Consider the following 56,696-nt stretch of genomic DNA (forward strand, 5'->3'; position numbering starts at 1 on the left):
AGGAACGGGTTGATGTCCAGGCAGCGCACTTCGATGTACTGGATGCCACGGGCCATCAGCGCCTGGATCGGCCGCTCGCCGGTGTAGGTCACGCGCTTGGGGCGGATGTTGGAGTAGTACTCGTTTTCGATCTGCAGGATGTTGGTGTTGAGCTGTACCCACTCACCGTCCTTGTGGGTGCCGACTTCGACATAGGGCGCGTAGGGCGTTGCCACCGCTTCGCGCAGGCTGTCGGTGTAGCTGGCCAGGTCGTTGTAGCACGGCGTCAGGCCGGCCTGGGCGTTGCTCTGGTAACCCAGGTCGCTCATGCGCAGGCTGGTGGCGTACGGCAGGTACAGGGTGTCGGCGTCGAGCACTTCCAATTGGTGCGAGCGACCGCGCAGGAAACCCGCGTCCAGGGCCGGCGAGGCGCCGAACAGGTACATCAGCAGCCAGCTGTAGCGGCGGAAGTTGCGGATCAGCGCGATATAGGCCGTGGACTGATAGTCGCGGTCGGTGCCGACAAAGCCTTCAGTCTCCTTGAGCAGCGGCCATAGCTGTTCTGGCAGGGAAAAGTTGTAGTGGATGCCGGCGATGCACTGCATGGTCTTGCCGTAACGCAGGGCCAGGCCCTTGCGGTACACGTACTTGAGCTGTCCGATATTGGAGGTGCCGTAGTAGGCAATCGGAATGTCTTCCTCGGCCGGCAACGGGCACGGCATCGAGGGGCTCCACAGGTATTCACTGCCGAGCTTGGTGTAGGCAAAACGATGGATCTTGTCCAGGCTGCTCAGGGTGTCGGCCGGGTTGGGCAGGGCCGGGGTAATGAACTCCAGCAGCGATTCCGAGTAGTCGGTGGTGATCTGTTCATGGGTCAACGCGGCGCCCAGGGCTTCGGGGTGCGGCGTTTGTGCCAGGCGACCCTCACCGGTGACACGTAGGCATTCACGCTCGATGCCGTGCAAGCACTGCTCTAGCAGGGAGAGGTGTTCGCGCTTGCCGAGCAGGGCCAGGCGGCGGTTGAGAAGTTCGCTCAAGTTGGATTCCTTCACGCGTCAGTCGCCCCAATATGGGGGTGGGCAGGACGGTCTACAAGGGTGAAGTTAAAACTGGCGTGATCGCCTGGTTTTGAGTCGATTTGACCCGCGTTAAAAAAGCCTACTTCACTCCATGAATTGGGCTATAGCGCAGCAAGAAAATTCCGACGCTGTTATCGCAGCGCCGAAATTAACTCAAATCGGGGGCGGGGAGCTATAGGACAGCGAACGTGCCCTGTGCTTTTGCGACAAGTCTTTCGTCCTGATACACATCGGCTTCGACCACCAGCGTGCGCCGACCGGCGTGAATCACGCGGCTGGTACACAGCACGTCACCGTCTTCCACGGCGCGGATGTAGTTGATCTTGCATTCGATGGTCGCGCTCTGCTGGTCAAACCCATGGGCGCTGGAGCAGGCCAGCCCCATGGTGATGTCCACCAGGCTGAAAATCGCCCCGCCATGGAGCTTGCCCGCGCGGTTGCGCAGGTGCGGCTCCAGGGTCAGGGCCACTTCGGCAACGCCTTCTTCGAGGCGTTGCAGGCGGCAGCCGATCAGTTCGCTGAACGCGCTCTGGGTCAAACCGGCGGGGATTTCCATCAGCGTTTCTTCAACTGCTTGGCGTTGGCGAACAGCGAGGCCATGGCGTTGTTGCTTGGCGCTGCGGTGGCGGTTTCCTTGCGCGGTTGACTGTTTTCGGAGCGGTTCTGCGACTGGCGCGGTGCCGAGCCCGGACGTGCACCACGGGCGCCGTCGATTTTTTCCCCTGGGGTATCGCTCATGCGCATCGACAGGCCAACGCGTTTGCGCGGGATGTCGACTTCCATGACCTTGACCTTGACCACATCACCGGCCTTCACGGCTTCGCGCGGATCCTTGATGAACTTCTCCGAAAGCGCAGAGATGTGCACCAAACCGTCCTGATGCACGCCGATGTCCACAAACGCGCCGAAGTTGGTCACGTTGGTGACCACGCCTTCGAGGATCATGCCCAGTTGCAGGTCCTTGAGGTCTTCGACGCCGTCCTGGAACTCGGCGGTCTTGAACTCGGGACGCGGGTCGCGGCCAGGTTTTTCCAGCTCTTGCAGGATGTCGGTGATGGTCGGCACGCCGAAGGTTTCGTCGGTGTACTTCTTTGGGTCCAGGCGCTTGAGGAACGCGGCGTCGCCGATCAACGAGCGGATGTCGCGGTCGGTCTCGGCGGCGATACGTTGCACCAACGGATAGGCTTCCGGGTGAACGGCGGACGAATCCAGCGGGTTGTCGCCGTTCATTACGCGCAGGAAACCGGCGGCTTGCTCGAAAGTTTTTTCACCCAGGCGGGCGACTTTTTTCAGCGCGGCACGGGTTTTGAACGCACCGTTTTCGTCGCGGTGAGTGACGATGTTCTGCGCCAGGGTGGCATTGAGGCCGGAGATACGCGCCAGCAGCGCCACGGAGGCGGTGTTCACGTCCACGCCCACGGCGTTTACGCAGTCTTCCACCACCGCATCCAGGCCGCGTGCCAGTTTCAGCTGTGACACGTCGTGCTGGTACTGGCCGACACCGATGGATTTAGGATCGATTTTCACCAGCTCTGCCAGCGGATCCTGCAGGCGACGGGCGATGGACACCGCGCCACGGATCGACACGTCGAGGTCCGGGAATTCCTTGGAGGCCAGTTCCGACGCCGAGTACACCGAAGCACCGGCTTCGGAGACCATCACCTTGGTCATCTTCATGGCTGGGTATTTTTTGATCAGTTCGGCGGCCAGCTTGTCGGTTTCACGGCTGGCAGTGCCGTTGCCGATGGCGATCAGGTCCACCGCATGCTTGGCGCACAGGGCGGCCAGGATGGCGAGGGTCTGGTCCCACTTGTTGTGCGGCACGTGTGGGTACACGGTGGCGTGGTCCAGCAGCTTGCCGGTGGCATCGACCACGGCGACCTTGCAGCCGGTGCGCAGGCCCGGGTCGAGGCCCAGGGTGGCGCGCGGGCCGGCCGGTGCGGCCAGCAGCAGGTCGTGCAGGTTGTGGGCGAAGACGTTGATCGCCTCGGTTTCTGCGCCGTCGCGCAACTCGCCGAGCAGGTCGGTTTCCAGGTGGGTGTAGAGCTTGACCTTCCAGGTCCAGCGCACGACTTCACCGAGCCACTTGTCCGCAGGACGATTCTGATTCTGGATGCCGAATTGTTGGCCGATCATGCCCTCGCACGGGTGCATGGTGCCCGGCAGTTCGTCGCCGACTTTCAGCGCGGAGCTGAGAATGCCTTCGTTGCGGCCACGGAAAATCGCCAGCGCACGGTGGGACGGCATGCTTTTCAGCGGTTCGTCGTGTTCGAAGTAGTCGCGGAACTTGGCGCCTTCTTCCTCTTTGCCGGCGATGACGCGGGCGCTGAGGGTGGCTTCCTGTTTCAGGTAGTTGCGCAGTTTTTCCAGCAGGTTGGCGTCTTCGGCGAAGCGTTCCATCAGGATGTACTTGGCGCCTTCGAGGGCGGCCTTGACGTCGGCAACGCCTTTCTCTGCGTTGACGAAGCGCGCGGCTTCGGTGTCCGGGGTCAGCGTGGGGTCGTTGAACAGGCCGTCGGCCAGTTCGCCCAGGCCGGCTTCCAGGGCGATCTGGCCCTTGGTGCGGCGCTTCTGTTTGTACGGCAGGTAAAGGTCTTCGAGGCGGGTCTTGGTGTCGGCGAGCTTGATGTCGCGTTCAAGCTGAGGCGTCAGCTTGCCCTGCTCCTCGATGCTGGCGAGGATGCTGATACGCCGTTCGTCGAGTTCTCGCAGGTAGCGCAGGCGTTCTTCAAGGTGCCGCAGCTGGATGTCGTCGAGGCTGCCGGTCACTTCTTTCCGGTAACGGGCGATGAAGGGCACCGTGGAGCCTTCATCCAGTAGAGCGACGGCCGCTTCGACCTGTTGTGGGCGTACGCCGAGTTCTTCGGCGATGCGGCTGTTGATGCTGTCCATAAAACCACCTGAAATTCTGAAAAGCAGCCCGCAGGCCCGGGAAACAAGGCCTGGCGCGGCTGGTTGAGCGGCCCGACCGGCGCCGCTACCTGGGTCAAGAGGCAGCCTATTGACCCTCGAAATCGAAAAAATCACCACAAGCGGGGAAAAAAAGCCCGGCAGTAAACGGCAACGATCTGACGTTGCCCTGCACGAAGGCGCCGCATTATAACCAGCGTTCTGCCCTTGGGGGGTACTGCGCCAGTGGTTGGAAGGCGAGGGTTCGCTGGCAGTAGAGGAAAAATCTGCTAACAATGCACACGGTGCGTATAACGGCAGCTACGCCATAATGCGCGCCGAGATAAGAGGAGCATCCAATGAGCAGCACTGCACAAACTGCTGAAGGCGAAAAAATTCTCATCGTTGATGACGATCCGGGGCTGAGCAGCCTGCTGGAGCGTTTCTTCAACTCCAAGGGCTACCGTGCCCGCGCGGTGCCGAACACCGAGCAGATGGACCGTCTCCTGGGGCGTGAAGTATTCAACCTGGTCGTACTCGACCTGATGCTGCCCGGCGAAGACGGCCTCACCGCCTGCAAGCGCCTGCGCGGCGCGAACAACCAGATTCCAATCATCATGCTGACCGCCAAGGGCGATGAGCTGAGCCGCATCAAGGGTCTCGAGCTGGGCGCCGATGACTACCTTGCCAAGCCTTTCAACCCTGACGAGTTGATGGCGCGGGTCAAAGCCGTGCTGCGTCGTCAGGCGCCGCCGGTACCGGGCGCGCCGGGCAGCGAAGACGAAAGCGTCACCTTTGGCGACTACGAGCTGTCGCTGGCGACCCGCGAGCTCAAGCGTGGCGACGAAGTGCATATGCTCACCACCGGTGAATTCGCCGTGCTCAAGGCGCTGGTGATGAACGCGCGTCAGCCGCTGACCCGCGACAAACTGATGAACTTGGCACGCGGTCGCGAATGGGACGCCCTGGAACGCTCCATCGACGTGCAGATTTCCCGTCTGCGCCGGATGATCGAGCCGGACCCGTCCAAACCTCGGTATATCCAGACTGTCTGGGGTGTGGGCTATGTGTTTGTGCCGGATGGCACCGCAACCAAGTGACCGATGATTTGCAGGGCGGGCATCCTGGCGCTTGACTCCATGAGGGTCGACGGGATGCCCGGCGTCTGCAATTCTGCGAGCGCCGCTCGTTCCTGCAAGGTGTCCAGCTGTCTTCTATGAAAACCCCTCTGTGGTTCCCGCAAAGTTTCTTCTCCCGCACCCTTTGGCTGGTGCTGATCGTCGTGCTGTTTTCCAAGGCGCTGACACTGGTTTATCTGCTGATGAACGAAGACGTGCTGGTGGACCGGCAGTACAGCCACGGTGTCGCCCTGACACTGCGTGGTTACTGGGCTGTAGACCCTGAGAACCGCGAAAAGGTAGCCAAGGCCTCGACGTTGACCCGCGTTGACGGGGCTGGTGTACCCGAGGGTGAGCAGCATTGGCCCTACAGCGAGATCTACCAGCGCCAGATGCAGGCCGAACTGGGCGAGGACACCGAGGTGCGCTTGCGCATGCATGTTTCACCTGCGCTGTGGGTAAGGGCGCCGAGCCTTGGTGATGCCTGGATCAAGGTTCCGCTGTATCCGCACCCTTTGCGGGGGCAGAAGATCTGGAACGTGTTGGGTTGGTTCCTGGCCATCGGCTTGCTTTCCACCGCGTCGGCGTGGATTTTCGTTCGCCAGCTCAACCAACCGCTTAAGCGCCTGGTGTTTGCCGCCCGCCAATTGGGCCAGGGGCGCAGCGTGCGCCTGCCGGTCAGCGATACGCCCAGTGAAATGACCGAGGTGTATGGCGCCTTCAACCAGATGGCGGAGGATGTCGAACAGGCCGGGCGGGAGCGCGAGCTGATGCTGGCGGGGGTGTCCCATGACTTGCGCACGCCCTTGACGCGATTGCGCCTGTCCCTGGAGCTGATGGGCAACCATAGCGACCTCACCGACGACATGGTTCGCGACATCGAAGACATGGACGCGATTCTCGACCAGTTCCTGGCGTTTATCCGTGATGGTCGTGACGAGGTGGTGGAGGAAGTCGATCTCACGGACCTGGTGCGTGAGGTTGTGGCGCCCTACAACCAGAATGGCGAGCAAGTGCGCATGCGCCTTGAGCCGATCCAGCCGTTTGCGTTGCGTCGGGTGTCGATGAAGCGCCTGCTGAACAACCTGATCGGCAACGCTTTGCACCACGCCGGTTCGGATGTTGAAGTGGCTGCGTATGTGTCTGGCGACAGTGCTGCGCCGTACGTAGTGCTGAGTGTGATGGACCGGGGGGCGGGCATCGATCCGGACGAGCTGGAGGGTATCTTCAACCCCTTCACCCGTGGCGACCGTGCCCGGGGTGGCAAAGGGACCGGCTTGGGGCTGGCGATCGTGCGGCGGATTGCGTCGATGCACGGCGGCAATGTCGAGTTGCGTAACCGCGAAGGCGGTGGCCTTGAGGCGCGGGTACGCTTGCCGCTTGGGCTGATGCTGCCCAGAGATGCGGTATAGAAACAGCTGCAAGTTTCAAGCTGAAGCCGCAAGAGAAAGGCGCACAGCTTTTGCCCTTTCTTGCAGCTTATAGCTTGAAGCTGACAGCTCCCGTCTCTAACCCTTGCCCTTGGTCCTGGTCATATTCGGTCCACCATTCTTCTCCAGATGTTGAATGATGATCCCCGCCACATCCTTCCCAGTGGTGGTCTCTATCCCTTCCAGGCCCGGCGACGAGTTCACCTCCATTACCAGTGGCCCATGGTTGGAGCGCAGGATATCCACACCCGCCACTGCCAACCCCATGACCTTGGCCGCCCGCAGCGCGGTCATGCGTTCTTCCGGGGTGATCTTGATCAGGCTGGCGCTGCCGCCACGGTGCAGGTTGGAGCGGAACTCTCCGGGCTTGGCCTGGCGCTTCATGGCTGCGATCACCTTGTCGCCCACCACGAAGCAGCGAATATCCGCACCGCCGGCTTCCTTGATGTACTCCTGGACCATGATGTTCTGCTTGAGGCCCATGAATGCCTCGATCACGGATTCCGCTGCGGTCGCGGTTTCACACAGCACCACACCGATGCCCTGGGTGCCTTCCAGCACCTTGATCACCAGCGGCGCGCCGTTGACCATTTCGATCAGGTCGGGAATGTCGTCGGGGGAGTGGGCAAAGCCGGTGACCGGCAGGCCGATGCCCCGCCGCGAGAGCAGTTGCAACGAGCGTAATTTGTCCCGCGAGCGTGCAATGGCCACGGATTCATTGAGGGGGAAAACCCCCATCATTTCGAATTGGCGCAACACGGCGCAGCCATAGAACGTCACCGAGGCGCCAATCCGCGGGATCACCGCATCAAACCCCTCCAGCGGTTTACCGCGGTAATGGATCTGCGGCTTGTGGCTGGCGATGTTCATATAGGCACGCAACGTGTCGATCACCACCATTTCGTGGCCACGTTCGGTGCCGGCCTCGACCAGGCGGCGGGTGGAATACAGACGCGGGTTTCGCGACAGCACAGCAATCTTCATGCAGCACCTGGGGCAGAAATAGTAGAGACCGGGAACACCGGCTTGTCTTGAACGTACTTGACGCCGGGATTGACCACCAGGTGGCCGTCAATCAGCGCCTTGGAACCCAGCAACAGGCGATAACGCATGGCTTTGCGGCAGGCCAGGGTGAACTCCACCCGCCATACCCGATCACCCATTGCCAGGGTGGTGCTGATCACGTAGCGCACCTGCGCATGGCCATTGGAGCTCTTGATGGTTTTCATCGTCACCAGGGGCGCTTCGCAGCGGCGGTGACGCAGTTGCACGACGCTGCCCAGGTGCGCGGTAAAGCGCACCCACTTCTCGCCGTCGCGCTCAAACGGCTCGATGTCGGTGGCATGCAGGCTGGAGGTGCTGGCACCGGTGTCGATCTTGGCACGCAGGCCTGCCACTCCCAAGTCGGGAAGTGCCACCCATTCACGCAGACCTACAACGGTCAAATGGTCAAATGTCTTCAATATGGGTAACCGGTCAATTCGCCCACGCCTGAGGAGAAACCTCGGCCAGGGCTTTGAATGCAGGCTTGGCGAACCAGTAGCCTTGCATCAGAAATATTCCACAGTCAGACAGAAAGTCGCGTTCGCCGGCACTTTCGATGCCTTCGGCGATGACAGTAACGTTCAACTGCTCACAGATTGTGACAATCCCCTGGACGATCACCTGACGGACACGATCCTGGTCGACATCGCGGATCAGCGCCATGTCGAGTTTGATCAAGTCAGGTTGGAAATCAGCCAACAGATTCAGCCCCGAATAGCCCGCGCCGAAATCATCGATAGCGGTCTTGAAGCCGAATTCGCGGTATTCACGCAGAATATTCGTCAAATGGCGATAGTTATCTACATGCTCGCTTTCCAGTGTCTCGAAAATCAGTTGATCCAGCGGAAAATTGTGCGCGCGCGCCGCCTCCAGGGTGCTGCGGATGCACAACTCCGGACGGTACACGGCGTTGGGCATGAAGTTGATGGAAAGGTGGGTTTGCATCCCCAAAGCTGCAGCACCGGCAATCGCCTGGGTGCGGCAGCGCTGGTCGAAGCGGTAGCGGTTGCTGTCGTTGACCTGGTCCAGCACCGACAATGCCCCTTCGCCCTGTGTACCGCGCACCAAGGCTTCGTGGGCAAAAATCGAATGGTCCCGAAGGTCAACGATAGGCTGGTAGGCGAAAGCAAACTCGAAACCCAAGGGTTCGCTTTGCTGGCAGCCTGCGCAACGCTGTTCAGGCGAGGTGAGTGAAGTAGGAAAGTCGGTCACGGCGTATCCTCGCGAAAACAGGGTGCTACCTGGCGTATCTTAGGTGAGCCTTGAGGTTTATGCGTCGAAGGGTTTCAACGTTACAGTTGCGACATTTGTCAGAGCGAGGAATTCAAGTGGCTCAAAAGCAGGAAGAGGAAGAAAAGGTCCGTCTGGACAAGTGGCTTTGGGCGGCGCGTTTCTTTAAGACACGTGCCTTGGCCAAGGCCGCGATTGAGAGCGGCAAGGTGCATCATCGAGGCGAGCGCTGTAAGCCGGGCAAAGAGCCACGTGTCGGTGATGAGCTGCAGATTCGGATAGGTTTTGACGAAAAGACCGTCGTGGTTCAGGCACTTTCCATCGTGCGCCGTGGCGCCCCCGAAGCACAGGCGCTGTACACCGAAACCGAAGCCAGCATTGCCAGGCGCGAAAATGCGGCAGCCCTGCGCAAGGCGGGCGCCACGGGGATGACCACCGATGGCAAGCCGAGCAAGAAGCAGCGCCGCGACCTGTTCAAGTTTCGCGGCAGTGGCAATGATGACTGATCGCGCAGCGGCCCATTCAAATGAGGGAGGGGGCTTTCAGCGTTAAGGGGATGTACGCACGACGCTCAATCCACTGATCACTGGCAGCTTGCCAAGTAACCTGAAGATCGGCGTCGTCACGTGTAACAAAGCGGCCGACACCTTCGCTGCAAACGGCGTGTAACAACCCCAGCCCAACGCCAACAGTGCCAGCAGCACCCCGCCGATATAATCGTCCTGCCCCCAATGCGCGCCCGCTACCAGCCGCGGCATCATGAACAACAGCGCCAGGCCCCAGATCACCAGCACCTGGCCGATACGCTTGGCGAACACGCTCATGAACATTGCCCAGATCAGCAACACCGAGGCGTGATCCCCCGGAAAGCTTTGGCTTGAGCGGTCCTTCAGCTCCCAGGTCTTCTCCAGCCCCGGGAAATAGTCGCTCATCTGGATCGCCCCGGCGATAACCATCGACGGGCTGCTGTGTTGCCAGCCCATCTGCGCTGCGAGTTTGGAAAACAGCATGCGGATAAACAGCAAGAGCAACAAAATACCGACAAAACCTAACAGGGCCTGGCGTACCTGCGCGGCTTTGAACACCCAGTCGCCGCGAATCATCAGCATCAGCAGGATCACCCCGACCACCGCATCAAACGGCCGCAAACTGGCCACGGCCCACACGTGCAGCCATGTCGCGTTGCTCGCCAGCGGGTCGTTGAGAAGGTGAAACAGCCACTCGTCGAAAATCACACACAGCATCTGCCCCGTGGGCCACAGCCAAAAACACAGCAGCCCGATAGCGAGTAGATTGCACAGAGCCCATCGCCGGAGGTTCCACTTGGCTTGGAACAAACCCGGATTGTTCATAAACTGTCCCTCTTCGCTCTAAATAAGCTCTCTGTTTCCAGGAGAAAGCCGCACCAAGATGGTGCTAAAGCGTTTAATTTTATAAACCTTGTAACCAATTTGTCATCAATTCAGATACCCAGACCTATGACTGATCTACCGGATACCGACTTCACCCAACGCTTCATCTTCGATGAGAGCGACGCCCGCGGCGAAATGGTTTCGTTGGAGCGCAGCTACGCCGAAGTCCTCGCCAAGCACCCCTATCCGGAACCGGTCGCACAACTGCTCGGTGAGCTGATGGCCGCTGCTGCGTTGCTGGTAGGCACCATGAAGTTCGACGGTTTGCTGATCCTGCAAGCCCGTTCCGAAGGGCCGATTCCGCTGTTGATGATCGAGTGCTCCAGCGAGCGCGAAATCCGTGGCCTGGCCCGTTATGAAGCCGACCAGATTGCCCCGGACGCCAGCCTGGCCGAGCTGATGCCCAACGGTGTCCTGGCGCTCACCGTCGACCCGACCTCAGGCCAACGTTACCAGGGCATCGTCGACCTCGACGGCAAAACGCTGTCGGAATGCTTCACCAACTATTTCGTGATGTCCCAGCAAGTGGGCACCAAGTTCTGGCTCAACGCCGACGGCAAGCGCGCCCGTGGCATGTTGCTGCAACAACTGCCGGCCGACCGTATCAAGGACGACGAAGATCGCGCTGAAAGCTGGCGGCACTGCATTGCCTTGGCCGATACCCTGAAAGCCGAAGAACTGCTGGGCCTGGACAACGAAACCATCCTGCACCGCCTGTACCACGAAGACCCGGTGCGCCTGTTCGACGCGCAGACCTTGCACTTCCACTGCAGCTGCTCCCGTGAGCGTTCGGGCAACGCCCTGGTCAGCTTGGGCCTGGAAGATGCGCAGAACCTGGTGGTGGAACACGGTGGCAATATCGAGATCGACTGCCAGTTCTGCAACGAGCGCTACCTGTTCGACGCTGCCGATGTAGCGCAATTGTTCGCTGGCGCAGGCATCGACACGCCTTCCGACACCCGCCACTAAAACGTTTAAGCACAGGTAAATCACCTGTCAAATGCCGGATTAGAGGCGTTCTGACGGGAGGGCCCTACTCTTTTTGGGCTTTTCTGGCATAATCCGGCCCACTTTTTTCGCGGTAGTAGTGCGCAACTTTCTACTACAAAACGTTTGGAGCACTCGGCCACAGGCCGACGGGGAACCTCATGACGCAAGCCAATAACGCCGTATACACCGATCTGAGTGTTGACGATCTGGTCAAAGAAGCCCTGCAGCGCGGTGAAGGCGTGCTTGCCGATACCGGCGCGCTGGTCGTGGAAACCGGTCACCGTACCGGCCGTTCGCCAGTCGACCGTTTCATCGTTGAAGAGCCTTCCACCCAGGATTCCATCGCCTGGGGCCCGATCAACCGCAAGTTCCCGGCCGACAAGTTCGATGCCCTGTGGGCACGCGTCGAGGCGTTCAACAATGCGCAAGAGCATTTCGTTTCCCACGTTCACGTAGGGGCCTCCGAAGACCACTACCTGGCCGTGAAAATGACCACCCAGACTGCCTGGCAGAACCTGTTCGGTCGTTGCCTGTTCATCAACCCGGCCCAGTACAACCCGGCCGGTCGTGACGAGTGGCAAGTGCTCAACGTGGCCAACTTCGAGTGCGTGCCTGAGCGTGATGGCACCAACTCCGACGGTTGCGTGATCCTTAACTTCGCCCAGAAAAAAGTGCTGATCGCCGGCATGCGCTACGCCGGTGAAATGAAGAAAGCCATGTTCTCGGTGCAGAACTACCTGCTGCCGGCTTCCGACGTACTGCCGATGCACTGCGCCGCCAACATTGGCGAAGCCGGCGACGTGACCCTGTTCTTCGGTCTGTCGGGTACCGGCAAGACCACCCTGTCCGCCGACGAAAGCCGCTACCTGATCGGTGACGACGAGCACGGCTGGGGCGAAGGCGTGGTGTTCAACATCGAAGGCGGTTGCTATGCCAAATGCATCGACCTGTCCGAGAAGAACGAACCGGTTATCTGGAAAGCCATCAAGCACGGCGCCGTGTTGGAAAACGTCGTCATCGACGAGGCCAAGCACGCCGACTATGCTGACGTGAGCCTGACCCAGAACAGCCGCGCCGCCTACCCGCTGGAGCACGTTGCCAAGCGTTCCGAGAAGAACCTGGGCGGCGAGCCAAACGCGGTGATCTTCCTGACCTGCGACCTGACCGGCGTACTGCCGCCCGTGTCCATCCTCAGCGAAGAACAAGCGGCCTACCACTTCCTGTCCGGCTACACCGCACTGGTGGGCTCGACCGAAATGGGTTCGGGCAGCGGCATCAAGTCGACCTTCTCCACCTGCTTCGGCGCACCGTTCTTCCCGCGCCCGGCCGGCGAATATGCAGAGCTGCTGATCAAGCGCATCCGCGGCTTCGGCTCCAAGGTCTACCTGGTCAACACCGGCTGGACCGGCGGTGGCTACGGCGTTGGCAAGCGCTTCAATATCCCGACCACGCGCGGCGTGATCGCAGCGATCCAGAGCGGCGCGTTGATCGGTGCTGAAACCGAACACCTCGACACCATCAACCTCGACGTGCCATTGGCCGTGCCGGGCGTTGAGACCGGCCTGTTGAACCCACGTAACACCTGGGCTGACAAGGCCGCTTACGATGAAGCAGCGAAGGCGCTGGCTGGTCTGTTCATCGAGAACTTCAAGAAGTTTGAAGTGAGCGATGCGATCAAGGCTGCGGGTCCGAAGTTGTAAGATTCGGTCGCTGTTAAAAAGCCGCTCCTTGTGAGCGGCTTTTTTGTGCGCGAAAGGTTCGTCGACGATAGGCCGAACCATTGCCCCTCCACCTTTGACTTGCGGTGTACCTGGAGCCGGTATTCGCTCAGCTCAGGTTTTCCAGCGTCTGCGTGTCCCAGCTGTGGGTCTTGATGGCCAGGTAGAGCATGCCGATGGTCAACGGGACCTTGTCGCCATGCCCCTTGCCCCGACGCTTGAGGAACACGTCAAAGACCGGTGGGTTGAAGTAACGATAAGTGTCGTAGTCGCCCAGGTCGAGGGCGAACTCCTGCTCCAGCGCTTCCATGAGCTGCTTGGCTTCGCTGCCGTCACAGCCCAGGTCGAAATTGAGTGAGGTTTGCAGGCGGATGGTCTTGTGTTTCGGCAGGCCGATTTCTTCGTGCAGCAGTTGAAGGAGTTGCTGCATCACGGGGTCTTCGGGGAAGTTAGGGGCGAGGTTCATGGTGGGTGCACGCAGGAGTGGGTGAAGGGGCTGGTTGCGTTGGAGGCGGTATTTGTTTCGAGTGATGAAGAGCGCCAAGCCTATCAAGAATACAGAGACAGGTAGGAGGGGCATTCTGAGGATCACCGCTACATAGGGTAGTAGGAACGTCAAAATAAGGCCTGTTGTAAGAAATGTGACTGCGAAGTGCTTTCTGAGCATTGGGTCTGTGATTTGGTAGTGCAGCACCAAATAGATAATGAGAAAGGAAGCGGATTGAAGGTAAAGGGCCATGCCACTAAGACTCGTCCGAGTAGACATGCATTGAGAGTGTTGACCGCTGAGGCCCTATGCCTCCTCTCACACTGGCATCCAGACCGATGATGATGTCTCCAGCGTGATATCTACGAAGCTTGCCGGAAATCCTATCTCCAACGAAGCCCGCGGTTACGGTTGAAATGGCAATCCCTGGTGCTTTAACCGCTCCGGAGATTATTTGTTTGATGAGCACGTTTTGGTCGTTTAACCGATCGGCCTGATTCCGTCTCAAAGGATGGGAAATCGCGACCGCCCTTTCGCATGGCAAGTCTCTGGCCAGCATTTTTTCGTACAGCCTACGTATCTGATCGCGCACTTGTCGCGCTGCCGTTTTTGTTTCAAGCAGGCATAGATTGGCCAAAGCATGCCGATTGTCAGGCACAACAGTGAAGCGAATCACTGTGAAGATGACGCCATAGTGGCCGATGTGTTGAGCCCTTTCGATGTTCACAGGTTTCTGCCGAGAAAGTTGAGACCGCGCTATTTTCATTCAGCTACGGGTAACTTCTGTAGAGGGTTAAGCGTGTGTTTGGAGCAGTTTGGGAAGGGGATGTCGCGTTGTTTGGAGGTTTCCTACAACGGTTTCCGGCATTTGTGGCTTGGCAGTGCTTTAACAGGCAACGCGGGTCAATGGTAGGAGCGAGCTTGCTCGCGAAAAACTCAAGGACGCCGCGTTTCTTCTGGCTTACCGCGTCATCGTTGATGATTTTCGCGAACAGGCTCGCTTCTAAAAAGGGTGTTGCTTAGATTTGTGCTTGTTCGGTTTGTAGTTGTACGTGTTGCGCCGCTTCCGGCAAATCACAGCCGTCTTGGACGAGCAGGTACAAGGCGTTGGTGATGTGGGAGATGTCTTTGAGGTCGGAGTGTTCGAAGGTCAGGCAGGAGAAGGTTTCCAGTAAGTCGGTGGCTGCGCGGATGCGTTGGTGGGCGGCGGACTGGATGTCTTCGGCTTTGGCTTGGGTGTCGATGAGAAGCGGATGGGTATCAGTGAAATTGGTGCGTAGATGACGATAGCGGTTCATCGTTTCAGGTATTTGCATTTGAAGGTGCTCGGTTTGCTGTTAGGTAACCGACATCACCGTGGCCAAACGGTGGGTGGCGGACTGTGCGCGGGTTGGCCAGCCGGAAACAGCACTCCGACACGTCCGAAGACGTCCCCCACACAGCCGCCATAGCACTGCTATACGAGACGATAGACGTTCGCAGAGCGAGTAATGGCACTTATGTGTGCTGTTTTCCGGGTGACCAAACCCGGCCGCTGATTTGGCAGCGACGGTGCGAACCTTAGAAGTGAGTGTGCGCTCGGGCAATAAACAGATGGTTTAATCGTTCGTGGTTCGATCAGGCGCTGGCAGGCCTGCTGACACACCGCTCAAAAATCGCCTCCAACCCCCGATAATCACACGCCACCGCATCAATATTCGCCGGTATCCATGCCGCGTGTTTGACCAGCCACCAGTTCACTGAAAACCCCGCGTTGACGATGATCTGTTCGAACAAAATCCGCTGCGCCCGGCCGTTGCCCTCGCGGAAGGGGTGGATGACGTTGAGGTCGCCATAGGCTTCGGCAATCTTGCTCACCAACTCGGTTTGGCTGGCACCGACAAACCAGTTTGCTTCTTCCATCTGCCGGATGATCTTCGCGGCTTCCGGGGGGATGCGCTCCGGGGTGCAGAACAGGGTGTCGCCTTTCTGGATGTTCACGCTGCGCAACTCACCTGCCCAGTCGTAGATGTCACCGAACAGCGTGCGGTGGATGTGTTGCAGGCGGTCGAGGTCGTAGGGCGGGGGGAAGAGGGGGAGGCTGCCTACGGCGATTTCGGATAATTCCCGCTCGGCCTGGTGCAGGCGGGCTTCGTCGAGCAAATCGAGGCGGTTGCGCAGGACGCTGCTACCGGGATAGCAGTACGGATCCTGGCCCACCCCGTATTTGTCGAGCATCAGCGTGGCGTGTTGCGGTACTTGGCAAGCACTGTTTCGCGGGTCGGCAGGGGTTTGTCGACGTCGGCCGGTTGGGTGTCGAACCCTTCCAGGCGCAGGCTGGCCAGGTAATTGGAACGGCGGATCTTGTGGTAATGATCCTGTTTTTGCTCAAACGTCAGTTCGCTCATCGCAGCGCACTCCTGGGTAGCAAGGTTTGATTGTAGCGCAATGCTTCAACGGGAAGGCGGGATAAAAACCACGTCACATTCTGTACAAAAAATCCGCCGACACTCGGAATTCAGCGTATGTTTCACCGCAAAATCTTGTAGGGCGATTTCCGCCCGCTACTTAAAGGGAGTTAAGCATGGGTTTGCTTCGTGTTGCTTCGGCGATGTCGTTGTGTGCGGTGGCTTTTTCGGTCCAGGCCGGGCAGTTGCCGATCGAAGTGCTCAGTGCGGTGGTCAAGGACCAGAAAATCGCTGATGCCGAAGTGCTGCTGCAACGCAACGGCGCACAGAATGTGGTGGGCCGCACCAACGCCCAGGGCCAAGTGACGCTGACCAGTGAGGCCGCTGATGATGCGAGCAACCTGCTGATCATCAAGAAACCTGGCTACTCCAACCTGGTGGTGAAGTGCCCATGCGCGGGCATGACCTACGCCATCAGCCCGGTGATGGAAAACCTCGATGGCCTGCGTGTGGTGCTGACCTGGGGCAAGACGCCGAGTGACCTCGACTCCCACATGATTTTCCCCGGCAATAACATCTACTTCGAGAACCAGAAGGGTACTGACGCCGAGTTGGATGTGGATGACACCGACAGCTACGGTCCGGAAACCATCACCCTGCAGAAAAAGCACTACGGCGAAAGCTACGTCTATGCCGTGCACGACTACAGCAATGGCGGCAATCCAGGCTCGCGCCAGTTGTCCGACAGCGAAGCCAAGGTGTTCGTGTACATGGGCCAATCGCTGGTGCGTACCTACTACGTGCCCAAGAACCGCAGCGGCAACCTGTGGACGGTGTTCCGCATGACCGGCAGCGGCGACTTCCAGGACATCAACACTTTCAGTGGCGTGACCGTGAATGCGGCGAATGTGCTGAACGAAGTCAAACCGCTGCTGGATGACAGCGTGGCGGTCACCGCCGTCACCGTCAGCTCTTCCGTACAAACCGATGCGAAGCGTCTGAACCTGCAGGGTGAAGCGGCCTACCAGGCCGGCAAGCTGGACCAGGCCATCGACCTGTTCCGCCAGGCTATCGAGCTGGACAATGGCTTCGGCAAGGCCTACGGCAACCTCGGCCTGGCGTATCAGAAAGCCGGCAACACTGCCGAGTCGATCTGGGCCAATCGCAAGGCTATCGCCCTTGCCACCGGCGCCAATGCTGCCACCGTGCGTGCAGGTGCCTACTACAACATTGCGCGGATCTACGAAGCGGCGGGGCAGTTCCCGGATGCATTGCGTCACTACCAGTTGGCCAAGGAGCAGAAGGCCAACCCGGTGTATGACACGGCGATTGAGCGGGTGCAGAATCGCTGATTCAGCTGTAGCGCAGGTCTGAAATGTGGGAGGGGGGCAATCCCCCTCCCACATTTGGTTTGTGGTGTTCTTACAGCCACAGTCGAACTTGTCAAATTTGGCCCAAGGCCATTGCTGCACCCTGTGTATCATCCTGTCTCTTTTTTCCATGCGACCTTTCTCGATTCGCTGAGCTTGCTGGGCTACGTTTTTAAGCCACCTTCAGCGGTCAATGGAGTGACAGCCTATGCACGACACCCTCCAGCAGGTCTTTGGTTATCCACAGTTTCGTTTGGGCCAGGAAGAAACGGTCAGCGCCGTACTGGCAGGTCGTTCGGCTGCGGCCATTTTTCCTACGGGGTCGGGCAAGTCCCTGTGTTATCAGCTGTCGGCGGTGTTGCTGCCGCACCTGACGCTGGTGGTGTCGCCGTTGTTGGCGTTGATGCAGGACCAGTTGGGCTTCCTGCAACGCCACGGTATTTCGGCGGGCAGTATCGATTCGGCGCAAAGCCGCGAGGACGCCAATGACGTGATGGCCCGCGCGCGTTCCGGCGAGCTGAAAATCCTGATGATTTCCGTGGAGCGCTTGAAGAACGAGCGTTTTCGCCACTTCCTGCAAAGTGTGCAGATCTCGCTGCTGGTGGTGGATGAGGCGCACTGTATTTCCGAGTGGGGCCACAACTTCCGCCCGGATTATTTGAAGCTGCCGGACTACCAGCGCCAGTTCAAGATCCCACAAGCGCTGCTGCTGACGGCTACGGCCACGCCCAAGGTGATTGCCGACATGCAGGCCAAGTTCGCCATTGCGCCGGACGACGTGGTCACCACGGGCTTCTACCGGCCCAACCTCGACCTGTTGGTGGAGCCGGTCGCCGGTGCGGACAAGCATCGTCGCCTGGTGCAGTGGATGAGCGAGCGGGCCAACCAGCCCAGCATCGTCTACGTCACCTTGCAGAAAACCGCCGAGCAGATTGCCGAGCACCTGAACCGCAACGGTATCCAGGCCGAGGCGTATCACGCCGGCTTGCCCCACGACAGGCGTGAGGGCATCCAGCAGCGCTTCATGGCTGGGCGCTCCAATTGCATCGTCGCTACCATCGCGTTTGGCATGGGTATCGACAAGAGCGATATCCGCAATGTCGTGCATTTTGACCTGCCCAAATCCATCGAGAACTACAGCCAGGAAATCGGCCGTGCGGGGCGTGATGGGCAGCCCTCGGACTGCCTGGTGCTGGCCAACCGCGACAGCCTCAATGTGCTGGAAAACTTCGTGTACGGCGATACGCCCGAGCAGGACGGTATTCGGCGGGTGCTGGAAGAGTTGCAGGCAGCGCGCAGTGAAGGGCAGTGGGAGTTCCTGCTGAGGTCGCTGTCGGACCACAGCAACATCCGCGAACTGCCACTGAAGACACTGCTGGTGCAATTGGAGCTCAGGGGCGTGATCGCGCCGCGCTACGCGTTTTATGCCGAGTACCGCTTCAAGTACCTGGTCGAGCCCGAGGCCCTGCTGGTGCGTTTTTCCGGCGAGCGCCAGCAGTTTGTCGCGGCGATCATCCAGGTGTGCAAGCGCGCGAAAACCTGGGCGACCGTGGATTTCGACGCGCTTTACCAACAACACAATGCCGAACGCAGTCGGGTGGTGAAGGCCCTGGATTACTTCCAGGAACAAGGCCTGATCGAGTTGGAAAGCAAGCAGATGACGGAGGTCTACAGCCTGCTGGATACCGAGTTTGATCCACAGGTGTTGAGCGCCGAGTTATACACAGGCTTCAAGCAGCACGAGGTGACGGAAGTGGCGCGGATTCATGCCATGCTCGATCTGTTCGCCACCGAACATTGCCTGGGGCAGCGCCTGGCGCGTTACTTTGGTGATGAAAATGCACCGCAGCGCTGCGGGCACTGCTCCGTGTGCCACGGCCACGTCGCGCATTTGCCGGCGCCGCCGAGCCTGCCGCCGCTTGTGGATAAAAACTTCATGGGGCTGTGCGGTGATTTTATCCACAGGCATCATGAGCACACCGGCCAACTGCCGGGCGCTGAGCGGCTGACACGGTTCCTGGGGGGTATCAGCGTGCCGTTGTTTACCAAGTTGAAGGCGCGGGGCATTCCCGGTTTCGCAGCGCTGGAAGACTACCCCTACGCCGACGTGCGGGAGTGGGCCCAAGCCCACTTGAGTGACCTGTAACCCTACTTTCATGAGACGTGCCCATGCCTGACTCAATGCCGCAACGCGCCGATTACCGTCACTTCCAGCCGATCATCACACGCTGGCACGACAACGATGTGTACGGCCATGTGAACAATGTCACCTACTACAGCTTCTTCGACACGGCGGTGAATACCTACCTGATCGAACAGGGTGGGTTGGATATTCATGACGGTGAGGTGGTGGGGTTTGTGGTGAGTTCGGCGTGCGATTACTTCGCCTCGATTGCCTTTCCCGACCGCCTGGACATCGGCCTGCGGGTGGGCAAGTTGGGCAACAGCTCAGTGCAGTACGAATTGGCGGTGTTCAAGGCAGGCGAAGAGGAGGCCTGTGCGGCGGGGCGCTTTGTGCATGTGTTCGTGGATCGGGGGACGAACCAGCCGGTGACGATTCCGGGGATGTTGCGCGAGGCGTTGCAGCGGTTGGTGGTCTGACTTCGGCGTTGCAGTCACCACGGAACCCGATGTGGGAGGGGGCCAGCCCCCTCCCACATTGGTTTTACAGTGTTCTTTAGCGCTTAGCGGTGACGGTAGTGATGCTTGTTCTTGCGATGCCCGTAGGCATGGCCGCGGCCGCGATGGTCGTCGCGGTCATAACGGCGGCTATCACGACTACGACGATCATCGTCATCGCTCTTGTTGCCCATGTAGTTGCCCAGCGCACCGCCCGCGCCACCGCCGGCCGCTGAACCGATCAGTGCCCCGGTGCTGCCGCCGACACTGCGGCCCACCACGTTGCCGCCGGCTGCGCCCAGTGCGCCGCCAATGGCTGCTTCGCCGCGGCTGCGCTTGTCTGCGCCGACCGCACTACCGCCTGCGCCGCCCAGGGCCGCGCCTATGGTCGAACCGGTGTTGCCGCCCAACTGCTGGCCGACAACCGAGCCTAGAACCCCGCCCAATGCGCCGCCCACACCGGCTTCGGTGGTGCCACCGGCCATGGCTGCGCCACTGACCAGGCCAAGGGACAACAAGAGAATCGAGGAGAACTTCATAGAGAGACCTCAAGAGGATGACGGCGCGATCCTGAGGCTGTATTGACATGGTTACAATAGAAATCCGACCAGTAGCACGAGTTGTACACAATTCTCTAAGTTACTGTTTTAGCTCGGGAACTTAAGTGGTTTTTGCGAGTCTTTAGCTACTTCGGAACGGCCGCTTTTATGCAAAAGCGGCCTTTTTTGTGTCCGAAATGATCAGTCAGGCCGAACGCGCCGTGATCAGCCCATTGTCACTGGCAGCTTCCAAACGTATCGCCACGAACTTCGACGTCGGTGTATGGCTGCCATCCCCGGTGCTTTCCAGCGGCACCAACGGGTTCACTTCCGGGTAGTAAGCCGCAGCCTGCCCCGCCGGAATATCAAACGCCAGCAAGGTGAAGCCCTTCACCCGACGCTCGCGGCCGTCTTCCCACAACGACACGATGTCGGCTTTCTGCCCCGGCTTGAAGCCCAGGCGGATGATGTCGGCTTCGTTGACGAACAGCACGTCACGCTGGCCTTTGACCCCGCGATAGCGGTCGTCCAGGCCATAAATGGTGGTGTTGTACTGATCGTGGGAGCGCATCGATTGCATGATCAGGTCCGGCACGTGGCCCGTGGCATGGGTGCGCTCGTGGATCAGGTCCTTGGGCAGGATGTTCGGGCGGAAGTTGGCACGGCCCGAAGGCGTGTTCCAGCGTCGGGCACCGGCGGAGTTGCCCAGGTAGAAACCACCGGGGTGTTTCAGGCGTTCGTTGAAGTCCTTGAAGCCTGGGATGGTATCGGCGATCAGGTCGCGAATGCGGCTGTAATCGGCCACCAACCAGTTCCAGTCCACCGGTTTGCTGCCCAGGGTTGCGGCGGCGATGCCGGCGAGGATGGCCGGTTCCGATTTCATCAACTTCGACAGCGGCTGCAGTTGGCCGTTGGAGTCGTGGACCATGCTGAACGAGTCTTCTACCGTCACCGCTTGCGGACCTTCGGCCTGGATGTCGATGTCGGTGCGGCCCAGGCACGGCAGGATCAGCGCGTCCTTGCCGTGCATCAGGTGGCTGCGGTTGAGCTTGGTGCTGATCTGCACGGTCAGGTCGCAATTGCGCAGTGCTTCGAAGGTGCGCGGGCTGTCCGGCGTGGCTTGGGCGAAGTTGCCACCCAGGCCGATAAACACCTTGGAGCGACCTTCAAGCATGGCGTGGATCGCTTCCACCACGTTGTGCCCGTTGGTGCGCGGCACCTGGAACTGGAAGCGTCGCTCCAAGGCGTCGAGGAACGCCACCGGTGGGCGTTCGTTGATGCCCATGGTGCGGTCGCCCTGCACGTTGCTGTGGCCACGCACCGGGCACAGGCCGGCGCCGGGGCGGCCGATGTTGCCGCGCAGCAGCATCAGGTTGGCGATTTCCTGGATGGTCGGCACCGAGTGGCGGTGCTGGGTGATACCCATCGCCCAGCACATGATCACGTTCTTGCCCTTGGCGTACATGCGTGCCGCTTGCTCGATCTCGACCAGGGTCAGGCCGGACTGTTCGACGATTTCATCCCAGGAGGTGTCGTCGATCTGGCCCAGGTAATCCAGCACGTTGGCCGTGTGTTCATTGAGGAAGTCGTGGTCGAACACCGCTTCCTTGCCTTCGGCCTGAGCCTGGCGCTCCCACAGCAGCAGGAACTTGGCCATGCCGCGCAGGATCGCCATGTCGCCACCCAGGGCCGGGCGGAAGTACGCGGTGTTGGTCGGCTTGTCGCCGTTGGTGAGCATTTCCAGCGGATGCTGCGGATGCTGGAAGCGCTCCAGGCCGCGCTCCTTGAGGGGGTTGATGCACACCACCTGGGCACCGCGTTTGACCGCTTCACGCAGCGGTTCGAGCATGCGCGGGTGGTTGGTGCCGGGGTTCTGGCCCCAGACGAATATCGCATCGGCATGTTCGAAGTCATCAAAGGTCACGGTGCCTTTGCCGACCCCCACGCTCTGCGCCAGGGCCACGCCGCTGGCCTCGTGGCACATGTTCGAGCAGTCCGGGAAGTTGTTGGTGCCGTAGGCGCGCACAAACAGCTGGTACAGGTACGCCGCTTCGTTACTGGCACGGCCCGAGGTGTAGAACTCGGCCATGTCCGGGCTGGGCAGGGCGTTGAGGTGCTTGCCGACCAGGTCGAAGGCCGCTTCCCAGCTGATGGGCTGGTAGCGATCGGTTTCGGCGTCGTAGCGCATGGGCTCGGTCAGGCGGCCTTGGTACTCGAGCCAATAGTCGCTTTGCTCCAGCAGCGCGGTGACGCTGTGCTTGGCGAAAAACGCTGCGTCAACGCGGCGCTTGGTGGCTTCCCAGTTGACCGCCTTGGCGCCGTTCTCGCAGAACTTGACCATGCCGCTTTCCGGCGAGTCGCCCCAGGCGCAGCCCGGGCAGTCGAAGCCGCCGTTCTGGTTGGTCTTGAGCATCATGCGCAGGTTTTTCAGCGCGTTGTCACTGGTCAACCACGCCTGTGCCACGCTGATCAGCGCGCCCCAGCCGCCAGCCGGGCCCTTGTAAGGCTTGTAGCGCGGGGTTGGGGTTTGGTCGGCTTGATGATGATTGCTCACGGCTGGTTCTCCATCGCAGGGCTGTAGACCCGCGGCGCACTTTTCTGCGGCAGGTGGATGAGATTGAGGTTATGCCGGCGAGCCCATTGCAGGGCCAGGCCGGTGGGCGACGACAGGCTGACCAGGGTCTGGATGCCCGCGCGCAGGACTTTCTGGATCAATTCGAGGCTGCAACGGCTGGTGACAATCGCCAGCCCGCCGTCGGTGGGGATCCGTTGGCGGATCAGCGCACCGATCAACTTGTCGAGGGCGTTGTGCCGGCCGATGTCTTCACGGCCCATCAGCAATTCGCCCTGGTTATTCATGAACACAGCCGCATGCACAGCGCCGCTGCACTGGCCCAAAGGCTGGAACGCGCTGATGCGCTGGCGCAGGCCGTCGAGCCATTCGGCAGGCGGCAAGGGCGCGCCGGGCAGCACTTGAAGGTCCGGCAGGGCCTGTTCAACGGCTTCCACTCCGCACAGGCCGCAGCCGCTGGTACCTGCCAGCTGGCGGCGCTGCTGCTTGAGGTTCCAGAACGCACGGCTGGAGATCTGCACCTGAGCGTATTGGGCCGAACCCGAACCGCTGAGTTTCAGATCATAAATATCGCTGACGTCGGCGATAATGCCGCTGCCGATGCTGAACCCGACAATAAAGTCTTCCAGGTCCGTGGGCGTGACCAGCATGACGGCCTGGCTGATGTCGTTATAGGCAATCGCCAACGCCACTTCTTCCGCCAAGGCGGTGCTGGTGACTTCAGTGTGCTCAAGGTTGCAAAACTGGTAGCTCTGGCTGGCGACGGGCGCGGACATTTCCGGAGCAGGCGCCGCGCAGACTGGGCGCTTGGCGTTCATGGGGCAGTACCACCGGCGGATTGATCAGTGTTTAGACTAGGCGCGACAAAGCGTCGCGTCTAATTGCCAGTACTGATCTACCGATAGATGACGTCGATCAAGACTCTGTTTGCGATTTCTGAAACAGCGCGAAACACGCCTCTGCCAATGCCGAACGCGGTGCGCTGCGCCGCATGATCAGGCCCAGGCGCGCCAGGGTGTGGGCGTCTTCGATAGGTTGCAGGCGCAAATGTTCGGTGAGGGCGTCCAGACCGCCGTCCAGCGGCATGACGGCGCAGCACAGTCCGCCATGCACAGCTTGTAACAACTGATGGACGGCGTCGGTTTGTAACAGCGGCTGCGGGTGCAGTCCCCGGCTGTGGAAGTTGTGGTCGATGGACTGACGGAAGTGCATGCCACTGGTGAGCATGCCCAGGGGCAGTTCGATCAATGCCTCCCAGCTCAGCGGCTTGTCGCCAAAACTGAAATAGCGCTGGTCGTAGAGCAGGCCCATGCGGGTTTCGCCGAGGGCCAGGGAGTCGAAGCGCTCGTTGTCCAGGCGGTCGAGGTAGGACACGCCCAGGTCCAGGCGATTGCTCGCCAACTGTTCGAGGATCTGCTCGGAGCTGAGGGCCGAAAGCTCAAAGCGCAGGCTCGGATGCTCCTTGTGCAGTTGTTGCATCAACGCCAGCGGATCAAAGCTCGACAACGGCACCACACCCAGGCGCAACGTACCCACCAGGTTGCCACGGCAGGCGGCGGCTTCGGCCTGCAAGCCGTCATAGGCCGCCAGCACCGTGCGGGCCCAGGCCAGCACGCGCTCGCCGGGGGCGGTGAACCCTTCGAAACGCTGGCCGCGATTGACCAGCGGCAAGTCCAGCTCTTCTTCAAGGTTGCGCAGGCGCATCGACAGGGTTGGCTGGGTGATGTGGCAACGCGCCGCGGCCTGGCCGAAGTGACGGGTCTCGTCGAGGGCGATGAGGAATTTCAGCTGCTTGATGTCCATCTTCGCTCCAGGGCTTATTCCAATGGCGGGGGGATTCTAGCGCGTTTGCGTCTTTGGTCGGGCTGGAACCCAAGTCTGCCGGACTGGTCTAGTCTTGGGCATCTGGAAATCAACTACCAAGGAGAGCGCACTATGAGCATTTTCAGCTTTATCAAAGAAGCCGGCGAAAAGATTGTCGACCTGTTGACGCCGGGTAATGCCAATGCGAGTGAGCAGTTGAAGGAACACGTAGCGAAGGTGGGTCTGGGGAATCCGAATGTGCAGACCACGGTAGAGGGCGACAAGGTGACCGTGACCGGTGAAGTCGCCACCCAGGAAGAGAAAGAGAAGATTCTGCTGGCGCTGGGTAACATCCAAGGCGTGGCCAGTGTGGATGACCAGATCACCGTAACCGGCCCGGCAGTGACCGCCGCCCGTTTCGTCGTGGTGAAAAAGGGTGACACCCTCAGCGCGATTTCCCTGACGGTGTACGGCAACGCCAACCTGTACAACAAGATCTTCGAGGCCAACAAGCCGCTGTTGTCCCATCCAGACAAGATTTACCCAGGGCAGACGCTGCGTATTCCTGAGTAATACACGGGCGAAAAGGTGGGAGGGGGCTTGCTCCCGATAGCTGAGTGTCTGTCGACATCAAGTTGACTGATCCACCGCTATCGGGAGCAAGCCCCCTCCCACATGGTTCAGAGCCCGGCAATGAGATCCCGGTAATCCTCGACCGCCGCAAATTCCCCGGTGTCCTTCGGCCCTTTTTGGCTGTCCGGCTCTTTCACCGCCAGTAAATGCCCCACGCCAAACGCCTGGGCACTGCGCAGGATCGGCAGGGTGTCGTCGATAAACAGGCTGCGAGCCGGATCGAACTGGATGTCAGCCTGCAAGGCATCCCAGAACTGCGGGTTTTCCTTGGCGAAGCCGTAGTCGTGGGAGCTGATCAATCGCTCGAAGTACGGCGCCAGTTCAATGCGCTCCAACTTCAGTGACAGCGAGTCACGGTGGGCATTGGTGATCAGGATCACGCGCTTGCCTGCCCGTTTGATCGCCGCCAGGAAGGTATCGGCATCCGGGCGCAGGGCGATCAGGTGGGCGGTTTCCAGCTTGAGTTCGCGCACCGGGATGTTCAGCTCCGCACTCCAGAAATCCAGGCAATACCATTGCAACTGTCCGGCGTTACGCTCGAACAGAGGCTGCAACTCCATCTCGGCCATGGCCCGGCTCACCCCGTGCAGCTCGGCGTAACGCTGGGGCAGGTGCTCCATCCAGAAGTGGTTGTCGTAATGCAGGTCGAGCAGGGTGCCGTCCATGTCCAGCAGGACGGTGTCGATGGCGTGCCAGGGCAAAGAGGGCATGGTGCGGTCTCATGTAAGTAAAGATATCCGACACAGACAATCGGAAAAGCCACGGTATAGTAACCCGATCACGCCAAGGAGCCGCTTATGCGCCAGAAACCCACCGTCCTCGCCCGCGAAATAGTCGCCAGTAGCCGTTTGTTCCGCGTGGAGGAAGTGCAATTGCGCTTTTCCAATGGCGTTGAACGGACCTACGAGCGCCTGGTGGGCCGCGGTGCCGGCTACGGCGCAGTGATGATCGTGGCGATGATCGACGAAGATCATGCGTTGCTGGTTGAAGAGTACTGCGGCGGTACCGATGAGTATGAGCTGTCCTTGCCCAAGGGCCTGATCGAACCCGGCGAAGACGTGCTGGCGGCAGCAGACCGTGAACTCAAGGAAGAAGCCGGCTACGGCGCACGGCAGTTGGAACACATTACCGAGCTGTCGTTGTCTCCTGGCTACATGAGCCAGAAAATCCAGGTGGTGCTCGCCACCGAACTCTATGAAGAACGCCTGGAAGGCGATGAGCCCGAGCCGATGCGTGTGGACCGGGTCAACCTGCGCGAGCTGTCGCAGCTTGCGCAAAACGAGCAGTTCAGCGAAGGCCGCGCCCTGGCGGCGTTGTACCTGGTACGAGATTTGTTGATTCAGCGTGGAGCGTTTACCCCATGAGCGAACTGTTTTTAGGCCACCCGTTTATCGCCCCTGTGATCGAGCTGGCCCGCCAGGCGGGTGAAGTGATCCTGCCGTACTGGCGCGCCGATGTGGCGGTGACCTCCAAGGCCGATGATTCGCCGGTCACGGCGGCCGACCTGGCCGCCCACCATCTGATTCTCGCAGGCCTCACCGCACTCGACCCGAGCATCCCGGTGCTGTCCGAAGAAGACGCCGACATCGACCAGAGCGTACGGGCCGGCTGGCAGCGCTGGTGGTTGGTGGACCCGCTGGATGGCACCAAGGAATTTATCGCCGGCAGCGAAGAATTCACCGTCAATATTGCCCTGGTCGAACAGGGTCGCGTGGTGTTCGGCGTGGTGTCCATGCCCACCAGTGGCCGTTGCTACTTCGGTGGAGCCGGCCTGGGGGCGTGGCGCTCCGATGTGAACGAAGCGCCCAGGCAGATCCAGGTGCGCGAGGCCCCAGCAGTGGGTGAGGCGTTTACCGTGGTCGCCAGCCGCCGGCATACCAGCCCCGAGCAAGAGCGTCTGCTGGACGGTTTGAGCGAAGGGTTGGGGGAGTTGAAACTGGCGAATATCGGCAGTTCGTTGAAGTTCTGCCTGTTGGCCGAGGGCAGTGCCGATTGCTACCCGCGGCTGGCGCCGACTTCGCAGTGGGATACGGCGGCGGCGCAGGGTGTATTGGAAGGGGCGGGCGGCGAGGTGCTGGAGTTGAGTGGCGAGCCGTTCAGCTATCCGGCGCGGGCGTCGTTGCTGAATCCGTTTTTCCTGGCGTTGCCGGCGAAGGCGGCGTGGCGTGAGCGGTTGCTGACCTTGGCCCGCTCTTAATACCTCAGCCGATCTAAATGTGGGAGGGGCGGTGCCCCTCCCACATTTGTTTTGTGTATTGGCTTCTAGCGGTGCAGGACGTATTGGCCGGTGAACGTAACGGCCCGCTCTTCACTGCCCTCATTCGCGATCCAGGTGTCCAACGCCAGCCGCGCCCGGCCATAGCGCTTGTAGGTCGCCAAAAAGCGCTTCCACACCTTCTCCTCCGGCGCCGCGCAAATGGCGGTCGCGTCGTGCGTCACCGGCAGCGGATAGCTGATCTGCCCTTCCTGAATCACGATATGCCCGTCTTCAATCCCTTCCTCGCGCAGTTGCAGGTGCATCCAGCCCCAACCCGCCAGCACCGCGCCGCAGTAAAGGCTGCCGCCGAACATGGTGCTCTTGTGGTTGATATTGGCTTGCAAAGGCAGGTGCAGCTGCAGTTGCCCGTCTTGCCAGTCGAGTACCTTGAGGCCCATTTCGCGGGTCAGGGGGATGTCGTGGTGGAGGATGGATTCCAGGTAACGGCTGTCACGGCTCATGGGGGCCTCTTGATGGGTGGGCAGGGTCATTCGTCGTCAGCACTTTGGTTGGCGAAGTTAAGGCCGTGCTTGCGCAGTTTGTCGTGCAGGGTCTTGCGCGGTACGCCGAGGGCTTCTGCGAGGCTGCGCATGGAGCTGTGGGGGCGGGTCAGTTCGGCGGCGATCAGGCTTTTTTCGAACTGCTCGACCTGTTCGCTCAAGCCGCCCGGCGTGGAAGTCAGCACGCTGCTGGCGGGATTGTCCGGGGTGCTGTCCAGCGCCAGCTCCAGGCCCAACGCAAAGCGCTCGGCGGCGTTCTGCAATTCGCGCACATTGCCCGGCCAGCTATGACGCAACAGCAGGGCACGCTGGCCCGGTTGCAGCTCGTGCAAAGGCAGGCCGTGGCGACTGCTGGCTTCGTCGGCGAAGTGCTGGAACAGCATCAACGCATCTTCACCGCGCTCGCGCAGTGGCGGAATACGCAACGGCGCGACGTTGAGGCGGTAGTACAAGTCGGCGCGGAAGCGGCCCTGGTCGGCGGCCTGGCGCAGGTCTTCCTTGGTGGCGGCGATGATGCGGATATCCAGCGGGATCAGCTGGTTGCCGCCGAGGCGCTCCACCACACGCTCCTGTAACAGGCGCAGCAGCTTGACCTGCACATCCAGGCTCATGCTTTCGATTTCATCGAGGAACAACGTGCCGCCATTGGCGAATTCGAATTTGCCGATGCGGCGTTTCTGCGCGCCGGTAAAGGCGCCGGGCTCATGGCCGAACAGTTCGCTCTCCACCACCGACTCGGCCAACGCCCCGGCATTGATCGCCACAAACGGCCCGCTGCGCCGGCTCGACAGGTCGTGCAGCGCGCGGGCCACCACTTCCTTGCCGGCGCCGGTTTCGCCGAGGATCAGCACATCCGCGCGGGTTGCTGCCAGGGCGCCGATCTGCTCGCGCAGGCGCAGCATCTGTGGCGAGTGCCCCACCAGGCGGGTGCTCAGTTGTTGGCGGTCACTGAGGGCCAGGCGCAGGCTGCGGTTGTCGAGCACCAGCCGGCGCAGGGCCAGGGCGCGGCGCACGCTGTCGAGCAGGGCGTCGCTGGCGAAGGGTTTTTCGAGGAAGTCATAGGCCCCCGCGCGCATGGCCTGCACCGCCAGCGGCACGTCGCCGTGGCCGGTGATCAGCAGCACCGGCAGGTCCGGATCCTGGCCGTGCAGCTCGGCCAGCAGCTCCAGGCCGTCCATGCCGGGCATGCGGATGTCGCTGACCACCACGCCCGGCCAATCCCGCGACAGGCGCGCGGTGAGGCCGGTGGCTTCGCCCAGGGGCAGGACGTTCAGCCCGGCCAGGTCCAGGGTCTGGCACAGGGCCTGACGCAAGTGTGGATCATCGTCGATCAACACCACCTGAATCTGGTTATCGATACTCATACACTGCGGTCCTCGGACGGTTGCAGACTGACGCCCGGCGAGCCGGCGCGCAATTTCAAGGTTAACAGCGCGCCGCCTTCCTTGTGGTTGGCAAACAGCAGTTCGCCGCCAAAGGCACGCATCAGGGTTTCACAGATCGCCAGGCCCAGGCCCAAGCCCTGGGTGCGGGTCTTGGTGGTGTAGAACGGTTCGCTGGCGCGGCCCAGGGCTTCCATGCAAAAGCCTGGGCCATTGTCGCGAATGTACAGGTTGACGCCCTGGGCGGTGGTTTCGGCACTCAGCCACAGTTTGCGCGGCGGGCCTTTTTCGGTAAGGGCGTCGAGGGCGTTGGCCAGCAGGTTGCCCAGCACCTGGCGCAGGCGGGTTTCGCCGGCCTGCACCCACAGGGTCGCTTCCGGCAAATCGCGGATCAGCTCGACTTCCATCGAGCGCCGCCGCTTGGCCAGCAAGGCCAGCGCATCGTCCAGCGCCGGTTGCAGGGCCACGCTCTCCGGGGCATGGCGATCGCGCCGGGCGAAGGCGCGCAGGTGCGCGATGATCGAGGCCATGCGCCCGGTCAGTTCGCTGATCAGCTTGAGATTGCCCCGGGCATCGCTGGTGCGCTCGTGGTCGAGCAGGATCTCGGCGTTTTCCGCATAGCTGCGGATCGCCGCCAGGGGTTGATTGAGTTCGTGGCTGATACTTGCCGACATGGTGCCCAGCGCTGACAGCTTGCCGGCCTGCACCAAGTCATCCTGGGCGCGCACCAGTTCCTGCTGGGCGTGTTCGCGCTCCAGCACCTCCTGTTTGAGGCGACGGTTGAGGCCTTCCAGATCGCTGGTCCGTTCGACCACGCGCATCTCCAGCTCGCGGCGGGCCTTGGCTTCGAAGGCGATGCGTTCCAGGTAGTGGCGACGGCGCTGCATCAACAGGCCCAGCAGCAGCATCAACACCAGCAACGTGGCGCCGCCCACGGCGACCACCGTGCGCACCGGGCGGCTGATCAAGGATTGCGGTGCAAGGATCTCCACATTCCAGCCGGTCTCGGCAATGGCGGTGGATTGGCGCAGCCATGCGCTGTTGCTCAGGCTCAACGGTTGCGGATCGCGCGTGGGGTAGGGCTGGATGGCGATGATGGCCTGGCGTTCTTCGGCGGTCAGCGGCCGGGTGGCCCGGAAGCGCCATTGCGGGCGTGACGTGAGGATCACCACGCCGTTGTGGTCGGTGACCAATAGTTGTTCCGGGGTATTGCCCCACAGGCTTTCGGTGTGGTCCAGGTCGACCTTGACCACCAGTACGCCGATGATCGTGTCGCCATCGCGCACTGCGGCGGCGAAGAAATAGCCGCGCTTGGCCGAGGTGGTGCCCAGCCCGAAAAACCGCCCCAGGCGCCCGGCCATGGCTTCGCTGAAATAGGGCCGGAACGAGAAGTTGCGCCCGACGAAACTGTCCTGCTTGTCCCAATTGGACGCGGCGAGGGTCTTGCCGGTGGTGTCCATCAAATACATCACTTCCACCCCGGCCTGGGCGGCGACGTCCTTGAGCAGCAGGTTGGCGTTGACCAGGTTGGTACTGACCTGCGGTGCGTCCAGTGCCGTGCGCAAGGCCGGCAAGTCGCCGAGGATCTGCGGCAGCACTTCATAGCGATGCAGGGTGCCCAGCAGGTTGGCGACGTACAGGTCGAGGGTCTGGCGGTTTTGCCCGGCCAGTTCGCTGCGATAGTAACGCTCGGCCAAGTGCTCCAGCGGCCACAGCAACGGTGCCAGGCACAGGGCCAACAGGGCAAGGCTGCGCCAGCGGGGTCTTCGCGGAAGGGGTGGAGTCATGGGAATCGTGCGCCTGTGGGTACAGGCGCATTATGCCTAGTGCTGCCCGGCAAGACACTCGCGCAATGCGTCTTGCCACAAGGGCTGGCTGACGTGCCATTGCTGGCGCAGGTGGCTGCAATCCAGACGTGAGTTCAGCGGGCGCCGGGCGGGGGTCGGGTAGGCGCTGGAGGGGATCGCCTCCAGTTCGGCACAGGCGCGGCCACTGGCGCGCAGGTGCTCGCCGATTGCCTGGGCAAAGCCGAACCACGAGGTTTCACCCTCGGCGGTCAGGTGGTAGATGCCCCATTCCCCGGCCTTGCCCCCCTGCCAGCGTTCGATCAGGGCGCGCGTACTGGCGGCAATGGTCCCGGCCCACGTCGGCGCGCCGATCTGGTCGGCGACGATGCGCAGGTGGGGTTTTTCTTGCAGCAGGCGCTGCATGGTCAGCAGGAAGTTCTTGCCGTGGTTGGAGTAGACCCAGCTGGTGCGCAGGACCAGGTACTGGCCTCCCACTGCGGCAATCGCCTGTTCACCCGCCAGTTTGCTCTGGCCGTAGACGCCCAGGGGATTGGGTGTGTCAGCTTCGGTGTAGGGCCCAGGCTTGCTGCCGTCGAACACGTAGTCGGTGGAATAGTGGATCAACGGGATGCCCAGGGCCTTGGCTTCCTCGGCAAGAATCCCGGGGGCGGTGGCGTTGATGGCGAAGGCGAGGTCCGCTTCGCTTTCGGCCTGATCCACTGCCGTGTGGGCGGCGGCGTTGATGATCAGGTCGGGGCGATGGGCGCGCACCTGCTGGCGGATGTGCTTGGCGTCGGCCAGATCGAGGTGCTCGCGGCCAAGCACAATCAGTTCGCCCAGGCCTTGGAGCTGCTGTTGCAGTGCCTGGGAGACTTGGCCATGTTGGCCGGTGATCAGGATTTTCATGGGAATAGATCGGCGTCTTTCAGGCTTTTGCCGCTCTGGTCCTTGGAAGACAAGGTTGGAGGCCCCGTCAATTGCCAGTCGATATTGAGGTCCGGATCGTCCCAGCGGATGCAGCGCTCTGCAGAGGGAGTGTAGTAATCAGTCGTCTTGTAGAGGAATTCTGCGTAGTCGCTGAGCACCACAAAACCATGGGCGAACCCCGGAGGAATCCACAGTTGGCGACTGTTTTCGGTCGATAGCCGAACGCTGGCCCATTTGCCAAATGCAGGTGAGCTCTGACGTATATCCACTGCGACGTCTAACACCTCACCGGCAGTCACTCGCACCAATTTGCCCTGAGCGTGTTCCACTTGGTAATGCAGGCCGCGCAACACGCCTCTTTGTGAGCGCGAGTGGTTGTCCTGAACAAACTCTTGCTGCAGCCCGGTTGCTTGCGCAAAGTCCCGGGCATTGAAACTCTCATAGAAAAAACCGCGTTCATCGCCAAAAACCTTCGGCTCGATGATCAATACCCCGGGCAACTCAGTGGCGGATACATTCATATGGATTATCCCCTGCGAGGGTGAACAAGTATTGACCGTAGCCGGTCTTGCCAAAATATTTGGCCCGCTCCAGCAAGTATTCACGGTCAATCCAGCGGTTCTGGTAAGCAATTTCTTCCAGGCAGGCTACTTTCAGGCCCTGGCGATGCTCGATGGTCTGCACGTAGAGCGAAGCTTCCAACAGGCTGTCGTGGGTGCCTGTATCGAGCCAAGCGAAGCCGCGCCCAAAACGTTCCACATGCAGGTCGCCGCGCTTGAGATAGGCGTTGTTGACGTCGGTAATCTCAAGCTCGCCACGATGTGAAGGTTTCACGGCTTTGGCGATCTCGATCACGTCGTTGTCGTAGAAGTAAAGGCCGGTTACGGCATAGGGGGACTTTGGCTTCAGTGGTTTCTCTTCAATCGACAGGGCGCGACCATCCTTGTCGAAGTCGATCACGCCAAATCGTTCTGGGTCTTTTACCCAATAACCAAATACCGTCGCGCCGGAAGGACGCCTGGCTGCAGTCCGCAACTGTTCGCCGAAATATTGGCCGTGGAAAATGTTGTCACCCAGGATCAGGCATACCGGGTCATTACCGATAAATTCTTCGCCAATGATAAATGCCTGGGCCAAGCCATCCGGCGACGGCTGCTCGGCATAGGTGAAGCGCACGCCGAACTGGCTGCCATCGCCCAGCAAGTTACGATACTGCGGCAAGTCCACTGGCGTGGAAATCACGAGGATGTCTTTGATTCCCGCCAGCATCAGCACCGAGATCGGGTAATAGATCATCGGCTTGTCATACACTGGCAGCAGCTGCTTGGACACGCCCAGGGTAATGGGGTGCAAGCGAGTGCCTGAGCCTCCTGCCAATACGATTCCCTTCATCATGCAATCAGATCCTTCATGTCGGTGTTGCCCAATCGTTCACCCTGATAACTGCCGTCCTGTACCCGGCGGCACCATTCCAGGTTGTCGAGGTACCACTGTACGGTCTTGCGCAGGCCGGTCTCGAACGTTTCTTCCGGGACCCAGCCCAGTTCGCGTTCGATCTTGCTGGCGTCGATTGCATAGCGCTGATCGTGGCCCGGTCGATCTTTGACGAACGTGATCAGGTCGGCAAATTTTTCCACACCGGCCGGACGTTGCGGTGCCAATTCTTCCAGCAGGCCGCAGATGCCTCGTACCACGTCGATGTTTTTTTGCTCATTGTGGCCGCCGATATTGTAGGTCTCGCCGACCACACCTTCAGTTACCACTTTCAGAAGTGCGCGGGCATGGTCCTCGACGAACAGCCAGTCGCGCACCTGCAAACCATTACCATAGACCGGTAATGGCTTGCCCGCGAGCGCGTTGAGGATGACCAGCGGGATCAACTTCTCGGGGAAGTGGAAAGGGCCGTAGTTGTTCGAACAATTGGTCAGCAATACCGGCAGGCCGTAGGTGCGCTGCCAGGCACGCACCAGGTGGTCGGACGCCGCTTTGCTCGCGGAGTAAGGTGAACTGGGCGCGTAAGGCGTGGTTTCGGTGAAAAGATCGTCAACGCCGTGCAGGTCGCCGTACACCTCATCGGTGGAGATGTGATGGAAACGGAAAGCGCTCTTGGAGGGCTCCGCCAGCGTGTGCCAGTACGCGCGGGTGGCCTCCAGCAGGCTGTAGGTGCCGACGATATTGGTCTGGATAAAATCCGACGGCCCGTCAATCGAACGATCGACATGGGATTCTGCAGCCAAGTGCATGATTGCCTGTGGCTCGAAGCGCGTCAGCACGGCGCTGACGCTGGCCTGGTCAATGATATCGGCCTGTACGAACTCATAGCGGCTGTTGGACGCAATGCTGTTCAGTGATTCCAGATTGCCGGCATAGGTAAGTTTGTCCAGGTTGAGCACTTCGTGTTCGGTGTTTTGGATCAGATGGCGGATCAGGGCGGAGCCGATAAATCCAGCGCCGCCGGTGATGAGAATGCGCATGTCGGAGGGCCTTTTCCTTAGACGGACATTAAGCGAATGAAGCATAGCTTGAGTTGTGCGGAAGATAGGCGCAAGCGCGGTATGCGTAGGGGGGTTGCCTAACTCACCTGAACAATGGCGATATACACCCCTGAAAAAAACGAGGCCACGCCCATGCTGCTTGCTACGTTGATCCATCGCGCCAATCTACCCTGCCCGCAAGTAGGCCCCGACCAGGCAGCGCAATTGCTCGAGCAGCACTACGGCCTCACGGGCACCCTGCAATCACTGGGCAGCCAGCAAGACCTCAATTACAAAGTCGACAGCACTCGCGGCCGGTTTGTTCTGAAGATCTGCCGGGGCGACTATGCGGCGATTGAGCTGCAGGCCCAGCACGCGGCCCTCGACACCCTGCAGGCCGTGCGGGTGCCCAAGGTCATCAAGGCCCTGGGCGGTGAAGAACTGTTGAGCGTGACGGTCGATGGCCAGCCCCTGCACCTGCGGCTGCTGGACTATATCGACGGCCAGCCGTTGACCCATCTGCCGCATTTGGGGCGCGACGTGATCGCAGGCTTCGGCGACCTGTGCGGGCGCATGAGCCTGGCGCTGGCGGATTTCTCCCACCCTGGATTGGACCGTACCCTGCAATGGGACCCGCGCCATGCCCGGGAACTGATCACCCATCTGTTGGCCACCCTGGAAAACCTGCCCCACCGCGCCGCGCTGGAACAGGTGGCCGAGCAGGTTGAACAGCGCATTCGCCCCCTGGCCGACCGCCTGCCCTGGCAAGCGGTGCACATGGACATCACCGATGACAACGTGGTGTGGCAGCGCGATGCGCAACGGCACTGGCAACTGCAAGGCGTCATCGATTTCGGCGACCTGGTGCACACCTGGCGGATTGCCGACCTGTCGGTGACCTGCGCGGCCCTGTTGCACCATGCCGAGGGCGACCCGTTTGCCATCCTGCCGGCGGTCCGGGCCTGCCATGCCGTGACCCCACTGCAGCGCGAGGAGTTGCAGGCGTTGTGGCCGCTGATCGTCGCCCGTGCGGCAGTGTTGGTATTAAGCAGCGAACAGCAGCAGCGCCTGGATCCGGACAACACTTACCTGTTGAAAAACGCCGAACACGAGTGGGAAATTTTCCATGTGGCGACGTCGGTGCCGTTTGAGCTGATGGAGGCTGCGATTCTCGGCAGTGTCGGTGAGACGCTGTCGTCGATTGCCAGCCAGGACTTCGCGCCGTTGCTACCGGGCCTGGTGGGGCGTGAGTTCGCGCTGATCGACCTGGGGGTGCTCAGCCCGCATTTCGAAGCCGGCAATTGGGAACTGCCCGGCATTGATCGGCAGTTGCTGGATCAGGCGGCGGCCGTGCATGGGCTGGCGGCAAGTCGTTATGGCCAATATCGGCTGTCGCGCACTTGCCCGGACAGTGCCACCGAACCGCAGACTTTCCCCCTCCACGTAGAGCTGCATCTGCCCCATGGCACGGTGTTGGAGGCGCCTTTTGCCGGAACGCTGCATCAGGACGCCGATGGCCTTGTGAGCGTGCAAGGGGTGGAGCTGAGCGTGCGGTTGTGGGGCGTGGACACCCGGTTGAAGCACGGTTCATTGCTGGTGGAGGGGCAGGTTCTCGGTGAGGTCCATGGACCGCTGACCGTGCAACTGTGCCGTGCCGACCTCGAACCGCCGCTGTTTTGTACACCGTCCCGGGCCTTGGCCTGGCAAGCCTTGTGCCCCTCGCCCGCGGCATTACTGGGACTGGCCTGCGATGCCGAACCGGAACTCGACCCCCACGCCCTGCTGGCCCGGCGTGACGCCAGTTTTGCCCGCTCGCAGAAGCACTATTACGTCGACCCGCCACGCATCGAGCGCGGCTGGCGCAACCACCTGATCGATATGCAGGGCCGCTCCTACCTGGACATGCTCAATAACGTTGCCGTACTGGGTCACGGCCACCCGCGCATGGCGGCGGTCGCGGCGCGGCAATGGTCGCTGCTCAATACCAACTCGCGGTTTCACTATGCCGCCATTGCCGAGTTTTCCGAGCGCTTGCTGGCGCTGGCGCCGGCGGGCATGGATCGGGTGTTCCTGGTCAACAGCGGCACCGAGGCCAACGACCTGGCCATCCGCCTGGCCTGGGCCTACAGCGGTGGGCGCGACATGCTCAGTGTGCTGGAGGCCTATCACGGCTGGTCGGTGGCGGCGGATGCGGTGTCCACCTCGATTGCGGACAATCCCCAGGCCTTGAGCAGCCGCCCGGAATGGGTCCACCCGGTCACTGCGCCGAACACCTATCGCGGTGAATTCCGCGGGCGGGACAGTGCGCCGGACTACGTACGAAGCGTGGAACATAACCTGGCGAAAATCGTTGCGAGCAAGCGCCAACTGGCCGGGTTTATCTGTGAACCGGTGTACGGCAACGCCGGCGGCATCTCCCTGCCGCCGGGTTACTTGCAGCAGGTGTACGGGTTGGTGCGTGCCCAAGGCGGCGTGTGCATCGCCGATGAAGTGCAGGTCGGCTACGGCCGCATGGGGCACTTTTTCTGGGGCTTCGAAGAGCAGGGCGTGGTGCCCGACATCATCACCATGGCCAAGGGCATGGGCAACGGTCAGCCACTTGGCGCGGTGATCACCCGTCGCGAGATCGCCGAGGCATTGGAGGCCGAGGGGTATTTCTTCTCGTCGTCGGGGGGCAGCCCGGTGAGTTGCCGGATCGGCATGGCGGTGCTGGATGTGATGGAAGAAGAAAAGCTGTGGGAAAACGCCCAGGTGGTCGGCGGGCATTTCAAGGCCCGGCTGGAAGCGCTGATCGACCGTCATCCCCTGGTGGGCGCGGTTCACGGTTCCGGTTTCTATCTGGGCCTGGAGTTGGTGCGTGACCGGCAAACCCTGGAGCCCGCCACCGAAGAGACCACCCTGTTGTGTGATCGCTTGCGGGAGTTGGGGATTTTCATGCAGCCGACTGGCGATTATTTGAACATCCTCAAGATCAAGCCGCCGATGGTGACCTCCAAACGTAGCGTGGACTTCTTTGTCGACATGCTGTCGAAGGTGCTGGATGAGCAACTGTAAATAATCGATTGTTATCGGTGATTGGCTGTCATATTTTTCATCCAGGCTGTCTGTTCGCTTTTAAAGCCGATTTTTATCCGTTATAAAGTCGGCCTTTACCCCATTCGGAGTCCTGATCGCCATGACCACCCTGCACAGCACCCCCCGCGCCGATGGCTTCCACATGCCCGCCGAATGGGCGCCACAGACCCAAACCTGGATGGTGTGGCCCGAGCGCCCGGACAACTGGCGCCTGGGCGGCAAGCCCGCGCAGGCCGCTCACGTGGCCGTGGCCAAGGCCATCGCACGTTTTGAGCCGGTGACCGTTGCGGTTTCCGCCGGCCAGTACGAAAACGCCCGCGCCCGCCTGGACGTGCCGAATATCCGTGTGGTGGAAATGTCCAGCGATGACGCCTGGGTGCGCGATACCGGCCCGACGTTCGTGATCAACGACCGTGGCGAAGTGCGCGGCGTGAACTGGGATTTCAACGCTTGGGGCGGTTTTGACGGTGGCCTGTATTCGCCGTGGAACCGCGACTCGCAGGTGGGCGGCAAGATCCTCGAAATCGAGCGCGCGCCGCGTTACCGCACAGAGGGTTTCGTGCTGGAAGGCGGCTCGATCCACGTCGACGGCGAAGGCACCCTGATCACCACCGAAGAGTGCCTGCTCAATCGCAACCGTAATCCGCACCTCGACCGTGCCGAAATCGAAGCGGTGCTCAGCGCCAACCTGGCTGTGGATAAGATCATCTGGCTGCCGGACGGCCTGTTCAACGACGAAACCGACGGTCATGTGGATAACTTCTGCTGCTACGTGCGCCCGGGCGAAGTATTGCTGGCCTGGACCGACGACCCGCAAGACCCGAACTACGGACGTTGCCACGCCGCCATGGCCGTCCTGCAAAGCAGCACCGACGCCCAGGGGCGCTCGTTCACAGTGCATAAAATGCCGATCCCGGGGCCGTTGTATGCCACTGAGGAAGAGTGCGCAGGGGTCGACCCGGTGGACGGCACACAGGAACGCAATCCGACCGTGCGGTTGGCGGGTTCCTACGTCAACTTCCTGATCGTCAACGGCGGCATCATCGCGCCAAGTTTCGACGACCCGTTGGACGCTGAAGCCAAGGCTATCCTGCAGAACCTGTTCCCGCAGCACGAAGTGGTGATGGTGCCGGGCCGTGAACTGTTACTGGGTGGCGGTAATATCCATTGCCTGACCCAACAACAGCCTGCCCCGCATAAAAACTGAGTGCAGTTGTAACAATGCCTTTCCGGCAGCCGGGCGCTCCTCGGTGTCGGCCCCTACAGCAAGCCCACGGCCCATCACGCTCGTGGGCTTTTTTGTGCCCACCCACCTATAAACACGCGACATTGGCATAGCTCTTGTATCGGTGTTGCCCCAGTGTCCCAGGGTGATGACCGCACAGTTCTGTCATAAACCTTGAGTAAGTTAGCCGCTCACGCAGCAGGAGAGAGCGCCGAAATGAATGCCAATATCAACCCGATGTACACGCGCACCTTCCACCCTTCGCGGGTTGACGGTGACGCGATCCATGCGCTGGGGCTCTGGTTGAAGGAAAACGGCTCGCGACAAGTCAGGCAGCAGCCGGATTTGCGCAGTGTGATGAGTGAACGCTACCCGGTGGGGTTGTTCAGCGAGGATGAAATGCACGCGTTGTGCGAGTTGATTGAAAACTGAACAATCACCACTGATGTCGTAGATACCGTCTATCCAACACCGCGTAAATCCGTAGCTGCTGCCGAGCACAAGCGAGGCTGCGTCGGCCGCGACTCGAGATTGAATCGGCTGCGCGCCCTACGCAGCCTCGCTTGCGCTCGGCAGCTGCTACGGGGTTTGTGTGGTGTTGCTTGAGACGACCTCTACGGGTTTATCGGGTTAGAAGCTGTAGGTGCCTGTCACCACCAGGTTACGCGGATCGCCCGGCTGAATCTGCGCCACACTGGTCGCCGATTCGTAGTAGGTCTTGTCGGCGATGTTGTTCAGCGCCGCGCGCACATCCCATTCTTTCTGCCGGAACCCGACCAACGCATCCCAACTGCCATAACCCGGCAGCACCACGGTGTTGAGGCTGTCGGCGTAGCGGTCGCCGACCAGGGTCAAACCGGTTTCCGCGTACCAGCCCATCTCCGGTTTCCAGGTGACAAACAGGCTTGCATTGCGCTTGGCCACGTCGCTGACGCGCTTGCCTTCAAAGCCGTTGTTGTCCTTCTCGACCTTGGCATCCTGCAGGCCGACACCACCGCGTACAGACCAGTTGCCGACGATCTTGCCGGTGGCTGTCAGCTCCACGCCGCGCGAGCGCTGCAGGCCGCTGAGCAGGGTAATGGTGCGGTCCAGCGGGTCGCTGGTGCGGCGGTTGTAGAGTTCCAGTTCGTACACCGCCAGGGTGGTGCTCAGGCGATCGTCGAGCCAGTCGCTTTTTACGCCGATCTCTTTTTGCTTGGTCAGCTCGGGGCTCAGGTCGTTGACGCTGCCGGCGGCGTTCGGGGTGATGCCGATCAGGCCGCCACCGGCCGGTGAGAAGGTCTTGCTCCACGAGGCATAGAACGAGTGGTGTTCCAGGGGCGTCCACACCAGGCCAAAGCGCGGGCTGGTGCTGTGGCTTTTGACGTCTTGTTGGGTATTGAGCAGTTTGTTTTTGGTGTCCACTTCGAAACGGTCGTAACGCAGGCCGGCCAGCACTTGCCACTGGTCGTTCAGGCGCAGTTGGTCTTGCACATACAGGGCGCGGCTTTCGACTTCGGTGTGGTTGTTACTCGATACGCTCATGCGCCCGGTGTGGCTCAGGCGACGGTTGGGCTGGTTGAGGTCCAGGGCTGGCACGGCCTGGCCACCGCGGTTCACAGCAGTGGCGGTGTACAGCTTTGGATCGCGGCGCTGGCTGCCCAGCTCCACGCCGGTGAGCAGGCGGTGTTCCAGGCCGAAGGTGCTGAAGCCTCCTTCCAGCTCGACGTTGTTGAAGACGTTGAGGGTGGTCAGGTCTTGCTGCCAGCGTTGGCGCGTCACCCGATTGGTCGCGGCGCTATAGCCGGTCTGGTAAGTGTTGTCGAAATCGCTGTCGAGCTTGAACACGCCGAGGGTCTGGCGCAGTTGCCAGTTGTCGTTGAGTTCGTAGGCCAGCTTGGAGCGCAGGGACTGGGTCTTGTCGTCGATGTAATCGCGGCTGTCGCCGTAGGTGGTGCTGCGACTGACGTCGGCGGGGCGGCCGTTGACGCCGGGGATGCCGCGATCCGGCGTGCGGTTGTAGCGGCTGTATTCGTATTGCACCAGCCAATTGAGATCCGGGGTGAGCTGCCAGCTCATGGACGGCGCGAACAGTTGGCGATTGCCGCTGACGCCGTCGCGGAAGCTGTTGTTGTCCTGGTTGCCCATGTTCAGACGCAGGCTGATGTTGTCGGTGGGGTCGGTGCTCAGGTCGGCATACACACTGCGCAAATCGTTGCTGCCGCCCTGGGCCTCGATGCTCGACTTGCGCCCGGCCGTTGGCAGTTTGCTCACGCGGTTGACGATCCCGCCCTGGCCGCCTCGCCCGTAAAGCACGGCTGCCGGGCCTTTGAGCACTTCGATGCGCTCGATGTTGTGCAGGTCGCGCACGTACTGGCTGTCGTCGCGAATGCCATCGAGGTAGAAGTCGTTGCTCGCGTCGAAACCACGGATGCGCAGACTGTCGAAGCGCGTGTCGGCGCCGCTGCTGACGTTGGGGATGCCGCTCAAGGCCCGGCCCAGGTCGTTGGTGCCGTAGGCGCGCAGGCTTTCGGTCTTCACCGAGTCGATGGCCTGGGGCACATACCGTACCGGTGTGGCGGTGCGGGTCGCGGTGCTGGTTTCCTTGACGCGCGGGTCGTCTTCGTCAGCTTCGGCGCTGATCGAGGTTTCGGGCAAGGTGGTGGCCGCACAGGCAAAACCGGCAGACAGCAGAACAGAAAGCCCAAGGGTCATGGGCGTCAGGCGAAGGGCAGGCATGGTGGAATGCATCCAAAGGGTTTGGCAGGAAAAAGCACGCTAATGGTAATGCTTTGCATTTGCGTGCGTTATCCATTACCAAACGTATCGGCTTTGAAATATGTTACGAGATGTGTTTCATGGGTCGTTAAAGACAGAATCTGGTCGTTTTCAGAAAGGCAGTAGGCCTTTGCTTAGAATTATTTCGCCTAAATACAGACGATTCACGAAATTGACACATAGTTCAACGCGCGACTAGGATTGCGCCCAACGCCTGTGGCTAACAGCCATGACTCATCCAATAAGAAAAGGCCCGCGGCATGTTCAGTCGTCCGCGGGCCTTCTTTTTTCGGAAAAGTCGACACCAGAAAAGCGACATGGAGCCTGGTGTCATCGCGCGTACTCAACCCGTAATAAGGAATACAAAAAATGTTGAAGCAACGGATGAGTCTGATCGCTCTGGGGATTTTGAGCGCATCGACAGCAATGGCAAACGACCAGGAGCAATCCAAGGGTTTTGTTGAAGACAGCCACCTGAACATCGCGGCCCGTAACGCCTACATCAGCCGCGACTACAAAAACGGCAAGCAAGACAAAGCCGAATGGGGCCAAGGCTTCATCGGCAAGTTCGAGTCCGGCTTCACCCAAGGCACTGTCGGTGTGGGTGTGGACGTGATCGGCCAATATGCTATCCGTCTGGACGGTGGCCAAGGTCGCGCCGGCGCGGGGGGGATCGACTTCTTCAAGCAGGGTAATGGCACCACTAACCCAGATGGCTCGGCAAACCCTGGCTCGGCACCACACGACCTGGCCAAAGGCGGCGCAGCGGTCAAGTTCCGCGTCTCCAACACGGTGCTCAAGTACGGTGATCAGTTCCCTAACGTTCCGGTCCTGGCCTACGACAACTCCCGTCTGCTGTCCGAAACGTTCACGGGTACGTCGATCGTCTCCAAAGAGATCGCCGGCCTGCAACTCGACGCCGGTCACTTCACCAAGGAAGCTCGCAAGAGCGCCGAAGGTACCGACAGCGGCCGTCTGAAAAGCATCGACTACGTCGGTGGCAGCTACAAATTCACCGAAAACCTGTCGGCCGCGCTGTACGCCTCCGACATGCAAGACGTGCTGAAGAAGCAATACGTCAACGTCAACTACGTGCTGGCCCTGCCAGAGAAACAGTCGCTGACCTTTGACTTCAATGGCTACAAGACCAAGCTGGACAAGAGCTTCGCCCTGGAAAACCAAGGCAGCGAAGACGCTCGCGACAACAAGATCTGGAGCCTGGGCGCCACATGGGCTGTCGGCCCGCACAGCTTCACCGTCGCTCACCAGCGCAGCACGGGCGACACCGGCTACCTGTACGGCGGCTACCGCAACGCTGGCGGCATCGGCGACGGCGGCAACACCATCCTGCTGGCCAACTCCTACTGGTCCGACTTCAACGGCAAGGACGAGCGCTCCTGGCAGGCCGGCTACGGCCTGGACTTCAGCACCTTCGGCGTGCCTGGCCTGACCTACAACGTGGCCTACGTGCGCGGTACCAACATTGACGACGGTTCCAACCGTGGCAATGGCACCGAGCGCGAGATCTTCAACCAGTTCAAATACGTCGTGCAGAGCGGCCCGGCCAAAGACCTGAGCCTGCGTGCTCGTGCGTCCTGGTTGCGCGTTTCCAGCAATGCCGACAAGTACAACGTAGGCGGTAACGAAATCCGTCTGTTCGCCGACTACCCGATCAACGTTTTCTAAGTGATCACACGTCGCGCCTGATTCCAGGCGATAAAAAACCCCGACTGGTTCGGGGTTTTTTTATGGGGGTGCATCAGTCCTCGTGGCTCTGCAAAATTTTGCGCGCCAACGCCGCATTCCTGTAGTCGAGCATCAAGGACAACCCCTCATAGGGTTCGATCTTTTTATTGTCGATACACAGCTGTGCCATCAGCAGCAGTACCTGGCGTTTCTTCTTGTTGACCCGCACGCCGGGTACACCGAACGCGGTTTTGCGCGTTACGGGTAACGGCGCCTCGGGCGTCAGTTGGACGGTTACCCAGATGCCCTGGACAAACTGCAACGTGATCTCCTCGATATGTTCGATGGGCAGCGGTTGCGCCAGGTTATTGAACACAAAATGCTCCGGTGTCAGGCGCAACGCGGTCTGCGGCGCGCGCTTGAATCGACGGATGCCCAGCCAGAGCAGGCCCAGCCCGATAAGACCCAGGCACGCGCCCGCGCCGACTGCCGACAGCGGCGTGCCTTTCAAACGCTCCGGGGCGAGCCAGACTCGACTCAGGATAAACAGGGCCGCCAGCACAAAGGGCAGGCCCGACACCGCCATCAGCACCCCGCGCCACTGGCCGCCTTCATGCAGGCGGCGCTCACCCTCGGCCGAAGCGGCCAAGGTTTCCAGCAGTTGGGTGTGCGCGCTGTTCTCCGACACGGCCATGTCCATCACGTCGCGAGACAGCTGCTCGCGCAATGCCTGGGGGGCGCTGAAATAGGCATCCATCTGCGCATTCGCCATGTCGCTATCCACCTCGCGGATGGCGCCGCGCAGGGTATCGTCCAGTGGCACGTGCAGCGCCTGCAGGCGTTCGCCATTGGAGGGGTGGGAGTCGGTGGGATGGGGTTGATGAATCTCCAGGGCTTCGGCTGATGGTTGCAATTTACACTCACGCAAGCTCGTGAACACGGCGTCGGGCAGGTCTGTAGCCGTACCTGCCTCACACAACGCCAACAGTGCATCCTCAACGTGCGGCTGCAACACCGACATCCGCAACAACGCCGAAGCCGCCGCCTCAGGGCCCACCAACTGCGCGCCGGCAGCGTCCGCCAGCAATTCGCGCTCACGGCTCCAGTGGTTAACCGCGTGATCGAAACGCTGCATGAAAAACACCCCGAACAGCAACGACGGGCGCATCAGCCAGCCTTGGATCAAATCGCTGCCCAGCAGGGTTTGCAGCAGCGCCTCCAGGCTGCGATTGACCCCATCGTAGATCGGCAAAAAGCGCAGGCTGTATTCCGTGTCCTGCCCCACAAAGTGCGCCAGCTCATGGCCGATCACCGCGCTGATTTCTTCACGGCTCAGCAGGCCCAGATACAGCAACGGCACATGCAAGGTGCGCCCCTGCAGCAAAGTATTCGCCGGTTGCACAGTGGCCGCGCTGGAGGTCACGTAAAAGCCCTGGGCCAGGCTCACCACGATGTGGTCCGGTGGCAGCGCACCGAGCCTACCCGCCAGCTCGTCCACATGGCGCCACAACCCTGGAGCCAGCGCGGGCGTCACCACCTGGCCGAACATCTCCAGCGGCTCGGGCTTGAACATCCCCAGCATAGGGCGCAGCTGTCTGAGCAACTGCCAGATCGAATACACACAAAACGCCGCGATCACCCCCAGCACCGCCATCAGCTTGACTTCGCCGCTGCCCAGCCGGCCGATATGCCACATCCCCAAGCCTTCGAAACTCAACGCCAACGCGACGGCCGCCGCCACCGCCACCACATGGCCCACCAGCACATAAGGCAGCAGGCGGCTGCCCAGGGAGAACGCCTGCACTAACCTCTCCCGTGATTGCCGTGCCCGCCGCCCGGCCCAGTACGTACCTGCCAACGCAGCCGTACCAATCAACGCCGCCAACAGCCCCAAGCCCATCACCCACGGCGTCAGGACCCGCATCGCACCGTTCACGCGGTGGGCGATGGGCAGTTCGGCTTCGATTTTTGCCAGGCGCGAGAGGGCCATTTGCACGCTGATTTTTTCATCGACCAGATCGACCGTCGCCGCCGGCTCCTTCGCTGCGAGCGCTTGGAGTTGCTGTTTAGCGATAGTCACAGTGACGTGGTAATCGACCAGCGCCGTGGTGGTTTCGTCAGCACGCTGACGCTCCCAGCCGCCGAGGGCGGCCAGCAACAGTGGGAAAACGATGAGGAGGCAGATCAGTTTGAGGGCGTTCATGGGAGTCCGTTCACGACGCAGGGGTGTTCAGGTTTATACCGAAAAAAACGCCCCTGGGTATCTACACCACTCTCAAATGCGGGCACACCACTCTGTGGTGAGCGGGCTTGCCCCGCGCCGGGCTGCGCAGCAGCCCCAATAAAGACACTGAGATTTTTCTGTTAAAACTAAGCGCCTGGTTTTGGGGCCGCTTCACAGCCCTACTTACAGCCCGGTATTCCCAGGCGACTCCAACACCTTCACCCCATCATCAATCACCGCCTTGCTCATCTCCTGCAAGTAATGCGACGCCCAGGCATGACGGTCCGTCTCCTTCGTCATCGCTGCATCTTCGGCGAGGAGCTTGGCAACGTGGGGCAAGTCGGAAACGTGATGCAAGGCTTCATGCAGGGAAACACCGCTGTTGACGCGGAACAGAGGTTGGTCGGAGTGAAAGGAGAACGGGGTGACGCCGAGGGTGGTTAACGCAGAGGGATTTGGAGCGTTCATTGGTAAAACTCCCCTATCGAGTGAGAGCTACCACGTTCGTTCTCAGGCGAATGGGTGGCAGCTGTGCGCAGGCTGAGAAACCGGAGATACAGGAACCCGGCAGACCCGAAGGTCTCCCACGCACAGCCGCCATTGCACGAATTTTCAGGCGAAAAAAAAAACGCCTTCAAAATCGGGTGTTGGGGGCGCTTGGTGCGCCTGCATCTTGCCGGGTTCTCAGGCCCGATCGCTGAATTGGCAGCGACGGGGGGAGGTTAGCGTGGTGAGCGGTGAGGAGCAATCGGGAAAATAGATCGATTGATTTTTCAGTTATTCCTTAAAGGTAGCGACCGGGCGTTGATGCCATTAACGAATGGTAAACCTCCTGAATTCGAACGTTGTCGATCATCCCTTCCGTAGAGAATAGGCAGGAATCCGCCAAAAGCTGCCGTGGCAGCAGGCAGCAGGCTGCCGAAAGCAGTCCGCTGTCAACGCCCTCTATCGGACGACGCTGTTGAAATATCGAGTACTAAAGCGGTTTTGTCTGGCAATTGCGCTACGTGCCGATCCGGTCGCCAAGGGGGTGCTTACCAGTTGTAACTCACCGACCCGGTCACATTTCGGCGATACCCGTATTTGCAGCTGTCGCCGGTGTAACCACACTGGGACACATAGGTTTCGTCGGTCAGGTTGGACGCATTGAGCGCCAGCTTCGCCCCTGCATAGGATGAAGACAGCTTGCCCAGGTCGTAGCTCAGGCTGGCGTCAAATAGCGTGTAGTGGGGAATGCCTTCGCTGTTTTGCGAGTCGATATAGCTCTTGCCGACATAGCGTACTCCTCCCCCTATCGCCAAGCCCGATAGCGCGCCGCCCTGAATGGTGTATTGCGACCAGAGCGAGGCCAGTTGTTCAGGGGTATTGCCAGGTTGATTGCCTTTCTCATCGGCCGTATTGCTGCGGGTAATTTCAAGGTGTGAATAGCTGTAGTTGGCCATCAACTCCAGCGCATCGGACACCTGCGCCTTGATTTCCAGTTCGATACCGCGCGACTGGATTTCTCCGGTCGCCACCGAGAAACGATTGTTGGCAGGATCGGCAGTCAGTACATTTTGCCGCGTCAGGTCGAACAGCGAGACGGTCACGTAGCTGTCACTGCCCTTGGGTTGGAATTTGATCCCGACTTCGTACTGGCGACCGGTTTCGGGTTCGAAGGCACTGCCGTCACGCGCCACTGCCGTGATGTTAGGGAAAAACGACTCCGAATAGCTCGCGTAGGGCGCCAGGCCGTTGTCTGCCAGGTACATCACACCGGTCCGCCACGTGAAGGCGTGATCGCGCTGCTTGAGGTCTGCCGCCGTATCGGTGGCGTAATGGACCGTTTTCGAGCGTGCCCAGTCTTGGCGACCGCCCAGGTTGAAGACCCAATGTTCGTCGAATTTGAGCTGTTCCGAGAGATACACCCCCGCCTGGTCAAGCTGACGACGCTGGTTGATGTCGTAAGAAGCGTCCAGGTCGCTGTAATCCTGGTGATAGACCGGCGCATACACATCCAGGGGATCAACCACGTTGCCACCCCCCAACTGGTTGGTACTGGCGTGTTGCAAGTCGATGCCGACCAGCGTTGTATGTTCGAAACGGCCGGCGTTCCACTGGGCCTGGAAGTGGTTATCGAGCAGCGCATTCTTCACCTTTTCGTGGCCCAGATAACCGAAGCGGCCCACGGTGCGCTGGTCGTCATCCAGGCCGTATTGGTAAATCGTGCGCTGTTCCTGGTAGGAACGGCTGTAACGGGCGTTCTGGCGGAATGTCCAGATATCATTGAGGTGATGTTCAAACTGATACCCCAGTGACCACTGTTCTACATCATATTTGTCGAAGTCAGGGTCGCCGACAAAACGATCCGTAGCGATCCGTCCGTAACGCGAGCTGTCGAGTGTGCCTACCCGGGGCAACGCGTAGTAGCCCAGCACATTGCGGTCTTTTTGAAAGGACGCCAGCACCGTCAGCGAGGTGTCGTCCGAGGGGCGCCAACTGATTGCCGGGGCGATGAATTTACGGTCATCACGGGCGTAGTCGATTTGCGTACCGCTGTCTCGCCACAGCCCGGTGAGGCGATAAGTCAAGACGCCGTCCTCGCTAAGCGGCCCGCCGAAGTCCGCAGCCAATTGCTTGCGATCAAAACTGCCTGCCTGCGCCACCAGTTCATGCAGCGGCTCATCGGTGGGACGCTTGCTGATCACGTTGACCATGCCGCCCGGTGAGCTTTGACCGTAGAGCACCGACGATGGCCCGCGCAGCACTTCCACGCGCTCCAGCCCATAGACTTCACCCACGGCACGGCTCTGGTTGGCAAAGCTGTACTGGCGCAGGCCATCGCGATAGATACCACCGCCAGTCGTCGCGTCAAAGCCACGAATACTAATCGTGTCGCGCCGGGTATCGACACCGTTGGCTTCACCATTGACCCCGGCGGTGTAGCGCAGCACCTGCCCGATGCTTTGTGGCTGCTGGGCATCGATTTGCTTACGGGTGACCACGCTGATCGATTGCGGCGTTTCCATGATCGACGTATCGGTCTTGTTGGCACTCATGGTCCGGCTGGCGACCAGGCCATCGTTGCGGCCTAACGAGGTGTCGTAGGCGGTGCCACTGATGGCGGTCGGCGCTAGCTCCAGCACGTCGCCGTTGCTCGGTACCAGCAGCAGGCTACCGTCGTCCTGGCGCTCATAGGTCAGCCCAGAGCCGAGCAAGAGCTGCGCCAGGCCGGCCTCAGTACTGAAATCGCCTTGCAGCCCCTGGGTTTTCTTGCCGGCCGTCAGCGTTGAGCTGCCCGCCATGGTAATCCCCGCCTGTGCGCCGAAACGTGACAGCGCAGAATCCAGGGGGCCAGCGTCGATGCTGTAATGCTGCGAACTACCCGCGGCAAAGACTGGAAGGCTGCAAAGCGGTTGCACGCTGAGCAACAACAGTCCAAGCGTACGGGCACGCAGGGCGCGGGAAGGTGAAGTCATACGAGGCTCCTAAGGGGTCAAGACCCACCTCTGGCGGGTGGGTGATCCCTATAGGCCAAGCGAGTACGAAAAAACTATCGTGCAGCGGAAAAAATATTTCAGGCGGGCACGATCGAGACCCAATACCGCGTCATGCGCTCGATTCGCACCGGTAGCGTGCGCGCTACCAGGGTCAAGGCTGCATCGGTGTCATCCAGCGAAAAACTGCCTGTGAGGCGTAACCCTGAGACCTGCTCATGACAACGTAAAACACCGGGGCGATAACGTGAGAGTTCCGCCACCAAGGCATCCAGGCGCAGGCGATCCGCCGGCAGAATCCCGCGCAGCCAGGCTTGGGCGACCAGCAGGTCGGGGCGGCTCGGTACGCCGATACCCAGGCGATCCACCCGTGCCTGCCATCCGGCCTCAAGTGAAGAGGACGTTGGCTGGCCGCGTGAGTGCACCTGCACCTGGCCGCCCATGACGGTGACCTGCGTGCCCTGCCGGTCATGGCGCACTTGCAACTGCGCATCGCGGCTCTGCAGGATCGCGTCCGGCGTGATCAACTGCAGCGGGCGCGATTCTGCTCGCACATTCAAGGCCAGCTCGCCCTCTATCATCTGTATGCGCCGCACCTGGTCATTAAAATCCAGGTTCACCGCACTGGCCGTGTTCAGCCATAGCGAGCTGCCATCAACCAGGGCCCACTGGTGACGCTCGCCTGTTCCTGTGCGGTGGCTCGCCAGCGCGGCGCGCACTGGCGTGGAACCCGCGCCTTGCCAGGCAACTGTGCCAACCGCACCAAGGACCAACAGGCGCTTGAGTAACTGCCGACGTTTCTGCATGTCCGGCCCAGCCGACGCCAGTGCCCTGCGCGCGGTGGCATCGCGCAAAAGATTCGCTCCGGGCTGCTGCAACAGCGGCAAGCTGGCGACACGCTGCCAGGCCTGCTCATGCTCATCGCTCGCCTCGCGCCAACACCGCAATGCTTCCAGATCAGGCGCACTCATAAGCCCGGACTGCGTCCTGACAAGCCAATCAATGGCGATATCGCGCACCTGCGGATTAATCTCGGCCCTCATTCGAAACGGCTCGCATAGCACACACTGAATGCCTTGCCCATGGCCCGTTGCACTTGAGCCACAGTCAAACCCAACTGCGCAGCGATCTGCGGATACGTCAGGCCGTCGAGCTGAGACATGAAGAAAATCTGCCGTATGCGCTCAGAGAGCCCAATCAACAGCGAGTCGAGTTGCAACAAGGTTTCGATCACCAGATACCGGTCCTCGGGTGACGATTCCCCCCCTTCGGGCCGAGCAGCCAACGCTTCAAGATAAGCCCGCTCGATCTCCTGGCGGCGCCAGCGATTGACCAGCAGTCCATTGGCAATCGCCGCGAGAAACGCCATGGGCTGGCGCAACTCGCGCACCTGCTGAGGGGCGCGCAGCACACGGATGAACGTGTCGTGGGCCAGATCCTCGGCATCGGCACTGTGCCCCAACCGCCGGTTCAGCCAGCCCTGCAGCCAGCCGTGATGATTCTCGTACAACTGTTCGACGGACGATGTTGGGCTGGCATCCTGCATGTGAGGCTCGCACTGCGTGAATGATAATGCTTCTCATCGTATTGATCGGGCGCATGGTTGTACAGTGTTTACACCTGTTTGATGGGGTGGAATTCTACGTCCATATCTGAGCAACAACGGGAGCAAGTGGGTGCGCTACACCGAAGCCGGTTACTTGCCGATCGACAACAACGCCGCCGAGCGTGCGATCCGGCCCTTCGTGATCGGGCGCAAGAATTGGCTGTTCAGCGACACGCTCAAAGGCGCGACGGGCAGCGCTCAACTTTACAGTTTGGTCGAGACGGCTAAAGCCAACGGCCAAGAGCCCTATGCGTGGCTGCGCCACGCACTTGACGACTTCTTCGGTTGAGGATTACGAAGCTTTACTGTCCTGGAACTGCTCGCCGATGACGCATAGTTAAGCGCGCTATTCATCTTGATGGCTGGTGGGGTTTACGGTGAGTTCAAAGAACACGAGCGGAGCAACGATCATGGAATACGACGATAAACTGATTGAAGAAGCCGTGCTTGCCCTGTTGGCAACCTTCAGTTTTGATAACGGCAATGCTTGGAAAGGGTTCGACTTCGAGACCATGAACCGATTGCATGAACATGGTTTCATCAGTAATCCGGTGAACAAGAACAAATCGATTTGGTTGACGGCTGAAGGGCTGGAGCGAGGCCGGCAGATAGCCGACCGGTTATTTGGGGTAAGAACTCAAGTGGAGCATGAATCCGACTTGGATACCTGACTTCATACCACGGCCATACGATCGGTCGGGTTTATGGATCGCATAGTGCGCCTTATTTTCTTGCAGTTGCCGATATTCATTCAAACGCCAAATAGCACCAAGCCCCGAGTTACGGGGCTTGGTGCTGTGGTGCGCTTCGCGGTCACCTTGCAAACTAGAGGTCGCTCGATACGGATACGCGGTGATAACCAGCTCCCGGCAATCGGGCACTGGAGACGCTTTCCCTGCATGGGGGAAATGCTCCAGCATTTCCAGGCTGTTGAGATGTGGAAGACGGCTGCCTCCCTCAATTCCCAATCAGTGGCGTTGCCGGCATCAGTATCTGCAATGCCCTCCTGCACGGCTTTAAATGCCAGCACTCAGCGGTCACGTAGCGGCTCAAAGCCCGCTGCAGGGGGTATTGACGATCTCGGTCGGTCGCCCGCGCCAGTTGATCCAACTCGCTGACAAGTTCGGGCTTTACTCCGAAAGACAGAACGGGAGAGGCTGCCATAACGTTGTTCCACACGTGTTCTGTATGCGCTGTGTACATGGTATGCGGACGTTATGCTTCGGCTGGTAGTCGGCCACCAATAGCGGTTTGTCGGTTTGGGGAAGGATTTACAGGCGAGCGACTGGGTTGTATCAACCCAGAAACAACAAAGCCCTCACATTTCTGTGAGGGCTTTGTTTTGTATGGTGCGGCACCAGACGAACGGTATGTTTCGGCGGGGCTAGGTTTTTCGGACATCTGGAGTTCGTTGGAAAATTCGGCGTACCCCAACAAGTAACTATAAATAAATCAGCTAGTTATGGCGTTCGGTGGAATCGAACTCGGGATTTTTTAGATGTCAGCACTTTGTCGGACTGCAAGTAATTCAGAGCCGCATACGTAATGGTAAACCTCCTGAATTCAAACGTTGTCGATCATCCCCTCCGTAGAGAATAGGCAGAAATTCGCCGAAAGCTGCCCGTGGTAACAGGCAGCAGACGACCAGAAGCGGTCTCTCGCAGACATCGACTTGACACCAGCACAGGCTATAGACACGTTGCCAACGACTTCGTGACCTCCAGTCTACTGTTGTCGCTTTTTTCCCTCAGCCAATGTCGCCTTTGAACCATCGGCTAAATCACGACTTGGGTTACAGGTGAGCCACGGATGATATGCGACACAAATGGTGTAAAATATTAACTCACATGTGCCGCTTAATTATACTTATATTTTTAAACGCTAAGAGGAAGCGCCATTGAAGCAGCTCTTTAAATACATGAGCGAACCTCGGGACTTTTTCGAGAAAGGATTTATTCGTCTCTCGCAACCAAGCGTATTGAATGATCCATTTGAGGCGGCGTTCTGCCGTAAAAGTTTAGATGAACTGGCCAGTCACTTCGATGAACCGACCTCTTGGGATCCAGAATTTGGAGAGTTGAAATTTTCGCAGTATGTTGATTTACGGATGCACCACATCGGCGTGATAAGTTTCACTGAAAGTAAAGAAAATTTACTAATGTGGGCACATTATGCCAATGAACACAAAGGGATTGTTGCTGGTGTAGCATACCACCATGAAATGGGGTCAATTTTTGAGAGTCTATTTAGGGCAGACTCCTTGATAAATTCTGCCTGGGGCGAGGAATGGTCGAAATTCGATGGCGCTCCTGTGCCTGTTTTTTATAGAAAAGGCTTGAGATACCGAAACGACAAGTTTGATTATGACTATTCAAATATCTCAGCAGAGGGTGCCGATAGGGTTCTATATGAGGTTTTTTTACAAAAGAGTGATGAGTGGATTTATGAACAAGAGCATCGCGTGATTCTTAGGCTGGAGCAAGCTGATCGAGTGATAGTTCCAAACATCAGCTCTATTGGCAATTTGCACATACAAAACAGGATCAAAAACTCAAGCTATTCAATTTTAAACACCGATTCACGCTCATGCATTGTTAATCTATTTGAGGTTGCCGACGGCGCTGAGCGAACGGCTGTAGCAATGGAGTTGGCCAAGTTAAGCAAAAATCCCAAGACTATATATCTGATGAAATTATCATCTAGCTCAATAAATAATTGCTTGATAGGCTTAAATTCGAACTTTACCAAAGCTGACATTCAAGGAAAGCACGCCTGTTCTACCGGATATTTGGATATCTGGAAAGCCACCAGAAACATGGACTATTACAGCATAGAGTTTGAGGAAATATAAGAAGCCAATTATTCACGCACCCTCGGCGCTGGACACTGAATGAGCGTCCCCAAAAGACGCTAAACTACTAAATACTTGCGGACAGGTTCAGCCAATGTGTTGCACCCATCGGTTGAGTCTGGTGTACGCCAATGTCAGCTTTGGGTCGACAGTTGCCCGTCATGAAGAGCTGGAATTGGCCAGAAGCAGCCCGTCGGATTAGAGATCCGTTTGACGCGAAACCGAATCTCCACAACAGCCTCGTAACAATGCCCATGGCCTTTTCACCTTCAACAATTGAACGATGGAGACCATGGCAAAACTTAAACGCTAAAGTGCTGCTTCTTAGCGTAGGTGGCGATAAGCCAAGTAACTAGAGCATCTGCAGAGTTGAAGATTCTTTCGCAGCTTTGATTTATCATCGGATTATTGCCTGTTGGCAATGATTGCCGAATATCGCTCTTTAGTCCTACGCATCGTTTTCCGAGCGCAAAAGAAAAACCAAGTTCGAATGCGGCCCCCTCATCAATATGAGCACCGTTTAGGACAACTAGGAAAAGATCCGACTCCTTCATGGCAGCTATGTCGGCATCGAAAACCATCCTCTCTGCTAGCGCTGCCGATGTACCGTTTGCTACTAAGTCCCGTAGCAGTAGTCCATCCTCTTGTGGCAAAAATATATCAAAGTAGGCTTGGAGTCTGGCTTTGAGGGATTTGTTATATGCTAACTCTGCTTCGTTAAAAAGCGGAGCCGCGAGGTAAATCGTACGTTTTTTAAGCATTCGCGATATCACTCATACGCTGATCCAGATCTGACGGAGAATAACCGCACGAAAAAATTACTTTTGCAACATCACGTACAATATCGACCTCTTTTCTTTGAGTTGCATGAATTTTCTTCGGCCGCAAGCTGTCATAAATCTCCAGGCTCCTTTCCTGAAGCTCATTAATTTTAGCGGGCGGCCAGCTACTTTCCTTTCGCTTAGTAATTAAACGAGACCATATTTCGTTAACATCTCCAACCATATGAATAATCTCACCAGGAACGATTTTTTTCGTTGAAAGTCCTGGGCGAATGCCATAGCTGAGCATTGATTTAGCACGATCATTTTCAGGTACGCCGACGACAAAGGTCAACGGATCAAGGGGAGATCTATCAACTAGAAAAACTCCTACTTTTTTCCTGTCCAAGTAATTATTCTTCTTTCCAAACTGCTCATTAGTCCAGTCATCGATGGTAATCGTCTTGATAGTGCTAAGGTCGTCAGGAGAGCGGGCCATCTCCGGGGGCCGTTCGTCAAACCATTCGTCAAGCGTGACTAGGCTCCCAAACTGGCTAATTACGGTGGATTTCCCGATTCCAATGGAGCCTACAATGTAGTAAATATATTTAGTTGGAAGCCCCAAAAAATCAGACTCTTGAAGAAACTCCACCTCGGGCATAGTAACAGCCCGTAAAAACTCTTTAATATCGGTGCTATTGAAGAACAAAGTAATAAGATTGTAGTTGTTAAAGTTTGCTTCAAATATTGCAGTTTTATTTTGAGGATCAAGCTCTTCGCTTGTGAATCTAATAAAGTAGTTATAGTTTCCAGGACTGATGGAAGCTGCTTTTCTAAGAAGGTGAAGCAGGGTGGAATCGGTCAGCGAGTGCCCGACAAGAATGCTAGTCTTTTTTGTAAAAACATGGAGGAGAGTTGATAACCCTCCCCCTATGCCATCAAGCAACTGGTCTGCAAATGCTCCGTCAGAGAAAATCAGATTTTCACTTTGAAACTTGTTGTGATCAAATGGTAGAAATCCATTCGGATGATATATCACACATTTGTCTTTTGTGAACTGAGTGTGATGTGACCATACAGTTTGATACGGTCGCTCGTGCTTGGTAGGATTCAGATCTGCGCAAGAGAGGCCAAACTCCAAAAAGTCGTCAAAATTGTATGTGACGGTCAATTCTGAATGCTTTGCAAATTCAATGATTTCTTTAAAGTATGGGTGCGTATCTATCTTAGCGCGTCGTTCTTCAGGATTTATATCCTGATACAAAGCTTGGTGGATTAATCCACGCCAGTCGGAAAGGATTTTCTTTTCAATAAGCGCACCGCTTGTATAGCGCTCCTCTTGGGCGAGGTCGTATTTTTTGTAAGAAGTGAATATCTCAAAAAGCACCAACGCTGCCTTTCCCGCTGCGTCGTTTACGCCATGTACTTCAGGAGCTCGACTTGCCATCGAGGCCTTCATTCGTCCGACCAAAACTTCCCACATAGGAAGGTTCAGATCACGTGAGACTCCAGCGCCCAACACCAAGCTTGCCTTATTCTTTGCAAGCTGCGAGCGAAGCTGGCAGACGTATTTCCACGCAGATTTTACAGCTTCAGACTTAAAATGATGCGTCATGTAGACATCCAGGGTCGGAGCGTTTCTGAACGGGCTTGAATTGTTAAGGATGATAGCGTGTTTCGCTGGGCATTTAGGTGGTTTGACGGCAGAGGAGGCGCAAGGGAAGTAATCTGCCGTCAGCAACCCTTTAACGAACGGTAGCAACGGGTCGAAAACCGTCCTTCGGATTGACCGCTTATGGCCGATTCTGTTGAAAAAGTCGGATGTGGTTTTCACGGCAGAAAAGTACGCGCATGAGATTGAAATCTTGAATCGCCGTAAAGGCATATTCAGACTCAGATTTCACGTAGCAGTGCGTAAAAGAAGCGCTTTCACCGATCAGTCTTTTGGCAGTTTGAGGAAACCGACTTTTTCAACAGAATCGGCCGTTTTCTGACCGTCGTTTAGCGGTTGAAGTGCCAGGGTTTTCCTAAGCGATGGGAGAGTAATTGCACGGTCAGCAGATAGTAATAGCGCGTCGATTCAGTGTGCTGGTTTAGGTGGTGATTCAAAAACCACGCAAGGTGTTTTCTCTGCCAAGTCCATGGATTGTCGCGTTGCCAGTGCTCAACGATTGCTGTTTGGATAGCCTTCGCCTGACGCAAGTGGCGTTGGCGCGTGGTATGCGACCCGGTCAGGACGCCCGCCAGGAACAGATCCATATCGAATGCCGTGCTCATGCGCGACCACCAATGTAAGCGGCCACCACGACGATACGGTTGTGCCCCAGCTCATAGCTGATTTGTACTCGGGCTTCCTGATCGAGACGTCGGTCGAGTTGATAGCAATGGCCACCGTTGATGGGGGCGGGA

Annotated in this window: 50 protein-coding genes and 2 pseudogenes (2 of these 52 cut by a window edge); 18 read left to right on the plus strand and 34 right to left on the minus strand. The window is 59.3% G+C overall.

Annotated features, from left to right (window positions below; genetic code table 11):
* From gshA to BLW22_RS31410, 3 genes are all read right to left on the minus strand, one after another.
* Positions 1-1,016 carry the 5' portion of a glutamate--cysteine ligase gene (gene gshA, locus BLW22_RS31400; RefSeq protein ID WP_027605153.1) on the minus strand. Its footprint begins 568 nt before the window's first position, so 1,016 of the gene's 1,584 nt are visible here — the first part of the coding sequence; it begins with the start codon at positions 1,014-1,016; its stop codon lies off the left edge, out of view.
* 214 nt (positions 1,017-1,230) lie between these two features.
* A complete protein-coding gene (locus BLW22_RS31405) occupies positions 1,231-1,614 on the minus strand; it encodes a PaaI family thioesterase (protein ID WP_065925818.1) in 384 nt (127 codons plus the stop codon).
* Positions 1,614-3,950 carry a Tex family protein gene (locus BLW22_RS31410; protein WP_065948518.1) on the minus strand — a complete coding sequence of 779 codons (2,337 nt, stop codon included), beginning with the start codon at positions 3,948-3,950 and terminating at the stop codon, positions 1,614-1,616. The genes BLW22_RS31405 and BLW22_RS31410 overlap by 1 nt, the downstream gene beginning before the upstream one ends.
* Positions 3,951-4,306: 356 nt before the next feature.
* Here BLW22_RS31410 and ompR point away from each other — a divergent pair, with 356 nt between their 5' ends.
* Both ompR and BLW22_RS31420 read left to right on the plus strand, forming a co-directional pair.
* Positions 4,307-5,047: an osmolarity response regulator transcription factor OmpR gene (ompR, locus tag BLW22_RS31415; RefSeq protein WP_015373500.1), complete on the plus strand. Its 741-nt coding sequence runs from the start codon at positions 4,307-4,309 to the stop codon at positions 5,045-5,047.
* Between the two features lie 116 nt (positions 5,048-5,163).
* The gene (locus BLW22_RS31420) at positions 5,164-6,477 is read left to right on the plus strand and encodes an ATP-binding protein (RefSeq protein WP_065925816.1); all 1,314 of its coding nucleotides are present in this window, start codon (positions 5,164-5,166) and stop codon (positions 6,475-6,477) included.
* A 96-nt stretch (positions 6,478-6,573) separates the two neighbouring features.
* Here BLW22_RS31420 and rimK read toward each other — a convergent pair whose 3' ends face one another.
* From rimK to rimA, 3 genes are read right to left on the minus strand one after another with little or no spacing between them, the layout of a single operon-like run.
* Positions 6,574-7,479, minus strand: a complete 906-nt coding sequence (gene rimK / locus BLW22_RS31425) for a 30S ribosomal protein S6--L-glutamate ligase (RefSeq protein WP_003171022.1) — start codon at positions 7,477-7,479, stop codon at positions 6,574-6,576.
* The gene (gene rimB, locus BLW22_RS31430; protein WP_065899600.1) at positions 7,476-7,958 is read right to left on the minus strand and encodes a retropepsin-like aspartic endopeptidase RimB; all 483 of its coding nucleotides are present in this window, start codon (positions 7,956-7,958) and stop codon (positions 7,476-7,478) included. Before rimB ends, rimK begins: the two co-directional genes overlap by 4 nt.
* Before the next feature lie 13 nt (positions 7,959-7,971).
* Positions 7,972-8,751, minus strand: a complete 780-nt coding sequence (gene rimA / locus BLW22_RS31435) for a S6 modification regulatory phosphodiesterase RimA (RefSeq protein WP_074848395.1) — start codon at positions 8,749-8,751, stop codon at positions 7,972-7,974.
* A 116-nt stretch (positions 8,752-8,867) separates the two neighbouring features.
* Here rimA and BLW22_RS31440 point away from each other — a divergent pair, with 116 nt between their 5' ends.
* Positions 8,868-9,275, plus strand: a complete 408-nt coding sequence (locus BLW22_RS31440) for an RNA-binding S4 domain-containing protein (RefSeq protein WP_027605149.1) — start codon at positions 8,868-8,870, stop codon at positions 9,273-9,275.
* A gap of 42 nt (positions 9,276-9,317) precedes the next feature.
* Here BLW22_RS31440 and BLW22_RS31445 read toward each other — a convergent pair whose 3' ends face one another.
* Complete coding sequence (locus BLW22_RS31445; protein ID WP_065948517.1) at positions 9,318-10,121, minus strand: phosphatase PAP2 family protein; 804 nt, start codon at positions 10,119-10,121, stop codon at positions 9,318-9,320.
* Between the two features lie 126 nt (positions 10,122-10,247).
* On the opposite strand from BLW22_RS31445, the gene hslO reads away from it, so the two are divergent.
* On the plus strand, positions 10,248-11,150 hold the full coding sequence (gene hslO / locus BLW22_RS31450) for an Hsp33 family molecular chaperone HslO (protein WP_027605147.1): 903 nt from the start codon (positions 10,248-10,250) through the stop codon (positions 11,148-11,150).
* 179 nt (positions 11,151-11,329) lie between these two features.
* Entirely contained in the window at positions 11,330-12,871 is a 1,542-nt protein-coding gene (locus BLW22_RS31455) for a phosphoenolpyruvate carboxykinase (protein WP_065925812.1), read from the plus strand.
* Between the two features lie 127 nt (positions 12,872-12,998).
* On the opposite strand, the gene BLW22_RS31460 is transcribed toward BLW22_RS31455, so the two are convergent.
* The 4 genes from BLW22_RS31460 to BLW22_RS34175 form a co-directional block, all read right to left on the minus strand.
* A complete protein-coding gene (locus tag BLW22_RS31460; RefSeq protein WP_027605145.1) occupies positions 12,999-13,355 on the minus strand; it encodes a DUF1493 family protein in 357 nt (118 codons plus the stop codon).
* A 1,040-nt stretch (positions 13,356-14,395) separates the two neighbouring features.
* On the minus strand, positions 14,396-14,692 hold the full coding sequence (locus BLW22_RS31470; protein WP_065948515.1) for a hypothetical protein: 297 nt from the start codon (positions 14,690-14,692) through the stop codon (positions 14,396-14,398).
* Between the two features lie 301 nt (positions 14,693-14,993).
* Positions 14,994-15,593, minus strand: coding sequence for a putative adenosine monophosphate-protein transferase Fic (locus BLW22_RS31475; RefSeq protein ID WP_065948514.1), 600 nt, complete (start codon positions 15,591-15,593; stop codon positions 14,994-14,996).
* Positions 15,593-15,763: a YhfG family protein gene (locus BLW22_RS34175; protein ID WP_083221252.1), complete on the minus strand. Its 171-nt coding sequence runs from the start codon at positions 15,761-15,763 to the stop codon at positions 15,593-15,595. The genes BLW22_RS31475 and BLW22_RS34175 overlap by 1 nt, the downstream gene beginning before the upstream one ends.
* A gap of 176 nt (positions 15,764-15,939) precedes the next feature.
* Between BLW22_RS34175 and BLW22_RS31480 the strand changes: the two genes are divergently transcribed.
* The 3 genes from BLW22_RS31480 (at position 15,940) to BLW22_RS31490 (ending at position 19,734) form a co-directional block, all read left to right on the plus strand.
* Complete coding sequence (locus tag BLW22_RS31480; protein ID WP_065925808.1) at positions 15,940-17,115, plus strand: tetratricopeptide repeat protein; 1,176 nt, start codon at positions 15,940-15,942, stop codon at positions 17,113-17,115.
* A gap of 226 nt (positions 17,116-17,341) precedes the next feature.
* Entirely contained in the window at positions 17,342-19,279 is a 1,938-nt protein-coding gene (locus tag BLW22_RS31485; RefSeq protein ID WP_074848396.1) for a RecQ family ATP-dependent DNA helicase, read from the plus strand.
* 23 nt (positions 19,280-19,302) lie between these two features.
* On the plus strand, positions 19,303-19,734 hold the full coding sequence (locus tag BLW22_RS31490) for an acyl-CoA thioesterase (RefSeq protein ID WP_065925806.1): 432 nt from the start codon (positions 19,303-19,305) through the stop codon (positions 19,732-19,734).
* 83 nt (positions 19,735-19,817) lie between these two features.
* Here the strand turns inward: BLW22_RS31490 and BLW22_RS31495 are convergent, their stop codons facing one another.
* The 4 genes from BLW22_RS31495 to BLW22_RS31510 form a co-directional block, all read right to left on the minus strand.
* Positions 19,818-20,291, minus strand: a complete 474-nt coding sequence (locus tag BLW22_RS31495) for a glycine zipper domain-containing protein (RefSeq protein ID WP_027605140.1) — start codon at positions 20,289-20,291, stop codon at positions 19,818-19,820.
* A 205-nt stretch (positions 20,292-20,496) separates the two neighbouring features.
* On the minus strand, positions 20,497-22,845 hold the full coding sequence (locus tag BLW22_RS31500; RefSeq protein WP_065925805.1) for an FdhF/YdeP family oxidoreductase: 2,349 nt from the start codon (positions 22,843-22,845) through the stop codon (positions 20,497-20,499).
* Entirely contained in the window at positions 22,842-23,681 is an 840-nt protein-coding gene (gene fdhD, locus BLW22_RS31505) for a formate dehydrogenase accessory sulfurtransferase FdhD (RefSeq protein ID WP_074848399.1), read from the minus strand. The genes BLW22_RS31500 and fdhD overlap by 4 nt, the downstream gene beginning before the upstream one ends.
* Positions 23,682-23,778: 97 nt before the next feature.
* Positions 23,779-24,666: a LysR family transcriptional regulator gene (locus tag BLW22_RS31510; protein WP_027605137.1), complete on the minus strand. Its 888-nt coding sequence runs from the start codon at positions 24,664-24,666 to the stop codon at positions 23,779-23,781.
* A 132-nt stretch (positions 24,667-24,798) separates the two neighbouring features.
* Between BLW22_RS31510 and lysM the strand changes: the two genes are divergently transcribed.
* Complete coding sequence (gene lysM, locus BLW22_RS31515) at positions 24,799-25,239, plus strand: peptidoglycan-binding protein LysM (RefSeq protein WP_065946704.1); 441 nt, start codon at positions 24,799-24,801, stop codon at positions 25,237-25,239.
* Between the two features lie 107 nt (positions 25,240-25,346).
* Here lysM and yrfG read toward each other — a convergent pair whose 3' ends face one another.
* Positions 25,347-26,009, minus strand: coding sequence for a GMP/IMP nucleotidase (gene yrfG, locus BLW22_RS31520; protein ID WP_065946703.1), 663 nt, complete (start codon positions 26,007-26,009; stop codon positions 25,347-25,349).
* A gap of 87 nt (positions 26,010-26,096) precedes the next feature.
* Here yrfG and nudE point away from each other — a divergent pair, with 87 nt between their 5' ends.
* Both nudE and cysQ read left to right on the plus strand, forming a co-directional pair.
* Positions 26,097-26,663, plus strand: coding sequence for an ADP compounds hydrolase NudE (nudE, locus tag BLW22_RS31525; protein ID WP_027605134.1), 567 nt, complete (start codon positions 26,097-26,099; stop codon positions 26,661-26,663).
* Entirely contained in the window at positions 26,660-27,496 is an 837-nt protein-coding gene (gene cysQ / locus BLW22_RS31530; RefSeq protein ID WP_027605133.1) for a 3'(2'),5'-bisphosphate nucleotidase CysQ, read from the plus strand. Before nudE ends, cysQ begins: the two co-directional genes overlap by 4 nt.
* 65 nt (positions 27,497-27,561) lie before the next feature.
* On the opposite strand, the gene BLW22_RS31535 is transcribed toward cysQ, so the two are convergent.
* From BLW22_RS31535 to rfbB, 7 genes are read right to left on the minus strand one after another with little or no spacing between them, the layout of a single operon-like run.
* Positions 27,562-28,017 carry a YiiD C-terminal domain-containing protein gene (locus BLW22_RS31535; protein ID WP_065925798.1) on the minus strand — a complete coding sequence of 152 codons (456 nt, stop codon included), beginning with the start codon at positions 28,015-28,017 and terminating at the stop codon, positions 27,562-27,564.
* A gap of 26 nt (positions 28,018-28,043) precedes the next feature.
* Complete coding sequence (locus BLW22_RS31540; protein WP_065925797.1) at positions 28,044-29,420, minus strand: sigma-54-dependent transcriptional regulator; 1,377 nt, start codon at positions 29,418-29,420, stop codon at positions 28,044-28,046.
* Positions 29,417-31,225: a sensor histidine kinase gene (locus tag BLW22_RS31545; RefSeq protein ID WP_065925796.1), complete on the minus strand. Its 1,809-nt coding sequence runs from the start codon at positions 31,223-31,225 to the stop codon at positions 29,417-29,419. Before BLW22_RS31545 ends, BLW22_RS31540 begins: the two co-directional genes overlap by 4 nt.
* Before the next feature lie 36 nt (positions 31,226-31,261).
* Complete coding sequence (gene rfbD / locus BLW22_RS31550) at positions 31,262-32,131, minus strand: dTDP-4-dehydrorhamnose reductase (protein WP_074848401.1); 870 nt, start codon at positions 32,129-32,131, stop codon at positions 31,262-31,264.
* On the minus strand, positions 32,128-32,673 hold the full coding sequence (rfbC, locus tag BLW22_RS31555) for a dTDP-4-dehydrorhamnose 3,5-epimerase (RefSeq protein ID WP_065925794.1): 546 nt from the start codon (positions 32,671-32,673) through the stop codon (positions 32,128-32,130). Before rfbC ends, rfbD begins: the two co-directional genes overlap by 4 nt.
* Positions 32,654-33,547 (minus strand): glucose-1-phosphate thymidylyltransferase RfbA, encoded by an 894-nt coding sequence (gene rfbA, locus BLW22_RS31560; protein ID WP_065925793.1) that lies wholly within the window; start codon positions 33,545-33,547, stop codon positions 32,654-32,656. Before rfbA ends, rfbC begins: the two co-directional genes overlap by 20 nt.
* Complete coding sequence (gene rfbB / locus BLW22_RS31565; RefSeq protein ID WP_065925792.1) at positions 33,544-34,626, minus strand: dTDP-glucose 4,6-dehydratase; 1,083 nt, start codon at positions 34,624-34,626, stop codon at positions 33,544-33,546. The genes rfbA and rfbB overlap by 4 nt, the downstream gene beginning before the upstream one ends.
* Positions 34,627-34,779: 153 nt before the next feature.
* Between rfbB and BLW22_RS31570 the strand changes: the two genes are divergently transcribed.
* The 3 genes from BLW22_RS31570 to BLW22_RS31580 all read left to right on the plus strand — a co-directional run bounded on the left by BLW22_RS31570 (position 34,780) and on the right by BLW22_RS31580 (position 39,358).
* Entirely contained in the window at positions 34,780-37,680 is a 2,901-nt protein-coding gene (locus BLW22_RS31570) for an aminotransferase (protein WP_074848403.1), read from the plus strand.
* 121 nt (positions 37,681-37,801) lie between these two features.
* Positions 37,802-38,908: an agmatine deiminase gene (gene aguA, locus BLW22_RS31575; RefSeq protein ID WP_065925790.1), complete on the plus strand. Its 1,107-nt coding sequence runs from the start codon at positions 37,802-37,804 to the stop codon at positions 38,906-38,908.
* 234 nt (positions 38,909-39,142) lie between these two features.
* Positions 39,143-39,358, plus strand: coding sequence for a hypothetical protein (locus BLW22_RS31580; protein ID WP_065925789.1), 216 nt, complete (start codon positions 39,143-39,145; stop codon positions 39,356-39,358).
* A 198-nt stretch (positions 39,359-39,556) separates the two neighbouring features.
* On the opposite strand, the gene BLW22_RS31585 is transcribed toward BLW22_RS31580, so the two are convergent.
* A complete protein-coding gene (locus tag BLW22_RS31585; protein ID WP_074848405.1) occupies positions 39,557-41,644 on the minus strand; it encodes a TonB-dependent receptor in 2,088 nt (695 codons plus the stop codon).
* 408 nt (positions 41,645-42,052) lie between these two features.
* On the opposite strand from BLW22_RS31585, the gene BLW22_RS31590 reads away from it, so the two are divergent.
* Positions 42,053-43,369, plus strand: coding sequence for an OprD family porin (locus BLW22_RS31590; protein WP_027605121.1), 1,317 nt, complete (start codon positions 42,053-42,055; stop codon positions 43,367-43,369).
* Between the two features lie 73 nt (positions 43,370-43,442).
* Here the strand turns inward: BLW22_RS31590 and BLW22_RS31595 are convergent, their stop codons facing one another.
* The 5 genes from BLW22_RS31595 to BLW22_RS31615 all read right to left on the minus strand — a co-directional run bounded on the left by BLW22_RS31595 (position 43,443) and on the right by BLW22_RS31615 (position 50,615).
* Positions 43,443-45,572, minus strand: a complete 2,130-nt coding sequence (locus BLW22_RS31595) for a M48 family metallopeptidase (RefSeq protein ID WP_074848408.1) — start codon at positions 45,570-45,572, stop codon at positions 43,443-43,445.
* 204 nt (positions 45,573-45,776) lie between these two features.
* Positions 45,777-46,061, minus strand: a complete 285-nt coding sequence (locus tag BLW22_RS31600) for a DUF3077 domain-containing protein (RefSeq protein WP_074848410.1) — start codon at positions 46,059-46,061, stop codon at positions 45,777-45,779.
* A gap of 566 nt (positions 46,062-46,627) precedes the next feature.
* The gene (locus BLW22_RS31605; RefSeq protein ID WP_074848412.1) at positions 46,628-49,051 is read right to left on the minus strand and encodes a TonB-dependent siderophore receptor; all 2,424 of its coding nucleotides are present in this window, start codon (positions 49,049-49,051) and stop codon (positions 46,628-46,630) included.
* Positions 49,052-49,149: 98 nt separating this feature from the next.
* Entirely contained in the window at positions 49,150-50,112 is a 963-nt protein-coding gene (locus BLW22_RS31610) for a FecR domain-containing protein (protein WP_065925784.1), read from the minus strand.
* Positions 50,109-50,615: a sigma-70 family RNA polymerase sigma factor gene (locus BLW22_RS31615; protein WP_065941133.1), complete on the minus strand. Its 507-nt coding sequence runs from the start codon at positions 50,613-50,615 to the stop codon at positions 50,109-50,111. The genes BLW22_RS31610 and BLW22_RS31615 overlap by 4 nt, the downstream gene beginning before the upstream one ends.
* Positions 50,616-50,718: 103 nt before the next feature.
* Between BLW22_RS31615 and BLW22_RS31620 the strand changes: the two are divergent.
* Positions 50,719-51,016, plus strand: a pseudogene (locus tag BLW22_RS31620) (IS66 family transposase); the annotation flags it as partial.
* A gap of 69 nt (positions 51,017-51,085) precedes the next feature.
* Positions 51,086-51,346, plus strand: a complete 261-nt coding sequence (locus tag BLW22_RS31625) for a DUF6429 family protein (RefSeq protein ID WP_065925781.1) — start codon at positions 51,086-51,088, stop codon at positions 51,344-51,346.
* 278 nt (positions 51,347-51,624) lie between these two features.
* Here the strand turns inward: BLW22_RS31625 and BLW22_RS35535 are convergent.
* Positions 51,625-51,839: pseudogene (locus BLW22_RS35535) on the minus strand (CopG family ribbon-helix-helix protein); the annotation flags it as partial.
* A 733-nt stretch (positions 51,840-52,572) separates the two neighbouring features.
* Here BLW22_RS35535 and BLW22_RS31635 point away from each other — a divergent pair.
* Entirely contained in the window at positions 52,573-53,526 is a 954-nt protein-coding gene (locus BLW22_RS31635; protein ID WP_074848415.1) for a DUF2971 domain-containing protein, read from the plus strand.
* A 302-nt stretch (positions 53,527-53,828) separates the two neighbouring features.
* On the opposite strand, the gene BLW22_RS31640 is transcribed toward BLW22_RS31635, so the two are convergent.
* The 4 genes from BLW22_RS31640 to BLW22_RS31655 form a co-directional block, all read right to left on the minus strand.
* The gene (locus BLW22_RS31640) at positions 53,829-54,287 is read right to left on the minus strand and encodes a nucleoside 2-deoxyribosyltransferase (RefSeq protein WP_074848416.1); all 459 of its coding nucleotides are present in this window, start codon (positions 54,285-54,287) and stop codon (positions 53,829-53,831) included.
* Positions 54,280-55,902 carry an SIR2 family protein gene (locus tag BLW22_RS31645; RefSeq protein WP_074848418.1) on the minus strand — a complete coding sequence of 541 codons (1,623 nt, stop codon included), beginning with the start codon at positions 55,900-55,902 and terminating at the stop codon, positions 54,280-54,282. The genes BLW22_RS31640 and BLW22_RS31645 overlap by 8 nt, the downstream gene beginning before the upstream one ends.
* A 386-nt stretch (positions 55,903-56,288) precedes the next feature.
* Entirely contained in the window at positions 56,289-56,564 is a 276-nt protein-coding gene (locus tag BLW22_RS31650; protein ID WP_074848420.1) for a hypothetical protein, read from the minus strand.
* On the minus strand, positions 56,561-56,696 hold the final stretch of the coding sequence (locus BLW22_RS31655) for an integrase domain-containing protein (protein ID WP_074848422.1). It continues 845 nt past the right edge of the window; the window shows 136 of its 981 coding nt (coding positions 846-981); its start codon lies off the right edge, out of view; its stop codon occupies positions 56,561-56,563. Before BLW22_RS31655 ends, BLW22_RS31650 begins: the two co-directional genes overlap by 4 nt.

This window comes from Pseudomonas marginalis (assembly GCF_900105325.1).
Lineage (GTDB): Bacteria > Pseudomonadota > Gammaproteobacteria > Pseudomonadales > Pseudomonadaceae > Aquipseudomonas > Aquipseudomonas marginalis.

Coding starts and splice junctions, on each gene's coding strand:
- BLW22_RS31405 (WP_065925818.1), bottom strand. CDS start 1,614: ATGGAAATCCCCGCCGGTTTGACCCAGAGCGCGTTCAGCGAACTGATC.
- BLW22_RS31410 (WP_065948518.1), bottom strand. CDS start 3,950: ATGGACAGCATCAACAGCCGCATCGCCGAAGAACTCGGCGTACGCCCA.
- ompR (WP_015373500.1), top strand. CDS start 4,307: ATGAGCAGCACTGCACAAACTGCTGAAGGCGAAAAAATTCTCATCGTT.
- BLW22_RS31420 (WP_065925816.1), top strand. CDS start 5,164: ATGAAAACCCCTCTGTGGTTCCCGCAAAGTTTCTTCTCCCGCACCCTT.
- rimK (WP_003171022.1), bottom strand. CDS start 7,479: ATGAAGATTGCTGTGCTGTCGCGAAACCCGCGTCTGTATTCCACCCGC.
- BLW22_RS31445 (WP_065948517.1), bottom strand. CDS start 10,121: ATGAACAATCCGGGTTTGTTCCAAGCCAAGTGGAACCTCCGGCGATGG.
- hslO (WP_027605147.1), top strand. CDS start 10,248: ATGACTGATCTACCGGATACCGACTTCACCCAACGCTTCATCTTCGAT.
- BLW22_RS31455 (WP_065925812.1), top strand. CDS start 11,330: ATGACGCAAGCCAATAACGCCGTATACACCGATCTGAGTGTTGACGAT.
- BLW22_RS31460 (WP_027605145.1), bottom strand. CDS start 13,355: ATGAACCTCGCCCCTAACTTCCCCGAAGACCCCGTGATGCAGCAACTC.
- BLW22_RS31470 (WP_065948515.1), bottom strand. CDS start 14,692: ATGCAAATACCTGAAACGATGAACCGCTATCGTCATCTACGCACCAAT.
- BLW22_RS31475 (WP_065948514.1), bottom strand. CDS start 15,593: ATGCTCGACAAATACGGGGTGGGCCAGGATCCGTACTGCTATCCCGGT.
- BLW22_RS34175 (WP_083221252.1), bottom strand. CDS start 15,763: ATGAGCGAACTGACGTTTGAGCAAAAACAGGATCATTACCACAAGATC.
- BLW22_RS31480 (WP_065925808.1), top strand. CDS start 15,940: ATGGGTTTGCTTCGTGTTGCTTCGGCGATGTCGTTGTGTGCGGTGGCT.
- BLW22_RS31485 (WP_074848396.1), top strand. CDS start 17,342: ATGCACGACACCCTCCAGCAGGTCTTTGGTTATCCACAGTTTCGTTTG.
- BLW22_RS31490 (WP_065925806.1), top strand. CDS start 19,303: ATGCCTGACTCAATGCCGCAACGCGCCGATTACCGTCACTTCCAGCCG.
- BLW22_RS31495 (WP_027605140.1), bottom strand. CDS start 20,291: ATGAAGTTCTCCTCGATTCTCTTGTTGTCCCTTGGCCTGGTCAGTGGC.
- fdhD (WP_074848399.1), bottom strand. CDS start 23,681: ATGAACGCCAAGCGCCCAGTCTGCGCGGCGCCTGCTCCGGAAATGTCC.
- BLW22_RS31510 (WP_027605137.1), bottom strand. CDS start 24,666: ATGGACATCAAGCAGCTGAAATTCCTCATCGCCCTCGACGAGACCCGT.
- lysM (WP_065946704.1), top strand. CDS start 24,799: ATGAGCATTTTCAGCTTTATCAAAGAAGCCGGCGAAAAGATTGTCGAC.
- yrfG (WP_065946703.1), bottom strand. CDS start 26,009: ATGCCCTCTTTGCCCTGGCACGCCATCGACACCGTCCTGCTGGACATG.
- nudE (WP_027605134.1), top strand. CDS start 26,097: ATGCGCCAGAAACCCACCGTCCTCGCCCGCGAAATAGTCGCCAGTAGC.
- cysQ (WP_027605133.1), top strand. CDS start 26,660: ATGAGCGAACTGTTTTTAGGCCACCCGTTTATCGCCCCTGTGATCGAG.
- BLW22_RS31535 (WP_065925798.1), bottom strand. CDS start 28,017: ATGAGCCGTGACAGCCGTTACCTGGAATCCATCCTCCACCACGACATC.
- BLW22_RS31540 (WP_065925797.1), bottom strand. CDS start 29,420: ATGAGTATCGATAACCAGATTCAGGTGGTGTTGATCGACGATGATCCA.
- BLW22_RS31545 (WP_065925796.1), bottom strand. CDS start 31,225: ATGACTCCACCCCTTCCGCGAAGACCCCGCTGGCGCAGCCTTGCCCTG.
- rfbD (WP_074848401.1), bottom strand. CDS start 32,131: ATGAAAATCCTGATCACCGGCCAACATGGCCAAGTCTCCCAGGCACTG.
- rfbC (WP_065925794.1), bottom strand. CDS start 32,673: ATGAATGTATCCGCCACTGAGTTGCCCGGGGTATTGATCATCGAGCCG.
- rfbA (WP_065925793.1), bottom strand. CDS start 33,547: ATGATGAAGGGAATCGTATTGGCAGGAGGCTCAGGCACTCGCTTGCAC.
- rfbB (WP_065925792.1), bottom strand. CDS start 34,626: ATGCGCATTCTCATCACCGGCGGCGCTGGATTTATCGGCTCCGCCCTG.
- BLW22_RS31570 (WP_074848403.1), top strand. CDS start 34,780: ATGCTGCTTGCTACGTTGATCCATCGCGCCAATCTACCCTGCCCGCAA.
- aguA (WP_065925790.1), top strand. CDS start 37,802: ATGACCACCCTGCACAGCACCCCCCGCGCCGATGGCTTCCACATGCCC.
- BLW22_RS31580 (WP_065925789.1), top strand. CDS start 39,143: ATGAATGCCAATATCAACCCGATGTACACGCGCACCTTCCACCCTTCG.
- BLW22_RS31585 (WP_074848405.1), bottom strand. CDS start 41,644: ATGCCTGCCCTTCGCCTGACGCCCATGACCCTTGGGCTTTCTGTTCTG.
- BLW22_RS31590 (WP_027605121.1), top strand. CDS start 42,053: ATGTTGAAGCAACGGATGAGTCTGATCGCTCTGGGGATTTTGAGCGCA.
- BLW22_RS31595 (WP_074848408.1), bottom strand. CDS start 45,572: ATGAACGCCCTCAAACTGATCTGCCTCCTCATCGTTTTCCCACTGTTG.
- BLW22_RS31600 (WP_074848410.1), bottom strand. CDS start 46,061: ATGAACGCTCCAAATCCCTCTGCGTTAACCACCCTCGGCGTCACCCCG.
- BLW22_RS31605 (WP_074848412.1), bottom strand. CDS start 49,051: ATGACTTCACCTTCCCGCGCCCTGCGTGCCCGTACGCTTGGACTGTTG.
- BLW22_RS31610 (WP_065925784.1), bottom strand. CDS start 50,112: ATGAGGGCCGAGATTAATCCGCAGGTGCGCGATATCGCCATTGATTGG.
- BLW22_RS31615 (WP_065941133.1), bottom strand. CDS start 50,615: ATGCAGGATGCCAGCCCAACATCGTCCGTCGAACAGTTGTACGAGAAT.
- BLW22_RS31625 (WP_065925781.1), top strand. CDS start 51,086: ATGGAATACGACGATAAACTGATTGAAGAAGCCGTGCTTGCCCTGTTG.
- BLW22_RS31640 (WP_074848416.1), bottom strand. CDS start 54,287: ATGCTTAAAAAACGTACGATTTACCTCGCGGCTCCGCTTTTTAACGAA.
- BLW22_RS31645 (WP_074848418.1), bottom strand. CDS start 55,902: ATGACGCATCATTTTAAGTCTGAAGCTGTAAAATCTGCGTGGAAATAC.
- BLW22_RS31650 (WP_074848420.1), bottom strand. CDS start 56,564: ATGAGCACGGCATTCGATATGGATCTGTTCCTGGCGGGCGTCCTGACC.